Annotated in this window: 57 protein-coding genes and 1 riboswitch (2 of these 58 running past the window's edge); of the genes, 34 read left to right on the top strand and 23 right to left on the bottom strand. The window is 55.6% G+C overall.

Annotation, left to right across the window (positions count from 1 at the left end; all coding sequences use genetic code 11):
- The 5 genes from Q4G72_RS05265 to Q4G72_RS05245 all read left to right on the top strand — a co-directional run.
- Positions 1-635, top strand: the 3' portion of a protein-coding gene (locus tag Q4G72_RS05265) for a ferritin-like domain-containing protein (RefSeq protein ID WP_303310356.1). 94 nt of this gene lie to the left of the window's left edge; only the last 635 of its 729 coding nucleotides appear in the window; the start codon falls outside the window, past its left edge; the stop codon is at positions 633-635.
- A gap of 23 nt (positions 636-658) precedes the next feature.
- A complete protein-coding gene (locus Q4G72_RS05260) occupies positions 659-1474 on the top strand; it encodes a ferritin-like domain-containing protein (RefSeq protein WP_303310355.1) in 816 nt (271 codons plus the stop codon).
- 186 nt (positions 1475-1660) lie between these two features.
- A complete protein-coding gene (locus Q4G72_RS05255; protein ID WP_303310354.1) occupies positions 1661-2365 on the top strand; it encodes a ferritin-like domain-containing protein in 705 nt (234 codons plus the stop codon).
- 27 nt (positions 2366-2392) lie between these two features.
- On the top strand, positions 2393-3316 hold the full coding sequence (locus Q4G72_RS05250; RefSeq protein WP_303310353.1) for a ferritin-like domain-containing protein: 924 nt from the start codon (positions 2393-2395) through the stop codon (positions 3314-3316).
- 212 nt (positions 3317-3528) lie between these two features.
- Entirely contained in the window at positions 3529-3726 is a 198-nt protein-coding gene (locus tag Q4G72_RS05245) for a hypothetical protein (RefSeq protein ID WP_303310352.1), read from the top strand.
- A gap of 4 nt (positions 3727-3730) precedes the next feature.
- On the opposite strand, the gene queG is transcribed toward Q4G72_RS05245, so the two are convergent.
- From queG to ruvB, 6 genes are all read right to left on the bottom strand, one after another.
- Positions 3731-4690, bottom strand: a complete 960-nt coding sequence (gene queG, locus Q4G72_RS05240; RefSeq protein ID WP_303310351.1) for a tRNA epoxyqueuosine(34) reductase QueG — start codon at positions 4688-4690, stop codon at positions 3731-3733.
- Positions 4691-4771: 81 nt separating this feature from the next.
- A complete protein-coding gene (locus tag Q4G72_RS05235) occupies positions 4772-5299 on the bottom strand; it encodes a GNAT family N-acetyltransferase (RefSeq protein WP_303310350.1) in 528 nt (175 codons plus the stop codon).
- A gap of 7 nt (positions 5300-5306) precedes the next feature.
- Positions 5307-5732 (bottom strand): DoxX family protein, encoded by a 426-nt coding sequence (locus Q4G72_RS05230; protein ID WP_303310349.1) that lies wholly within the window; start codon positions 5730-5732, stop codon positions 5307-5309.
- 64 nt (positions 5733-5796) lie between these two features.
- Positions 5797-6534 (bottom strand): DUF4386 domain-containing protein, encoded by a 738-nt coding sequence (locus Q4G72_RS05225; RefSeq protein WP_303310348.1) that lies wholly within the window; start codon positions 6532-6534, stop codon positions 5797-5799.
- A gap of 158 nt (positions 6535-6692) precedes the next feature.
- On the bottom strand, positions 6693-7250 hold the full coding sequence (locus tag Q4G72_RS05220; protein ID WP_303310347.1) for a YdcF family protein: 558 nt from the start codon (positions 7248-7250) through the stop codon (positions 6693-6695).
- A 120-nt stretch (positions 7251-7370) separates the two neighbouring features.
- Entirely contained in the window at positions 7371-8417 is a 1047-nt protein-coding gene (ruvB, locus tag Q4G72_RS05215) for a Holliday junction branch migration DNA helicase RuvB (RefSeq protein WP_303310346.1), read from the bottom strand.
- A gap of 347 nt (positions 8418-8764) precedes the next feature.
- Here ruvB and Q4G72_RS05210 point away from each other — a divergent pair, with 347 nt between their 5' ends.
- Entirely contained in the window at positions 8765-9751 is a 987-nt protein-coding gene (locus Q4G72_RS05210) for a hypothetical protein (RefSeq protein WP_303310345.1), read from the top strand.
- Positions 9752-9757: 6 nt separating this feature from the next.
- On the opposite strand, the gene Q4G72_RS05205 is transcribed toward Q4G72_RS05210, so the two are convergent.
- Positions 9758-10084: an HIRAN domain-containing protein gene (locus tag Q4G72_RS05205; RefSeq protein ID WP_303310344.1), complete on the bottom strand. Its 327-nt coding sequence runs from the start codon at positions 10082-10084 to the stop codon at positions 9758-9760.
- A gap of 119 nt (positions 10085-10203) precedes the next feature.
- On the opposite strand from Q4G72_RS05205, the gene Q4G72_RS05200 reads away from it, so the two are divergent.
- Together Q4G72_RS05200 and Q4G72_RS05195 are read left to right on the top strand one after the other, a co-directional pair.
- Positions 10204-10665, top strand: coding sequence for a DUF4268 domain-containing protein (locus Q4G72_RS05200; protein WP_303310343.1), 462 nt, complete (start codon positions 10204-10206; stop codon positions 10663-10665).
- Positions 10666-10691: 26 nt separating this feature from the next.
- Complete coding sequence (locus Q4G72_RS05195) at positions 10692-11054, top strand: hypothetical protein (protein ID WP_303310342.1); 363 nt, start codon at positions 10692-10694, stop codon at positions 11052-11054.
- A gap of 98 nt (positions 11055-11152) precedes the next feature.
- Here the strand turns inward: Q4G72_RS05195 and Q4G72_RS05190 are convergent, their stop codons facing one another.
- On the bottom strand, positions 11153-12385 hold the full coding sequence (locus tag Q4G72_RS05190; protein WP_303310341.1) for an acyl-CoA dehydrogenase family protein: 1233 nt from the start codon (positions 12383-12385) through the stop codon (positions 11153-11155).
- Between the two features lie 201 nt (positions 12386-12586).
- Between Q4G72_RS05190 and Q4G72_RS05185 the strand changes: the two genes are divergently transcribed.
- Positions 12587-14323 carry an APC family permease gene (locus tag Q4G72_RS05185; protein WP_303310340.1) on the top strand — a complete coding sequence of 579 codons (1737 nt, stop codon included), beginning with the start codon at positions 12587-12589 and terminating at the stop codon, positions 14321-14323.
- 110 nt (positions 14324-14433) lie between these two features.
- Here Q4G72_RS05185 and Q4G72_RS05180 read toward each other — a convergent pair whose 3' ends face one another.
- The gene (locus Q4G72_RS05180; protein WP_303310339.1) at positions 14434-16872 is read right to left on the bottom strand and encodes a TonB-dependent receptor; all 2439 of its coding nucleotides are present in this window, start codon (positions 16870-16872) and stop codon (positions 14434-14436) included.
- A 58-nt stretch (positions 16873-16930) separates the two neighbouring features.
- Positions 16931-17038, bottom strand: a riboswitch (TPP riboswitch).
- Positions 17039-17245: 207 nt separating this feature from the next.
- Between Q4G72_RS05180 and Q4G72_RS05175 the strand changes: the two genes are divergently transcribed.
- Complete coding sequence (locus tag Q4G72_RS05175; protein ID WP_303310338.1) at positions 17246-17491, top strand: hypothetical protein; 246 nt, start codon at positions 17246-17248, stop codon at positions 17489-17491.
- 115 nt (positions 17492-17606) lie between these two features.
- On the opposite strand, the gene Q4G72_RS05170 is transcribed toward Q4G72_RS05175, so the two are convergent.
- From Q4G72_RS05170 to pnuC, 4 genes are read right to left on the bottom strand one after another with little or no spacing between them, the layout of a single operon-like run.
- Positions 17607-17990, bottom strand: a complete 384-nt coding sequence (locus Q4G72_RS05170; protein ID WP_303310337.1) for a GNAT family N-acetyltransferase — start codon at positions 17988-17990, stop codon at positions 17607-17609.
- A 40-nt stretch (positions 17991-18030) separates the two neighbouring features.
- Positions 18031-18903 (bottom strand): aldose 1-epimerase family protein, encoded by an 873-nt coding sequence (locus tag Q4G72_RS05165; protein ID WP_303310336.1) that lies wholly within the window; start codon positions 18901-18903, stop codon positions 18031-18033.
- A gap of 3 nt (positions 18904-18906) precedes the next feature.
- Positions 18907-19458, bottom strand: a complete 552-nt coding sequence (locus Q4G72_RS05160; RefSeq protein ID WP_303310335.1) for an AAA family ATPase — start codon at positions 19456-19458, stop codon at positions 18907-18909.
- Positions 19455-20078 (bottom strand): nicotinamide riboside transporter PnuC, encoded by a 624-nt coding sequence (gene pnuC, locus Q4G72_RS05155; protein ID WP_303310334.1) that lies wholly within the window; start codon positions 20076-20078, stop codon positions 19455-19457. Before pnuC ends, Q4G72_RS05160 begins: the two co-directional genes overlap by 4 nt.
- A gap of 109 nt (positions 20079-20187) precedes the next feature.
- Between pnuC and Q4G72_RS05150 the strand changes: the two genes are divergently transcribed.
- From Q4G72_RS05150 to Q4G72_RS05100, 11 genes are all read left to right on the top strand, one after another.
- Positions 20188-20511, top strand: coding sequence for a rhodanese-like domain-containing protein (locus tag Q4G72_RS05150; protein ID WP_303310333.1), 324 nt, complete (start codon positions 20188-20190; stop codon positions 20509-20511).
- Between the two features lie 18 nt (positions 20512-20529).
- Positions 20530-23067, top strand: a complete 2538-nt coding sequence (gene hrpB / locus Q4G72_RS05145; protein WP_303310687.1) for an ATP-dependent helicase HrpB — start codon at positions 20530-20532, stop codon at positions 23065-23067.
- Between the two features lie 70 nt (positions 23068-23137).
- Positions 23138-23941 (top strand): DUF2490 domain-containing protein, encoded by an 804-nt coding sequence (locus Q4G72_RS05140; RefSeq protein WP_303310332.1) that lies wholly within the window; start codon positions 23138-23140, stop codon positions 23939-23941.
- Positions 23942-24096: 155 nt separating this feature from the next.
- On the top strand, positions 24097-25569 hold the full coding sequence (gene guaB, locus Q4G72_RS05135; protein WP_303310331.1) for an IMP dehydrogenase: 1473 nt from the start codon (positions 24097-24099) through the stop codon (positions 25567-25569).
- 256 nt (positions 25570-25825) lie between these two features.
- Positions 25826-27916, top strand: coding sequence for a PP2C family protein-serine/threonine phosphatase (locus Q4G72_RS05130; RefSeq protein WP_303310330.1), 2091 nt, complete (start codon positions 25826-25828; stop codon positions 27914-27916).
- A 14-nt stretch (positions 27917-27930) separates the two neighbouring features.
- Positions 27931-28260, top strand: coding sequence for an STAS domain-containing protein (locus Q4G72_RS05125; protein WP_303310329.1), 330 nt, complete (start codon positions 27931-27933; stop codon positions 28258-28260).
- Between the two features lie 25 nt (positions 28261-28285).
- The gene (locus Q4G72_RS05120; RefSeq protein WP_303310328.1) at positions 28286-28696 is read left to right on the top strand and encodes an ATP-binding protein; all 411 of its coding nucleotides are present in this window, start codon (positions 28286-28288) and stop codon (positions 28694-28696) included.
- A gap of 154 nt (positions 28697-28850) precedes the next feature.
- The gene (locus tag Q4G72_RS05115; protein ID WP_303310327.1) at positions 28851-31145 is read left to right on the top strand and encodes a peptidylprolyl isomerase; all 2295 of its coding nucleotides are present in this window, start codon (positions 28851-28853) and stop codon (positions 31143-31145) included.
- A 218-nt stretch (positions 31146-31363) separates the two neighbouring features.
- Complete coding sequence (locus Q4G72_RS05110) at positions 31364-32755, top strand: peptidylprolyl isomerase (protein ID WP_303310326.1); 1392 nt, start codon at positions 31364-31366, stop codon at positions 32753-32755.
- 95 nt (positions 32756-32850) lie between these two features.
- A complete protein-coding gene (locus tag Q4G72_RS05105; protein WP_303310325.1) occupies positions 32851-33813 on the top strand; it encodes an AAA family ATPase in 963 nt (320 codons plus the stop codon).
- Between the two features lie 95 nt (positions 33814-33908).
- Positions 33909-34343, top strand: a complete 435-nt coding sequence (locus tag Q4G72_RS05100; protein ID WP_303310324.1) for a hypothetical protein — start codon at positions 33909-33911, stop codon at positions 34341-34343.
- Between the two features lie 152 nt (positions 34344-34495).
- Here the strand turns inward: Q4G72_RS05100 and Q4G72_RS05095 are convergent, their stop codons facing one another.
- Positions 34496-35386 (bottom strand): SDR family NAD(P)-dependent oxidoreductase, encoded by an 891-nt coding sequence (locus Q4G72_RS05095; protein WP_303310323.1) that lies wholly within the window; start codon positions 35384-35386, stop codon positions 34496-34498.
- 230 nt (positions 35387-35616) lie between these two features.
- Here Q4G72_RS05095 and Q4G72_RS05090 point away from each other — a divergent pair, with 230 nt between their 5' ends.
- Positions 35617-36177 (top strand): GNAT family N-acetyltransferase, encoded by a 561-nt coding sequence (locus Q4G72_RS05090; protein WP_303310322.1) that lies wholly within the window; start codon positions 35617-35619, stop codon positions 36175-36177.
- Here the strand turns inward: Q4G72_RS05090 and Q4G72_RS05085 are convergent.
- A complete protein-coding gene (locus Q4G72_RS05085; RefSeq protein WP_303310321.1) occupies positions 36174-37313 on the bottom strand; it encodes a lipid A deacylase in 1140 nt (379 codons plus the stop codon). The genes Q4G72_RS05090 and Q4G72_RS05085 overlap by 4 nt on opposite strands.
- A 214-nt stretch (positions 37314-37527) precedes the next feature.
- Here Q4G72_RS05085 and recA point away from each other — a divergent pair, with 214 nt between their 5' ends.
- From recA to tsf, 10 genes are all read left to right on the top strand, one after another.
- Positions 37528-38625, top strand: a complete 1098-nt coding sequence (gene recA / locus Q4G72_RS05080; protein WP_303310320.1) for a recombinase RecA — start codon at positions 37528-37530, stop codon at positions 38623-38625.
- Positions 38626-38906: 281 nt separating this feature from the next.
- Positions 38907-39734: a DUF3108 domain-containing protein gene (locus Q4G72_RS05075; protein ID WP_303310319.1), complete on the top strand. Its 828-nt coding sequence runs from the start codon at positions 38907-38909 to the stop codon at positions 39732-39734.
- A gap of 141 nt (positions 39735-39875) precedes the next feature.
- On the top strand, positions 39876-40577 hold the full coding sequence (locus Q4G72_RS05070; protein WP_303310318.1) for a response regulator transcription factor: 702 nt from the start codon (positions 39876-39878) through the stop codon (positions 40575-40577).
- 123 nt (positions 40578-40700) lie between these two features.
- Positions 40701-41771: a sensor histidine kinase gene (locus tag Q4G72_RS05065; protein ID WP_303310317.1), complete on the top strand. Its 1071-nt coding sequence runs from the start codon at positions 40701-40703 to the stop codon at positions 41769-41771.
- A 57-nt stretch (positions 41772-41828) separates the two neighbouring features.
- Positions 41829-42542 carry an RluA family pseudouridine synthase gene (locus Q4G72_RS05060; protein ID WP_303310316.1) on the top strand — a complete coding sequence of 238 codons (714 nt, stop codon included), beginning with the start codon at positions 41829-41831 and terminating at the stop codon, positions 42540-42542.
- 66 nt (positions 42543-42608) lie between these two features.
- The gene (locus tag Q4G72_RS05055; protein ID WP_303310315.1) at positions 42609-44072 is read left to right on the top strand and encodes a hypothetical protein; all 1464 of its coding nucleotides are present in this window, start codon (positions 42609-42611) and stop codon (positions 44070-44072) included.
- A gap of 106 nt (positions 44073-44178) precedes the next feature.
- Positions 44179-44631, top strand: coding sequence for a 50S ribosomal protein L13 (gene rplM / locus Q4G72_RS05050; protein ID WP_303310314.1), 453 nt, complete (start codon positions 44179-44181; stop codon positions 44629-44631).
- A 40-nt stretch (positions 44632-44671) separates the two neighbouring features.
- Entirely contained in the window at positions 44672-45058 is a 387-nt protein-coding gene (rpsI, locus tag Q4G72_RS05045; RefSeq protein ID WP_044515269.1) for a 30S ribosomal protein S9, read from the top strand.
- A gap of 21 nt (positions 45059-45079) precedes the next feature.
- Complete coding sequence (rpsB, locus tag Q4G72_RS05040) at positions 45080-45847, top strand: 30S ribosomal protein S2 (RefSeq protein WP_044515271.1); 768 nt, start codon at positions 45080-45082, stop codon at positions 45845-45847.
- 150 nt (positions 45848-45997) lie between these two features.
- A complete protein-coding gene (gene tsf / locus Q4G72_RS05035; RefSeq protein ID WP_121235787.1) occupies positions 45998-46834 on the top strand; it encodes a translation elongation factor Ts in 837 nt (278 codons plus the stop codon).
- Between the two features lie 79 nt (positions 46835-46913).
- Here tsf and Q4G72_RS05030 read toward each other — a convergent pair whose 3' ends face one another.
- Genes Q4G72_RS05030 through Q4G72_RS05015 form a run of 4 tightly spaced genes read right to left on the bottom strand, consistent with a single transcriptional unit; the run spans position 46914 to position 50176 of the window.
- Entirely contained in the window at positions 46914-47966 is a 1053-nt protein-coding gene (locus Q4G72_RS05030) for a DUF3089 domain-containing protein (protein ID WP_303310313.1), read from the bottom strand.
- A gap of 27 nt (positions 47967-47993) precedes the next feature.
- The gene (locus Q4G72_RS05025) at positions 47994-49094 is read right to left on the bottom strand and encodes an SHOCT domain-containing protein (protein WP_303310312.1); all 1101 of its coding nucleotides are present in this window, start codon (positions 49092-49094) and stop codon (positions 47994-47996) included.
- Positions 49095-49147: 53 nt separating this feature from the next.
- The gene (locus tag Q4G72_RS05020; RefSeq protein WP_303310311.1) at positions 49148-49882 is read right to left on the bottom strand and encodes a hypothetical protein; all 735 of its coding nucleotides are present in this window, start codon (positions 49880-49882) and stop codon (positions 49148-49150) included.
- A gap of 48 nt (positions 49883-49930) precedes the next feature.
- Positions 49931-50176, bottom strand: coding sequence for a hypothetical protein (locus tag Q4G72_RS05015; protein WP_303310310.1), 246 nt, complete (start codon positions 50174-50176; stop codon positions 49931-49933).
- Positions 50177-50310: 134 nt separating this feature from the next.
- Here Q4G72_RS05015 and Q4G72_RS05010 point away from each other — a divergent pair, with 134 nt between their 5' ends.
- Positions 50311-50490 (top strand): hypothetical protein, encoded by a 180-nt coding sequence (locus Q4G72_RS05010; RefSeq protein WP_303310309.1) that lies wholly within the window; start codon positions 50311-50313, stop codon positions 50488-50490.
- 77 nt (positions 50491-50567) lie between these two features.
- Here Q4G72_RS05010 and Q4G72_RS05005 read toward each other — a convergent pair whose 3' ends face one another.
- Positions 50568-51596 (bottom strand): YeiH family protein, encoded by a 1029-nt coding sequence (locus Q4G72_RS05005; RefSeq protein WP_303310308.1) that lies wholly within the window; start codon positions 51594-51596, stop codon positions 50568-50570.
- Positions 51597-51683: 87 nt separating this feature from the next.
- A complete protein-coding gene (locus Q4G72_RS05000; protein ID WP_303310307.1) occupies positions 51684-52586 on the bottom strand; it encodes a LysR substrate-binding domain-containing protein in 903 nt (300 codons plus the stop codon).
- Between the two features lie 108 nt (positions 52587-52694).
- Here Q4G72_RS05000 and Q4G72_RS04995 point away from each other — a divergent pair, with 108 nt between their 5' ends.
- Positions 52695-54767 carry a S9 family peptidase gene (locus Q4G72_RS04995; protein ID WP_303310306.1) on the top strand — a complete coding sequence of 691 codons (2073 nt, stop codon included), beginning with the start codon at positions 52695-52697 and terminating at the stop codon, positions 54765-54767.
- A 122-nt stretch (positions 54768-54889) separates the two neighbouring features.
- On the opposite strand, the gene Q4G72_RS04990 is transcribed toward Q4G72_RS04995, so the two are convergent.
- Entirely contained in the window at positions 54890-55258 is a 369-nt protein-coding gene (locus Q4G72_RS04990; protein WP_303310305.1) for an STAS domain-containing protein, read from the bottom strand.
- A gap of 469 nt (positions 55259-55727) precedes the next feature.
- Positions 55728-56181 carry the end of a bestrophin family protein gene (locus Q4G72_RS04985; protein ID WP_303310304.1) on the bottom strand. The gene runs 515 nt beyond the window's last position, so the window shows 454 of its 969 coding nt (coding positions 516-969); the start codon falls outside the window, past its right edge — the gene reads right to left on this strand; the stop codon is at positions 55728-55730.

Raw genomic sequence — 56181 nt, 5'->3', positions numbered from 1 at the left:
GTGCTGCCGTTGGTATTACCGCGCTGGCACTGTCGGGCTGTGATGACGATGAAGATAATAATGTAACGCCAGGTGCTGGCACGGTAGATCTGGGCAGTGGGGATGTAGGCGTGCTGAACTACGCTTATGCGCTGGAGCAGCTGGAAGCCGCATTCTATGCGCAGGTTATTGCTACGCCCTACGCTGGCATCAGCGCAGACGAAACCAAGTACATGACGGCTATTGCCAAGCACGAAGCCATTCACCGCGACTTCTTCAAGAAGGCCATTGACACGGCGGCACCCGGCAAAGCCATTCAGGGCCTGACTCCCGATTTCAGCAAGATTGACTTCACCAGCCGTACCTCAGTGCTCACCTACGCCAAGACCTTCGAAGATCTGGGAGTAGCTGCTTATAACGGTGCCGGCAAGTTGATCAAAGACACCAACTACCTGCTGATTGCTGGTAAAATCGTGTCGGTGGAAGCCCGCCACGCCGCTTATATCCGCGACCTGATCAACAACGGCGACTTCGCTTCTGATGACATCGTGGACCCCACCACTGGTCTTGATAAAGCCATGGAGGTTGCTGATGTGCTGAAGGCCGCCCAGCCATTCGTGAAAGAAACCATCAGCGGCAGCAACGTAGGTAAATAACTCACTCCTGAAGAACGAATCCCATGAATCTGTTTCATATCCTATCTGAACTGGAGAAAGTAGAGCCTGAAACGATGGCGAAGCTGAACTCGCGCCGCGACATCTTCTCCACCCTGGCCTCTATGGGCAAGAAAGCCGCACTGGCTGCCGCTCCTATTGCTATTGGCTCGGCCTTCAACAAAGCGCTGGCCGGCACCAAAGACGTATTTGACGTTTTTAACTACGCCCTGCTGCTGGAGTATCTGGAAGAAGACTTCTATGCTCAGGCCCTGGCCAAAGCCGGCCTGATTCCTACCGGTGCGCCTACCTCGGCTATTCAGCTCATTAAAAAGCACGAAACGGCCCACGTAACCTTGCTGAAAGGTGCGCTGGGTGCCAAAGCAAATCCACGGCCTAAAGGCTTCGACTTTGGCCCTGCTTTCGATACTTACGCCAATTTCCTGGCCTATGCGCAGTCGTTGGAAGATACCGGCGTACGGGCTTACAAAGGCAAAGCCGGCGAGATTAAAGAAGCTGGCAACCCCAATAACTACCTGACCGTGGCACTGCAGATTCACTCTGTAGAAGCCCGCCATGCCTCACACATCCGGGCTATGCGCCGTGCTAATGGCGTGATGCAGGCCAACTGGATTACCAACGCGGAAGCCAATGGCGCGGTAGCTGCCGTTTACGGTGCTGGCAAACCGGCCACTACCTTCCCTTCAGAAGCTAACGTAATGCAGGCTGGCGTAGACCTTACCACACTGGGCTACACCAAAGAGCAAGTGAGTGAAGCCTTTGATGAAGGCTTGGATCAGGAAACCGTAGTAGGTATTGCTGGCCCCTTCATTATGTCGTAAGGCAGTTGCCTTCTGGCTGGTTAAAAGGCTGCTCTCCGGGGCAGCCTTTTTCTATGTGAGGCAGCCGGGTGCAACGTTAGCAGCCCCGGGCGGCTCCTGTGGTTGGGCGTCCCGGTTTATCGGGTTACCTTTGTTTTATCCGGCCCCGTGTGGTGGCTGGCATTTGCTGGCTGGTATTTAATGCCAATGTCTGATTCTGAAACTACTTCTTTGCTGACGCGCGCTATGCAGCGCCGTTCTTTCTTTCAGGTAGCCGGCGCGGCTGCCGCTACCTCGGCTTTATTGCTGGCCGGCTGTAAAGACGACAACGTAACGCCCTCTGAACCTACCCTGACGCTGGGCAACGACGAGAAAGGCGTGCTTTCTTACGCCTACGTGCTGGAACAGATGGAAGCGTCTTTCTACCAGAAAGTAGTAGCAACCCCGCCAGCGGATTTCAGCGCGGAGGAAAAAGCTATTTTTCAGCAGCTCTATGAGCATGAAGTGCTGCACCGGGAATACCTGGGGGAGGTACTTACCTCTGTTGGCATCACGCCGCCTACCAATCTGGAATTCGACTTCTCTTCCTTCACGCTGACCACCCGCGCCGGCGTGCTGGATGCCGCCCAACAGCTGGAAGACCTGGGGGTGGCCGCCTATAACGGCGCCGCCAAGCTCATCACCACGTCGCTTTACCTCACGGCCCTGGCTAAGATTTCCTCCGTAGAAGCGCGCCACGCCGCCCTGGTGCGTGACTTGCGGCAGCCCGGTTCTTTTGCGGCCGCTGATGTGGTAGCTGCTTCCGGCGAGCTGGCCGGTCTTGATGACAGCAAAACACCTTTGCAGGTGCTGGAAGTAGTTAATAAATATTCCGTCATCAAGATTGCGGGCGCAGATCTGCCCAAGGCTTAATTCTCGCGGCTTTTCTCTTCGAAAAACATGAATATTCTTCAACTTTTGGCCGAGCTGGCTGAGGCGAATCCCGCAATTTATGAGCAGGCCAGCCAGCGCCGGGCTATTCTGGGGCGCATAGGCGCTATGGGCGCCAAGGTGGCTGCTGCCAGCCTCCCTCTGGCAGCCGGCAGCCTGGTGCTGGCCTCGCCGGCCTTTGCCCGCAACACGCCCCTGGACGTGCTGCAACTGGCGCTGCTACTGGAACACATGGAAAACGACTTCTACCGCACGGCTTTAGGCCAGTTGGCTAAGCCCGATGGTACCAAAGTACCGGCCGGCTTTATTCCTGCAGAGGTACGCCCCGATTTTGTCACGATTCAGCAGCACGAGCAACAGCACGTAGATTTCCTTACTACTGCTATTACGAACTCAGGTGGCACCCTGGCCACAAAGCCTGGCTTCGATTATACCGGCAGCCACAATGGTACCCAGACGGCGCTGTTTCCGGATGTGTTTACCAGCTTCGACACATTTCTGGCGGTAGCTCAGTTTCTGGAAGATGCCGGGGTGCGGGCCTATAAAGGACAAATCACCACGCTGCAGGGCGACAATGGCATTCTGGAAGCCGGAATACGCATTCATTCCGTGGAAGCGCGCCATGCCTCACATATCCGCACGCTGCGCCGCCAGCGCCAGTCGGCTTCTGCCCCCGATGCTATTCGCAGTTGGGTAGGCCCCGGCGCCAGTGGTAGCCCACTGCCCGGTAAAACCGACCTGGCCTATGCCCAGGAAGACCAGCTAACCCAGCCGGTTTCACCGATACAGAATGTTACCTTCTCCGAGCTGACTGCGCTGGGCGCCGTATTTGGCACCGACAGTGCCCGTTTACAGCGCGCGGTGCAGGAAGCCTTTGATGAACCCGTCACAACGGAACAGGCCACCGCGGTAGTAGCTTTATTTACTTATTAGGCCCCTTTACCTATAGTAATGAAAAAGGAATGATTAGTATCATTCCTTTTTTTGTTTCTACTAGTTACATTTGTATCCATCAGATTTTTAGTTGTATATTTCTGAATACGCTTACACTATGATCCCCTGGTCGCAGACTTTTTTTAAAAGCTGCGTATAACTCGCCTGCTTACCTTATTTTCTCACTCCGCACTACTAAAAACGCAGATTCCATGCTGGAGTACGCCAAAACAATCCTCACTAAAGTTAGCTTCGATAAAATCCTTTTTGAGAAAGAGCTTCGCAAGGCCCTGCGTATGTTAGGGGCCGAGGAGCTGCACCAACTGAAGACTTGGTGCTACCAAAAATTTGCTCGTATCTATCAGAACATTCTGAACCGCGTGTTTGCGCAGTTTAACCCCGCAGTTTAGCTGGCTATCTGCCCGCGTCTGTCGCTTCGTTTCCTTGCCCCGTCACAAACCGAATATTGCGGGTAAGTCCCGCATAGCCCGTCCGTTTCACCGCCGACTGACGGAATAGCTCCGAGAATAGCTCGTGGGTTATTTCCTGCCAGTCGGTGGCCCGGAGGTCTTTCAGGCCGGGGTGCGCCTGGAACTGGGGTTCCTGATGGGGCTTGGCAAAGCGGTTCCAGGGGCAAACGTCCTGGCAGATATCGCAACCGAAAACCCAGTTACCGAACTTGCCTTCTACTTCCCGCGGAATCTGGTCCTTCAGCTCAATGGTGAAGTAGCTGATGCATTTGCTGCCATCAACCACGTACGGCTCCGTTATGGCCTGCGTAGGGCAGGCATCTACGCATTTGGTGCAGGTTCCGCAGTAGTCTTTGATGGGCCCGTCGTAGTCCAGTTCTACGTCTACAATGAGCTCGGCAATGAAGTAGAAGGAGCCGATACCGGGCGTAATGAGGTTGGAGTTTTTGCCAACCCAGCCCAGGCCACTCTTTTTGGCCCATACCTTATCCATTACCGGGGCCGAGTCGACGAATACGCGGCCGCCTACCTCTCCTATTTCCTGCTGCATATCCTGGAGCAGCGTCTTCAGTTTGTCTTTAATGACGAAGTGATAGTCGCGGCCGTAGGCGTATTTGCTGATTTTGAGGGTGTCTTCGGGCTGCTGGTCTTCCTCAGCAGGGTAGTAGTTCAGCAGCAGGGAAATCATGGATTTGGCGCCGTCTACGAGTAGGCGTGGGTCCAGGCGCTTGTCGAAGTGGTTGGCCATGTAGCCCATCTGGCCGTTCATCTGACGGTTTAGCCAGTTTTCCAGGCGCGGAGCTTCTTCTTCCAGAAACTCGGCCTTAGAGATACCGCAGTACATAAAGCCCAGCTCCGCCGCCCGGCGTTTGATGAAAGCAGTATAGTGGGCGGTAGGCAGCATGGCGTTGGAATGACGAACTACAAAAATACGTCATTCTGTTCCCATGCCCACGGCTCTTCTCCGTCTTCAAAGCCCGAGGGCTCAGGTAAGCAGTAATCGAAAGCCAAAAACCGGCAGGCTTCCTTGCATAAAATCTAACTCTTCGGCTCGCTTAAACCCTAAAGCCTCATACATCTGCCAGGCAACCTGCATGGCCTTGGTACTATGAATGATGACCTGAGCCCGGTGCAGCTCTTTTGCTTTTCGGATACATGCCCGGGTCAGCAACTTGCCAACGCCTTGGCCTCTGGTGGCCGGATCAACGGCTAATAAGCGAAACCCGGCCGCGTGTTTCTCCTGTGTGGCAATGCCTCCGGAACCATAGTACTGCATGTCACTAAAAAACACCACCACTCCTGCTATTCGGTCATCAGGGGAAACGGCTACCAGCAGCTCCGTACCGGGGTTGCGGGTGACCTCTCCAATGGCAGATAGCATGTGATAATATGCTGGTTGCTCCTCGGGCTTTGGAAAGCCTTCCAGTTGGGAGTATACCTGCACCAGCAATTTGCCTATTTGCTCAAACTCCTCGGGCCGTGCGTTTCTGATAGGATAAGCTTGCTGTGTCATGAATTCATTAAAGAGGCTGAGCTTCTGATATAGCTTGTGTCTGGCGTTTCTCTTCTGTAGCGGCCAGCACCAGCAACGCTATAATAAGCAGGAAGCTATACTCGCTGCCGCCCGTGCCGTGTTCCCCCACAAACCAGCCCAGGGAAGCATGGATAAGCACAATGCCGATGAGCAGCATTGCAATAAAGCCAGCCGATAATACTCGGACAAAGTAGCCCAGGGCCATAAGGACGCTTCCTACAATTTCAAATGCGGTAATGCCCCACACCGTCAGGTGGCCGTAGATTAGGCCTTTGGTATTCAGAAAGTCGCCGAATTGCTCGATGCTCCCATTCCACACGCGGACGGCGGCGTGCGCAAAAAATATAAACGCCGTGGCCAAGCGCAGCAGCAGCAACGTCTGGGCTAAAGTCAGAAACGGGAACGGCCGCATGGTATGTGGGTTGGTAGCGGCTGCGAATATAGACGGATATATAGCTAGCCAGCTATGCGGCGGCCTACCAGCTTCTCGTTTTTTCCTGCCACTTCGCCACATCTATGCCTTTTATGAGCAGCCACAAAGAAAAGGTTAATTCGGCCACAAAAGGCGGCAGCATAATGAAGGGAAATAGCCGGGAGGCAAACGAAAGGTCCAGAATTAGTGCCAGGCTGTTCACCAGATAACATACGCCAGCTATCTGCATAAGAATCCCGATGAGTTTGGGAAGGAAGCCAGACTTGCGAATCAGATACCCATTCAGCAGACAGGTAAACCCGAAAAATATCAGCCCAATACCAAAGCCATAATCATGGGTTTTGATGGACACGTAGGCCAGAGCCTGCAATTGCTGGACGTTGAACGCCTTCAGATAAGCCGCATCACTCAGGAAAAATAGCGGGACCAGCAGGGTAATTTTATTGGCTACCAACACCGCCGTCTGAATCAGGTTGAACAGCAGGGCCATCAAGGCCAGCGTTCTATTGACGGCTCTGAGCAGTAGGAAAAACACCAGCATCACTAGGATGTCACAGAGGTGCATCATTAAGTCGCCGGCAATGCCAGCGCGCCACAAACCGTCCGAGGCCATTAAGTTGTGAGCCGTAGCCGCCGCATCACCGGAAACAATGATTTTGCCCCGGATAAACAGCTCCCCGCACAGTCCGGCAATGATGATAAGCAGATAGGCGGCACCAGCTAACCGGGCGTAGAGTTGGGGTGAGGTTTCAACCTGCTGAGTAACCGTTTGCACTGCCATAGACTTCGTGATAATGCCAAAGAGAAATATTCACGCTAATCTATATAAATAAATAAGACGCTAGCTATAATCTACTTACACTCGCTTAACTCAGGAGCAATTAGAATACTATTTAACCCCGCAATTCCCTTATAAAGGCGAGCAACTACCAAGCATATTTAATCATAATAATAGGCTGCAAACTCCCTTAGGGCAGAGTAGATGTCTCTTAATTCAAAATAGCTAGGGCTTACCCCATATACATTCTGAAAGCCACGCTTTTTGAAAAGCATTTTAGTTCTGGTAATGTGGAAGTATTGAGAAACGATAAGCAAGCTTTTGTAATGAAGACTGTCATTTAGCCTGAGCGTATTCTCTACTGTCGCAATTGTGTTATTGCCTTTATTATCAACGAATATCATTTTGTTCGGCACACCATATTTCAATAAATACGCTTTCATTTTATCACCCTCATAAAACCCTTCTTTGCCAAGGCCTCCACTAACTATTAAGCTTTTGACTCTTCCGCTTTGGTAGAGCTTCAATCCGCATTTTAGCCTTTGGATTAGTCTTGGAGAAAGGGAGCCATCTTCATTCACCTTGCTTCCCAATATCACCGCTACGTCAGCAGATTTCCCGGAATCAGATAAGCCATCAACTGTTGAGTAGATTATATGAAGTACTATCCACAGGAATAAAATTGAGAGGATGACTTTTATGGTTTGATGCAGATTCATAGAATAGCTACTTGCCTATTTATTCTCATTATTTACTGTTGCTGAGACCAGCAAAAAAGCGGCGGAAAGCCCACACAAGGTGGTACTTTCCGCCGCTTTCTGCACAAGAGCTTCTAAAGTTTAGCTAAACAGCTCCCCTGTTGCCGAATTGCCGCGCAGGTGCTGGGGCATGGTGCGGCCCAGGTGCTGGTAGGCGGCTTCGGTGGCTTCGCGGCCGCGCGGGGTGCGCTTGATGTAGCCTTCCTGAATGAGGAAGGGCTCGTACACTTCCTCGATGGTTTCGGCCTCATCACCGCAGGCAGTGGCAATGGTGCTCAGGCCTACGGGACCACCCTTAAACTTGTCGATAATGGTGAGCAGGATGCGCTTGTCCATATCGTCGAGGCCGCGGGCATCTACGTCCAGCGCGCCGAGGGCGAAGTGGGCAATGGCCTGCGTAATGGTGCCGTCGCCTTTCATCTGGGCGAAGTCGCGGGTACGGCGCAGCAGGTTGTTGGCAATACGTGGGGTACCGCGCGAGCGGCGGGCAATTTCGTAGGCCGCATCCTCGTGAATGGGCGTGTTCAGGATTTCGGCGGAGCGCTGCACAATGCTGGTAAGCAGCTTGGCATCGTAGTACTCCAGGCGGGAGTTGATGCCGAAGCGTGCCCGCAACGGCGAGGTGAGCAAACCCGAGCGGGTGGTAGCCCCGATAAGCGTGAACGGCGACAGCGAAATCTGCACGGAACGCGCATTCGGGCCCGAATCGAGCATGATGTCGATGCGGTAGTCCTCCATGGCCGAGTACAGGTACTCCTCTACTACGGGGTTAAGACGGTGAATTTCGTCGATGAAGAGCACATCGTGCGGCTCCAGGTTGGTGAGCAGCCCGGCCAGGTCGGAAGGCTTGTCCAGGACCGGGCCGCTCGTCATTTTGATGCCAGAGCCCAGTTCGTTGGAGATGATGTGCGAGAGGGTGGTTTTGCCCAGGCCGGGAGGGCCGTGGAGCAAGACGTGGTCGAGGGCCTCGCCGCGCTGCTTGGCGGCGCCCACGAATACCTTCAGGTTTTCCACCACTTTATCCTGGCCCGCGAAGTCGGCGAAACTTAAGGGCCGCAGGGCTTTATCAATGTCTTTTTCGGTGGCGTCCATATTGTCGGCGCCGCCGGTCAGATAAGATTCACGCATATGCAAAAGAAGCGGAAAGTTGAGTGGCAAGATAACACCTGAGGGCCGGGAAACGTCCCCGGTTTTAGCAAATTTTTTAGCAATCAATCAGCCGTAAACTACTGTATTGCCAATTTAATTAGCATTAAATCGAAATAACCAGCTCAAAAAGTTACAGACTGTCATGCTGAGCGCAGTCGAAGCACCTTGCTAGTGTGGTATACCTCTGCAACATCAGCCCACAAGATGCTCCGACTAGCTCAGCATGACGGTCTTATTATGACAGGACTATTTGTAAGTTCACGCATCACCAACAAAGCAGGTAGAGAGGCGCAATGCAGTACTTTTGCAGGCAATTCCCTTACCTCATGTCTGATTTTACTCCCACCGGCGCTTCGCTCCAGCAGCTTCCCTCTCACGCTTTTTCACAGCTTTCCCCCGCGCTTTCCTTGCTGGGCATGGCCTGCACGCAGCTGTTTGCTACGGAAGCCTCTCTCCTGCCCGCGGCCGTGACCAGCCTTACCCGGCTGGATGCGGCGGCCGTGGCGCAGCTTAATGCTATTCAATCTACCGAGGCGCTGCAGGAGCTATTGAATACCCGCCCGTTGCGGCTATATGATTTTGTGCTGGTAGGCCGCGCCGCCTTGCATAGCCCACTGGCTGCGCCGGTCCGTCATTTTCTGCGCCAACAAATGCAGGTAGAGGGCGAGCCGCTGGCGGTACTCTGGGACTACTGCCTGGGGCTGACGGCAGCGCTGGAAAACGCCCTGGAGCAGCTTATTGCCGGCCCTAGCGGCGCGGCGGCGCTGGTCCCGCTGCGCCGCCGCCAGCAGCAGTTGCAGCACCTGTTTGATACGCATAGCAAAAGCCTGATACCGCCTGCGCCCGCCATTGTGACGTTGGGGTTTGATGAAGCCCGGCTGCAGATGCTGCGGCTGGCCTTGCTGCTAGTACAGAGCCTACCGCAGACCGACACCGAGCATCCGTTTCTGCAGGCCGTAGCAGCCTTGCCTAACCTACAGCCCACAGCCGTGGAAGACATGATGGAGCGCCTGGGCAGCATTACGGCTACCGAGCGCCTGCCGCTTTCTCTGCCTGAGCTAACGCTGCTGTATCAGGCTATGCATGTTTGCGGACTGGTGTTTGTGTCGGATGTGATGAGCAGCCTGGGGCTGGAAGGCAGCATGCCCATGGCCGAGGCAGATGCCACCACGGGTACCTCGCCCGGCAGCAGCCGTCAGGCCGTGGGCGCGTTGGTAGCCAGCTTCACGCAATGGGTGCAGCGCGAGTTTGGGGAGGAGCCTGCCATTCAGCAGGCCCGCCAGGAAATTTTTGGCTTAACGGAATTGCTGTAACGGATTCTACCGGTTCAGCAGCACTTCAATTTCCAGGTGCAGCCAGTCGTCTTCCCAGGCTTTGTGGGTGAGGCGGGCGCTGAGGTTAAAGCCAGCATCGAGCAGGCGGGCAATGGTTTCGTTGCGGCCCTCAGGCAGGTAGCCCAGCCAGAAGGGCGGCGTATCGGCGGTGAGCACGCGCACGGCCCAGTCATCGTAGGCACTGTCGGCTTCGCGCTGCAGGGTAAGAGCCTGGCCGATTTGCAGGCGCGGCTCATACGCCGACAGGCCTTCGCGGTGAGTGGTGCCTGCAATCAGACATTCAAGCAAAACAAGCGGAGAAGCTGCGGCCATAATGCAAATGGAACAACGAATGAAGGTGTAATAATAACACGCCGGCCGGTAAAACCGCCCATGCGCCCCACTCCTCCTAAACCGTAGTATCCCGGTTACACTTGGTATTTTTGATTTCTATGTACAGCAAAACCGAAGTAACGCAGCTGCGCCAGGCTTTCTGGACCACGTTTGGGCAGTATATGCAGCCAGTGCCCTCGGCGGAAGGCCTGCCTACCAACTGGATAAATTATAAAACCGGCCTCAAGCACGTGTACTTCCGCCTGCAGGCCGATGGCAAGCGCGCCAGCATTGGCATTGAGCTAACACACCCGGACGCAGATATGCGCGAACTGTTTTTTGAGCAGTTCCAAACGCTGAAAGCTATGCTGGAAGAAACCCTGGGCGAAACCTGGCAATGGGAGGCCGATACAATAGATGCCAACGGCCAGCCCATCGGCCGCATTTATCAGGAGCTGGCCCCCGTAAACCTCTTTAACCGCGAGGACTGGCCCCGGCTGATTTCGTTTTTCAAGCCCCGTTTAATAGCGCTGGATGAGTTCTGGAGCACCGGGCAGTATGCGTTTGACGAGCTGCGGTAGATGGAAAATTTGCCTTTATTGCCTACATGAAAAAGCTATTCCCCGTTCTCACTTTAGTGCTAGCAGCCATTGCCTCGTGGGCTTTTTATCCCAAAAGTGCGGCTGAGCCGGGCTACATGATGCTTACGTTGGAGGTTCCAGTCACGGGGCGGGCTACGCTGGTTACTATATCGCCTACAGGGGAACAAGCCAAGATTTCGCTCAACCATAAACTCGAAGGCCCGGCACGTTATCAATCCCAGGCTTTGGTAAAACTGAATGAGCTGCGCAGCCAGGGCTGGGAAGTGGTACAGATGCAGGCTGAATCAACGCCCGTAGCCAATACCAGAATCCCATCATTAGGTCCTGATATTATGATTTCCCAGACGTATTTACTTCGCAAGCCCTAGCCCGTTACTCCGGGAGCGTAGTAGAATATACCTCGCTGATAAAACAAAAAATGGCCGTCCTGCTTCCAGAACGGCCATTTTAAGCTAGTAACTATTTCCTACTTGAACGCCTGAATACCGGTGATATCGGCACCGGTAATCAGCAGGTGGATATCGTGGGTACCTTCGTAGGTCACTACTGACTCCAGGTTCATCATGTGGCGCATGATAGGGTACTCGCCAGTAATGCCCATGCCGCCGTGAATCTGGCGGGCTTCGCGGGCAATTTCCAGGGCAATTTCTACCGAGTTGCGCTTGGCCATGGAAATCTGGGCCGAAGTGGCTTTGCCTTCGTTTTTGAGTACGCCCAAGCGCCACACCATCAGCTGGGCTTTGGTGATTTCCGTGAGCATTTCGGCCAGCTTCTTCTGCTGCAGTTGGAAGCCGCCGATAGGCTTACCAAACTGGACGCGCTCCATAGAATACTTCAGCGCCGACTCGTAGCAGTCAATAGCCGCGCCGATAGCGCCCCAGGCAATACCGAAGCGGGCGGAATCGAGGCAGCCCAATGGGCCTTTGAGGCCGTCGATGTTGGGCAGCAGGTTCTCTTTGGGCACGCGCACGTCCTGGAACACCAGCTCGCCGGTGCAGGAAGCGCGCAGGCTCCATTTGTTGTGAATTTCAGGCGTAGTGAAGCCTTCCATGCCGCGCTCCACAATCAGGCCCTTGATGCGGCCATTCTCGTCCTTGGCCCACACTACGGCTACCTGGCACTCGGGGGAGTTGGAAATCCAGAGCTTGGCGCCGTTCAGCAGGTAATAATCACCCATATCCTTGATATTGGTGGTCATGCCGCCGGGGTTGGAGCCGTGGTCGGGCTCGGTAAGGCCGAAGCAGCCCAGCCACTCGCCGGAGGCCAGCTTGGGCAGGTATTTCTTGCGCTGCTCCTCAGAGCCGTAGGCGTAGATTGGGTACATCACCAGGGAGCCCTGCACCGAGGCGGTGGAGCGCATGCCGGAGTCGCCGCGCTCAATTTCCTGCATAATCAGGCCATAGCTGATGTAGTCGAGCCCGCCGCCGCCGTACTCCGTGGGAATGGTAGGCCCAAAGGCACCTACCTCGCCAAACTTGCGCACGATTTCCGAAGGGAAATGTGCGTCCTGCGCCCATTTCTCAATATTGGGCGAAATTTCCTTCTTCACGAAGTCGCGGATGCTCTGGCGGATGAGCTTGTGCTCCTCGGTCAGCAGGCCGTCGAGGTCGAAATAATCGGTGAAGCCGGCAGCATTGGTAGAGCCGTGATGATTCGAGGCTTTGGCCTTGGGGGAAAGAACGTCAGCTTGCGAAGACATAGTGCGAGTATGGGTGGGGATGAATAGCCCAAAGATAGGGATTCTGGGATGGTGAACAGGCACTTGGCCAGCTTGGTTTCGGCAGAAAGCCGCTCGGTTACCTCATTAAAACCGACTGCATTTCTTGGTTCTCGTATGTACTCCAGCAAATTTTCCCGTAAACTTCCTCTCCAAATAATTCTACCCATTCTTTTACCCACCATGAGCCACCCTAAAAAGCTGAGCGAGCTGGAAGCCACTGCCATATGCGGCAACGATATTTCCTCGTCCTGCCTGTATGTGTCGGCGCTGGCCATTGCATATGCCGGCCAGTATGCCTTTGTGGCTTTGCTCCTGGTAGGAGCCGTGCTGTTTCTGTTCCGCAAAATTTATGGCGAGGTAGTAGGCGCGCTGCCTCTGAACGGTGGCGCCTACAACGTGCTGCTGAACACCACCAGCAAGCGTAACGCCGCCCTGGCCGCCTGCCTCACTATACTTTCCTATATGGCCACGGCCGTTATTTCAGCCAGCGAGGCCATGCATTACCTGCACACGCTCTGGCACGGCCTCCCGATTATTACCGCTACGATGGGCCTGTTGGGGCTGTTTCTGGCTCTTACTATAATGGGTATGTCGGAGTCGGCAAAGGTAGCCGTCATCATCTTCCTCACGCACATTGGCACGCTCACGATACTGGTCATTGCGGCCGTGTGGTACCTCTTCACGCACGGCCTGGATGCCCTCACGCTAAACTTCCACACCCCGCTGAAAGGCAGCCTGACTACAGCCCTGTTCTTTGGCTTTAGCGCGGCCATGCTGGGTATTTCCGGTTTTGAAAGCTCCGCCAACTTTGTGGAGGAGCAGGCGCCCGGCGTGTTTGCCAAAACGCTGCGGAATATGTGGATTGTGGTAAGCTTTTTCAACCCGGTTATTGCCTTTCTGGCCATTGCTGCCCTACCACTCACTGAAGTTAGCACCCACACGGAAACCCTACTCTCGCACCTGGGTGATACTACCGGGGGCCGCTGGCTGGGCATTCTGATTTCCGTGGATGCCGTAGCGGTGCTGAGTGGCGCTGTGCTAACCTCCTTTGTAGGTGTGAGCGGCCTGATGAAGCGCATGACGCTGGACCGGATTCTGCCGCAGTTCTTCCTCAAGGAAAACCGCCGCAACAGCAACTATGTCATTCTTATCACCTTCTTCCTGCTCTGCATCTCAGTTTTGCTGATTACCAACGGCGAGCTGGGGCCGCTGGCGGGCGTGTATACCATTTCCTTCCTGTCGGTTATGGCGTTTTTTGCTTTGGGCAACTTCCTGCTGAAGAGCAAGCGGCCCAAGCTACCCCGCCCCGTGTATGCGGGCATTCTAACGGTGCTGCTGGCGCTGGCGGGCGTTATCATTGCGCTCTACGGCAACATCAAAATCCACCCCGATTACTTGGTGGTTTTCCTGCAGTATTTTATTCCCACCATGGCGCTGGTGTATATCATGCTCAACCGCATTGCTATTCTGAATCTGGTGCTGGCAGCGGCCAATTCCATAGCCGAGCATTCGCCCCGCGTATCCCGCCTGGCCCGCCTATCTATACGCCGGATGCTGCGGGAGCTGAACAATCAGGAATTCGTGTTTTTCACGAAGGGCGACAACGTGGAAAACCTGAACAAAGTACTGGCCTACGTGCAGGAAAACGAGTTTACCCACCGGCTGAAAATTGTAACCCTGCTACAGGAAGGCCAGACCGTATCTCCTGAGTTGCTTACCGATGTGCGGGTGCTGGACCGCGCTTACGGAGAACTGGACATAGACTTTGTCTGCCGTGAAGGGCACTTTGGCCCGGCCCTTATAAATGAGTTATCCAAGGAGTGGGGCATTCCCAAAAACTTCATGTTCATCGGCTCCCCCGGCGACCGGTTCCCCTATCATATTTCCGAGTTGGGCGGGGTACGGCTGATTATCTGAGCCACGGATCCGCACGGATTTTTCGGACAATTACACCAAACAAAAAGCCTCGCAGTTGCGAGGCTTTTTTCTTTAAAAATGCAAAACCTGCATCTAGGCGAATCCATGGTCTAGAAACGCAGGTTCACTGAGGCCAGGAAATTGCGCGGCGCCTGCGGATAGTGGTAGGAAAAGTATTGCGCACCACCGGAAATGTATCCATAGGTATAGCCGTTGTTCTCGTATTCCGTGCTCAGCAGGTTGCTTACAAGCAGGGCCAGTTCCACTTCGCGCACGCCCAGCTTGGTAGGCGTCCAGAGGTAACGTACCCGCGCATCATTCACAAAGTAGGCGTCGATGCTGCGGTCTTTGGTGCTGGTATTATCCAGGTACTGACGGCTTACGTATTTACTGAGCAGAGCCGCCTTCAGGCCCGCAACCGGCTCGTATTCGAAGGTGTTGGTCCCTATTACTGCCGGGGAAAAGGAAATATCAGTGCTTTTGAATGCCGTTCCCCGCTCACCGCCATTGTCGTAGTCGGCCAGGTAATCGGTGTAGTTCTTGATTTTATTACGGCTGAGGGTAGCATTGGCGCTCCACGTCAGCTGGGGCAGCAGGCGCGTGGCAGCCACCAACTCCAGCCCCGTCCGATATGATTCGCGCACGTTACTGTGCATGGGGTTGCCTACATCATCCAGCTTACCCGAAAGCACCAGCTGGTTACGATACTGCATCAGGTAGTAGTTCGCTGACCATTGCACCCGGCCGGTAGTGCGACGCAGGCCCAATTCTGTGTTATAGAGCTTCTCGGAAGTAGGCCGCCGCTCAGCCGGCGTATCGGTATAATCGGTGCGGGTGGGCTCGCGCTGGGCCACGGCAAAGGAACCGTAAGCATTAAGCCCTTCGCGCAGCTGATACGTGAGGCCAGCTTTGGGATTGACGAAGTTGAAGCGCACGGCCTGCTGGCTTTTCCTGCCCTCGGTATTTGGTCCCAAAAAGGCATAATACACGTGGCGGAACTGCAAATCGGCAAAGGTGCTGAGCTTATCGGTCAGGGCAAAGTTGGCGCGGCCGTACACGTTTACATCGGTTTTATGCGCCAGCGGCTCATCGTTATAACGGGAGCCCGACTCCGGAATATTCTGACCGTACTGGGCCCAGGTCAGCTCATCGAAATGCTGGCCACGGTAGCCAATGGCCGCGCCGCCCAAGGTGGCTTCAGTAAGGTGGCCCGCAGCGGGCCGCCATTGCAGCGCGTAGGTGGCGCCGTACAAATCCGTCTTCAGCCACCGCCGCCGAATAACATCCGTGCTGGTAATGGTATCGAGCGAGCCGCTAGCATTAGGCACATAAACCGGCCCGGCTCCAATGCCATATTTTTCGAAGTTCTGGCCTACTTTATACTCCTCATAATAGCCGCCACCACGCGTCCAGAACGGCGTTACACTCAGATTCAGGTTGGAAGCCAGCTGATGCGAAACCAAAAACTGATAGTAGTCCTGCTGATAGTTATCCGTTTGGTTTTTATAGGCCGGCAGGTGCTGGCCGTAGTCCGTGCCGGCTTCGTTGTAGCGGCGGTTTTTGTGCAGCAGCGAGTCGGCCAGACCATACCAGGCCTGCCCGGTTTTCTCCTTACCAGTCAGTACCAGTGCCCGTAGCAGCGTATTTTTGCCTGAATATGTACCGGCCAGATACAACGAGTGCAGCCGCGAAGCTGCGTTATCTACATAGCCTTCCGACTGCAGCCGCGAGGCTCGTGCATCCAAAGTAAAATGCCCGTTGATGAGGCCCGTACCTGCTGCCACCGTGCTTTTCCAGGTACCATAAGAACCGGCGGAGTTGTTTACCTCCGCATAAGGCTGCGTACGCAGGCCCGTGGTTTCTACGTTCACGCTGGCCCCAAAAGCACCAGCGCCATTGGTGCTGGTGCCCACCCCACGCTGCACCTGAATGCTCTGCACGGAAGAGGCCAGGTCCGGCAAATCCGTAAAGAACACGCCATGCGACTCGGCCTCGTTCACGGGCACGCCGTTTAGCGTTACGTTGATGCGGGTGCCATCGGTGCCGCGCACGCGCAGGCTGGTGTAGCCCACCCCGGTACCGGCATCCGAAGTTGTGACGACGGAAGGCGTCTGGTCCAGCAGGTAAGGTAAGTCCTGCCCAAAGTTGCGGGCCTGTAGCTGCTCCCGGCTGACGTTGGTATAGCTGGTGGCCGTTTTTTCGTTGGCGCGGGTGGCCGTTACTACGGCTTCGCCCGTCACTACATCGGCGGGCAGTAAAGCCAGGCGCACTTCCTGCGGGGTAGCGCGCCCCTGCACATGGCGTACCTGCGCCTGGTAGCCCACAAACGTAATGCGTAGTTCATGCGCTCCGGCAGGCACAGCCGGGAGCAGGAAGCTTCCGGTAGCATCGGCCGCCGTGCTGGTAGCCTGACCATCCAGCAAAATGGTGGCGCCCGGCAACGCTGTGCCCGTACGGGCATCCGTCACTTGCCCAGACACGGGACCTTGCGCCCATGCTGTACCGGTTAGCGCCAAAAGGGCCACGCCGGTCATCAGAAAATTTTTCAAGGATGAAAAAGAAAGAGTGGAACGGACCTGGTGCCAGGGGTCGGCACGCATAGGTTTTTCGCTCGCGGATCGTTTGTTCCCTTCGCCGGCATTACCCGGGCAGGTTCAATGGGTATGATCTCAGCCCCTCCGCCTCTCCCGACGTGGGGCACCCCTAAACTATGTGGCAAAACTAGAGCGCCCAGCGGGGAGTTCCAAACTCATGGGCTATAAAGCTCCATTGGCTTTACTTTCGCCTGAAAATCAAGTAACTTAAGGTAGAAAGAAAGGGCAGCTACAAAATACGGGCAAGCGAGAACCAGCGCTTGGGTCAGTTCGTTAGCGTAGTAAAAGCTCTGGTCTTTCTGTGCGTTACACCTAAGTCTCTCCCGCCATGATCAGCCTTGTCTATACGCTCGTGGTACTCGGTATTCTGGCTTACTTTATGGTTATGCCACGACGCCGGTTTCAACGCCCCCCCTTCCCGGATAACGATGACGACGGAGGCGAACCACTGGATGACGGTTTACCCGACCTGGACCTGCCGCCCGGCATTTCGCGCCCCATCAATGATTGGGAACCCGACTACAACCGCCGGTCCCGCACGCCGGTGCGCCCCAATCAGCCGATGATTATTTAACTACTGCTCTTTTGCCGGTAGCTTTTACGGACTCTTTTTTGACGGCCGGTGGCTGTGCAGAACTTTATACGGCTCTTAGGAGCCGTTTTTTATTTCTCCTGAAGCTAAATACCCGTTATAGACTCCGCTCCATCCGGGAATAGGCTATCGGTCCTTTATAGAAAACGCTGCCTACTGCTTCCATGCCGAACCGCTGATAGAATGGCAGGGCATCGAGTCGGGCGTCGCACCACAAAAGATGCGCGCCGGCCGCTTGGGCAGCAGCTATGGTATGCTGGAGCAGCTGAGTGCCAATTCCCTGCTGCTGATATGGCGGGTAAGTAGCAAACTTGCGGAAGCGTGCCACATCTTTCGCCACAAAAAGGGAGATAACCGCTACCAGTTCTCCGCTGGGCAGGAAGGCCCCGAAATGCTGGCCGGTAGCATCATCGGGAACCATTACATAAGCCAGTGGCTGGTTAGGCCACAGCACGGCGTGGCGCAGGGAGTAGGTATCCACTGCTGAAATGCTTCGGATTTCCACCTCAGCAGCCCCCGGCTTATTCAATCGTGATGCTGTAAGAAGTAACGAATTCCTGACCGGGACCCAGGGCGAGAATTCCCTCTTTGTCGTCCAGCTCGCCGGAGTCGCCCACGGAGCTGGCAATGCCGTGCCAGGGCTCAATGCACACAAAGGGCGTACCGGCCTGCTTGGTCCACAGGCCCAGATAGGGGAATCCATCAAAGCGCAGGCGCACGGCCCGCGCTGACCGGCGGCTACGCAGGGCCAGATGGGTGAAATCAAAATGTTTCAGCACCACAGCATCCTGCTCAAACAGCGGATAGCTTAGCGGCAGCTCCTTCTGCTGATGTAGCAGGGGCTCCGTTTGCCCATTCAGCAGGCCACCTTCCAGCAGGTGCCGCTCTAGGGTAATGGGATGATCAAACTCAAAATAGTAGTCTTCAAACTTCTCTTCGGGCAGCAATGGGCAGCGGAACGCGGGGTGTGCGCCAATGCTGAAGAGCAATTCGCCGCTGCCGGGGTTGTGTACTTCCCAGCCTATAGTGAGCATAGGCCCTGCCAGGCGGTAGCTGATGATCAGAATAAAATTGAAGGGGAAGCGGGCCAGCGTAACTTCATTAGGGCGCAGCTCCAGTACTAGTTCCGCCGCGGTTTGACGCACTAGCGTAAAAGCCTGGTCGCGGGCAAAGCCGTGTTGCGGCAACTGGTAGGCTTGCCCCTGGTAGGTAAAAGTATCCTGCGGCAGGCGCCCCACAATGGGAAACAGCACCGGCGCGTGCCGCGCCCAGATGGCGGCATCGGCGGGCCAGATATATTCCAGATTGTTAAAGTCTTTGCGGATAAAGCTGCTCAGCTCGGCTCCATGGGCTTGTACCGTTACGCGGGCCAGCTCGTTTTCGAGAATATACATTCGTTAGATCTTAGCAGTAGGATAAACTTTCCGGGGGGTCTGCACGGCCAGTAGCTCATCCACCAGAAAGCAAGCCTGCTCCAGCCGCTGGGCAGGTGTACCACTGATATCAGCAAAGGGAGAAACGCTTTCCTCCAGCTCGCGGCGATACATCTGATGGAAATGCTGGCGCAAGTTGGGGTGTTCCCGCAAAGGGTCAGGCTCCCAGGGCAAGTCTACGTTCAGTAGCAGCACCAGGTCGTAACGGTGCCGCTGCAGTTCCTGCAAAATCCACTCAGGACAATAGCCAAAGGCATGCTCGCTCCAGATTTTAATCACTAACAAGTCAGTATCGCAGAATACTACGCGCGAGGCCTGGGCTGCGGCCTCTTCCTCGGCAGCCAGCTGGCCCCGGGCTATTTCCTCCAGATCTGCCAGCGTATACTGAGGGCCGTTTTTTTCCAGATAGGCGCGGGCATATTCCGGAGCCCAGGTGGTGCCGTAGTGCTCTGCCAGCTGCTGGCTAAGGGTAGTTTTGCCCGTGGATTCGGGGCCAGTAAGGGAAACGCGAATCATGAAGACAGAGAAAGTTCGGCAACAGGGCGGCGCTTCATCAGCTGCCACCATTCCCAGTAGCCATAGGCCGCCAGAAAAAGATATACCAGATATAAGCCGCTGGTGAGGTATAAGTCTTTGTGCCAGTACATGGCTACGTAGGCCGCATCTACGAGCACCCAGAGAATCCAGTTCTCAATTTTTTTGCGGGTGAGCTGCACCTGCGCTACCAGGCTGATAGCGGTAGTAGTGCTGTCCCAGTAGGGTATGGCCGCATTGGTATACTGATGAAACAGAAAGCCCGCGCCCACCGCATAAACCAGCCCGGCCACGCCTAGTGCCAGCCACATACGGCTGGAAGTGCGCGTTACGGGCAACTCCCGGTGTTGGGGTCCGCCGTGCAGCCACTCATACCAGCCATATAGGTTAAGCGCAATAAAAATGCCTTGCAGGCCTACATCAGAATATAACCGGGCTCCCCAGAAAACGACGACATACAAGAGGCAGCTAACAATGGCTACCGGAAAATTCCAGATAGAATTACGGGCTGCCAGCCACACGCAGGCAATGCCCGTGAGTACCCCAGCCACCTCAATCGGGCTACTGGCCAGCACCGCCGACCACACTTCAGCAACAGTCACAAATCAGGCAAAAAACGGGTAAACACACATAAACGAACCGAAGGTAGAAAGTACGGGGTTAATTTTGCAGCCCAGGGTGTGTGGTCATCCTGCCTGACAACTGCTTGCTATGTTCCCCGAACTTACTCCCGAAGCTCTCCATACCCACCTGCAGGAAGGGTCCGCCGTGCAGCTCATTGACGTGCGCCAACCGGAGGAATTCGATTTTTGCCGCATCGAAGGCAGCCTGCTGATTCCCCTGGGCGAGCTGCCGCGCCGCGTGGAGGAACTAGCCATCGACAAACCCATTGTGCTGATCTGCCACCACGGGGTGCGCTCTATGCAGGCGCTGGCCTACCTGCAGCACCGCCACGGCCTGACCAACCTACTCAACCTGCGTGGCGGTATTCATGCCTGGAGCCAGCGCGTTGACCCCTCCGTTCCGGTGTACTAACCTTTGTATTTGTCCTACGTGCACCTGCCTGACCTTCCTATTCGCGCTGCCCTGCCTGAGTTGCTGGCTGCTCTCCACCAGAATCCGTGCGTGGTGCTGCAGGCACCACCCGGGGCCGGCAAAACCACTCTGGTGCCGCTGGCTCTTTTGGAAGCCGACTGGATGCCGCCTTCCGGGCGCATTATTGTGCTGGAGCCCCGCCGGCTGGCTGCCAGGGCGGCCGCTACCCGTATGGCGCAGCTGCTGGGCGAGCCGGTGGGCCAGACGGTGGGCTACCGCATGCGCCTGGAAAGCAAGATATCGGCCCGCACCCGCATAGAAGTGGTAACGGAAGTAATTCTGACACGCCAGCTCCAGGACGACCCGGCGCTGGAGGGGGTGGCGGCAGTGCTGTTTGATGAGTTTCATGAGCGAAACCTGCAGGCCGACCTTGGTCTGGCCCTGGCCTTGGATGCGCAGGCCGTGCTGCGGCCGGATCTGCGGATTCTGGTGATGAGCGCGACCCTGGACGCGGAACGGCTGGGCCAGTGGCTCAGCGCGCCCGTAGTCAGCAGCCTGGGCCGCATGTTCCCCGTAGAAACCCATTACCTGGCGCCGGCCCGGGCGGCCGCGGCCAGCCGGCGCCCGCATGAGCTCTTGCAGGATTTGGTGCCCGTTATCATCCGCGAAGCGCTGGCACAACATCCCACCGGCGACGTGCTGGTGTTTCTGCCGGGCCTGGCCGATCAGCGCCGCGTGGCCGAGCGGCTGGCACCTGCTTTGGCTTCGAACATCGATATTCATGTGCTGCACGGCGAGCTACCCATTGAGCAGCAGGATGCCGCTCTGCGCCCCGCTCCGGCCGGCCGGCGCAAGATTGTGCTGGCCACCAGCATTGCCGAAACCAGCCTCACTATTGAGGGCGTCACCATTGTGGTGGATGGCGGCTTTGCGCGGGTGCCGCAGTTTGAGCCCCGCACCGGCCTTACCACGCTGGCTACTGTGCCTGTCAGCCAGGCCGCAGCCGACCAGCGTCGGGGCCGCGCCGGGCGCCTGGGTCCCGGCACCTGTTATCGCCTGTGGCCTGAAGCCGAACAGCAGCACCGCCCCCATCATTTGCCCCCCGAAATCCTGACAGCTGACCTTAGCAGCCTAGCCTTGGAGCTGGCTTTGTGGGGCACCCGCGACGTTACCAGCCTGCGGTGGCTGGATGCGCCGCCCGCCCCGGCCCTGGCGCAGGCGCGCGAATTACTATTACGCCTTCAGGCTGTTAATACTGATGTGCTGCCTACTCCACACGGCCGCGCACTGGCCGGGTTGGGACTGGCACCCCGCTTGGCGCACTTAGTGGTCCGAGGCAAAGAAGTAGGCCACGGCGCTACGGCCTGCGCACTGGCCGCCCTGCTCACGGAGCGCGACATTCTGCGCCCTGCTGATGGCTCTTTTGGCCCGCCCGATTTGCGTCTGCGGCTGGAAGCCTTAGCCAGCGGACGTGCGCCGCTTCCGGGCCTGCACCCCGATGCGGCGGCCCTGTGCCGGGTGCGGGAAGCTGCAGCCATGCTTCGCTCCCGCATAGGGGTAAGCGCATCAGCCATAGAGCCCGATGTGGCGGGCTTACTGACTGGCCTGGCCTATCCCGACCGGCTGGCACAACGGGAGACTCCGGAACGGGTGCGCCTCGTTACGGGTCAGCGGGCAGCCCTACCGGATGAATATTTCAGCCAAACAGACCAGTTCTTTGCCATAGCGCACCTGGATGGGAATGCTACCAACCCCAGAGCCGGACTGGCAGCCCCACTGGACAAGGCGGAGCTGGAACAGTATTTCACCGACCAGATTACGACCACCGAGGAAGTGCGCTGGGATGAAGCCAGTGGCCGCGTCACGGCCCGGCGCCTGCGGCGACTGGGGGCACTGCGTCTCAGCGAAACCAATTTATCCAGCCCGGATCCGGAAGCGGTCCGCCAGGCTCTGCTGGATGCGGTACAAGCGGCCGGCATCTCCCGCCTGCCTTGGTCAGAGGCGGCCACGCAGTTGCGCGAGCGGCTGGCATTTTTGCATTTCCGTAGCCCTGCCGAATGGCCTGATGTTTCGGAGGAGGCCTTGCTGGCAGCCTTGCCGGAATGGCTGGGCCCGTTTCTGGACAATGTGCGTTCCGGAGCGGAAATTCAACGCATCGATTTAGGCGAAGCTTTGCTAAACTGGCTGCCGGAAGGCTGGCCCCAACGCCAGGCGCTGGACCGGCTGGCGCCTTCTCACCTGGAAGTGCCCACCGGCACGCGCATCCGGCTGGATTATGCAGACCCGGCCGCCCCGGTTCTGGCCGTGCGCCTGCAGGAAGTATTTGGCCTGCTGGATACGCCCACTGTGTACGGCGGGCAAGTGCCCCTCACGCTGCACTTACTCTCCCCGGGCTACCGCCCTGCCCAGGTTACCCGCGACCTGCGCAGCTTTTGGTCCTCCGGCTATTTTGAGGTACGGAAGGATCTGAGGGGGCGCTACCCCAAGCACTATTGGCCCGATAACCCCCTGGAGGCACCGCCAACCCGCGGGACGAAAAAGCAAAATGGGTTGTAAAGCAGGGGACAAATACTTTTTGCCATAAAATGGTTTTTCAGCCGAAAGGTGGTGACTTACTTTTGCAGTCATGTATCATCTTGTCCACCTTCCTTCGCTCTTTGCGCTGCTGGCCGCTATCTGCATGCCTTTGGCAGCGCTTGCCCAGACGCCTGATTACCGAATTTCAGATACCAACCACCATGTGTGGCTCATGTATTTCGGCGACCATAAACTGACTGATACCTGGGGACTTCATACCGAAGTGCAGGTCCGCCGGGCTGACCTCCTGAATAAGTCCCAGCAGCTATTATGGCGTGCCGGAATTAATTATTCCTTACCGAATGGTATGCTGCTCACCTCGGGGTATGCTTTGGCCAAAAGCTCCCCCTATGGCGACTATCCGGCAAAGACGGCCAGTAAGGAGCACCGCATCTATGAGCAGCTCCAGCTAACGCAGCCTTTGGGCAGGGTGCAGCTGATGCACCGCTACCGCCTGGAACAGCGCTGGACCCAGGCGGCAGGCAGTACTACCTCTTTATATTTCAACCGGGCCCGCTACTTGCTCAAAGCCACGCTTCCGCTGGCAGGCCCTACTCTGGAGCCAAACGAGCTTTATCTGAGTGCTTATGATGAAATATTTATTGGCTTTGGAAAGAACGTGCACCGCAATGTATTTGATCAGAACCGCGCTTCTTTCGTTTTGGGCTACAAATTCAGCCCCGCTGCGGCGCTGGAAATAGGCTATCTGCATCAGCTGGTTCAGCAACGCGCCCCTTTATCTACCGGCGAAACAGTAGTAGAGAACAACCACACCCTGCAGGCTGGCTTTATTTATAATCTGGATTTCCGTCGCAAAGAAACTCCGGCTCTACCTACGCCGGCAGCCCCGTAAGTGGCCTTGGCAGAAAGAAATTCCTGATTTAACTCGTAGTCAGACCCCGCATCAGAAGGGCTAGGTAGAAGATACTGGCGCCGCGCATAATGCGCAACCCAACTTTTCCTCGTAATTTTATCCGGCAATAAGAATCACCTAATCTTCTTGTTGCCATGGCTGACTACGCTGCCAAAATTGCCTTTGAGGCGCTAACCTACGACGACGTCCTGCTGCTACCTGCCTATTCGGAGGTATTACCCCGCGACGCCGACACCAGCACGCAGCTGACCCGCAACATCCGGTTGAATCTCCCCTTCGTCTCGGCGGCCATGGATACCGTGACCGAAGCCGAAATGGCCATTGCTATGGCCCAGGAAGGCGGCATCGGCATCATTCACAAAAACATGAGCATCCGGGCACAGGCGGAACTGGTCCGCCGCGTGAAACGCTCGGAAAGCGGGATGATTCTGGATCCGTTTACGCTGGCCGAAGACGCCACCTTAGGCGACGCCCGCAAGCTGATGCGCGACAATAAAATCGGGGGCATCCCAATTGTAGACGGCCAGCACCGCCTGAAAGGCATTCTGACCAACCGCGACCTGCGCTTTGAGAAGGATATGACCCGGGCCGTTTCGGAGGTGATGACCAAGGAAAAACTGGTAACTGCCAAGGCGGGCACCGAGTTGGCCCGCGCCGAAGACATTCTGCAGGAATCGAAAGTGGAGAAGCTACCGGTAGTGGATACTGAAGGCCGCCTGGTGGGCCTGATTACCTATAAAGACATTCGGAAGCGCCGCCGCTCACCCAACGCCTGCAAAGATGAGTTTGGTCGCCTGCGCGTAGGTGCTGCGGTAGGCGTAACGCCCGATTTGCTGGACCGGGTGAAGGCCCTGGTAGAAGCCGGCGTAGACGTAGTGAGCGTAGATACCGCCCATGGCCACAGCAAAGGCGTGCTGGATGCCGTGCGCAACATTAAGCACCACTACCCCACCCTGGAGGTTATTGCCGGCAACGTAGCTACCGCCGAAGGGGCCCGCGCCCTGGCCGACGCCGGTGCTGATGCCGTGAAAGTGGGCGTAGGCCCTGGCTCTATCTGCACCACCCGCATTATTGCCGGTATCGGCGTGCCGCAGCTCTCAGCAGTAATGGAAGCCGCCCGCGGCCTGGAAGGCACCGGTGTGCCATTGATTGCGGATGGCGGCGTAAAATTCTCCGGTGACGTAGTGAAAGCCCTGGCAGGCGGTGCCTCTTCTATTATGATTGGGTCCCTGCTGGCCGGTACCGAAGAAGCCCCCGGCGAAGTTATTATCTACGAAAGCCGCAAGTTTAAAAGCTACCGCGGTATGGGTTCAGTAGAGGCCATGGAAGACGGCTCGAAAGACCGGTATTTCCAGGATGCTGAAGACGACGTAAAGAAACTGGTGCCGGAAGGCATTGTAGGCCGCGTGCCTTACAAGGGCGGTGCCGGCGAGGTGCTGTATCAGCTGGCGGGCGGTTTGCGGGCCGGTATGGGCTACTGCGGCGCCGCTACCATTGAAAAGCTGCAGGCGGCCCGCATGGTGCGCATTACCGGGGCCGGCCTGCGGGAGTCTCACCCTCACGATGTGCAGATTACCAGCGAGTCGCCTAACTACAGTAGCCGTTAGGTTTTTGCCTTGTTCAGAAGCAACCACAACAGGCAGCCACGTGTGGCTGCCTGTTGTGGTTTATACCCCCTGTCATTTCCTAAACTATATATTTTAGCGCTCCTACTTCGGCTTAGTGGCAGAAAGGGCTGTATATTGCCCATCCTGCGTGGGGCCTGCCGCTCCTACCAGGCCAGATTTGTCATGTTTGCGGTAAGTTGTCTTTGCCTCCTACTCTACACGTACCTCCGCTTCGGCGTATTTTTATTATCTGTTCATGCCCCAAACGCAGCCATTGAAGTCCTTGGCGTTGCCACTGGCATTAGTAAGCTGGGTTGCTTTGCTTCTCACCACGCTGCTGCGGGCTAATCCCACGCTGCTGGCCATACAGTTGCCGGTCTGGCTCACGCTGCTTGCACAGGGTGTTTTTGTGGGCAGTGTTTTTCTGCACCAGCGCTACCAGCCAGATCCGCTGCGAGGCACCGATTTTGTGGGCGTACTGCGCCGCCTGGTACTGGGGCCGGGCCTTCTGGCTAGTATCTGTGTAGGGTTGCATTTGCTGGAACGTCTGTTGCAGTTTCAATTCGGCGTAGCCGACCGCACCCTGTTTGCCATTATCTATACCCTGAACCTGGGGCTGTTTGTGCTGTTTCTGGCCCACACCTGTTACACGTGGCGGTCCTTGGTGCTGTTTCGGGCATCACCGAGTGTGCACAGGCAATGGGAATGGTTTGAGGTATTGCTGGGCAGCACGCTGCTGCTACGTTTGGTTAATATTCAACTGCCGCTATTGGTAGCAGGCATTATTCTGGGGGCGCTGGGCGTCTTTGGAGGCTATCTGAGCAGTCATCAACGGTGGGTGGCTTACCTGAGCCGCCGCCAAAAGTGGGAGGTGATTCTCCTGCAATTGGGTGTGCTGCTGGCCCTGGGAGTTTTCACCATTTACTTCCTGCGCATTCGGCATGATCCACAACTGGTGGCCCCGCAGCCCCAGCATGCCTTTTTGCTGCTGACCGTCTTCTTCGCGGCATTTTATGCCCTAATGGGGCTGCTGGTGACGCTCTTTAACCTGCCTACGGCCGGCGTATTTGAGCAGAAGCGGGAAGACATTATCAACATGCAGCGCCTGACGCAGCAAATTCAGCGGGGGCAGTCAGAGGAAGAAATATATGCCTCGCTTTTTGATGCTGCCCGCCAGACAGTGAGTGCCGAAGCGGCCTGGCTGCGCATTGATGAGGTAGAGGGAGAGCCCTACAGCCGCCGGGAGCTGGTTACGGAAGTCCAAAGCCAGGCCATAGAAGGCTTGCTGAGGGATTACAACATCAGCGGCATAGAATACCTCAACAATGACCTGCCCAGTAGCAGCGGCTTCCGGGCGCTGGATTTGCCTTTTGGTTCTCTGCTGGTGCTGCCCTTGCGCTCCTCCAAGCATACCTACGGCGACCTGTACCTGTTGCGGCATACCCGCCAGGGCTTTGACCGGGAAAGCCTGAGTATGCTGCAGACGTTTGCCAGCCAGACTATTCTCAGCATTGAGAACCTGCGCCTGCTGCAGGATTCCATTCAAAATGAACGGTATAAAGAGGAGCTCAAAATTGCCAGCTCCGTACAGGAAAGCCTCATTCCGAAAACACTTCCTACCGATAACTGGTTTGAAATCAGCTCCCATGCCTTGGCGGCTAAGGAAGTAGGCGGCGACTTCTACGACTTCCTGCACCTTCCTGGCAAAGGCCTGGCTATTCTGATTGGGGACGTATCGGGCAAGGGCATTACGGCGGCCTTCCACATGGCGCAGATGAAAGGCATCTTTCATGCCCTGATGCAGGAAAATCCGCTGGCCAAAGATGACAAAGAGCGGTTTCCGCTGCCCAGCAAGTTTATGGCCATGGCCAACCGGGCTTTGGTGCACTGCCTGGAACGCTCTTCCTTCATTACCGCCACGCTTTACATTGTGGAGTATGAAAGCGGGGGCTTTGTTTTTGCCCGTGCCGGCCACTGCCACACCCTGTATTATCATTCCCTGAAGGAGGAAGTGGCCTTTTTCCGCTCGGCGGGCCTGGGGTTGGGTATTATTCGTAACGAAACCTACGATAAGTACATTAAGAACCAGTTCTACGATTACAACCCCGGCGACGTAATGGTGATTTACACCGACGGCATCGTAGAGGCACGTAATGCAGAGCAGGAAGAATATGGGGAAGAGCGCCTGCGCCAGATGCTGGAAAAAACCTATTACCTGCAGGCCGATGAAATCAAGGAAGCCATCCTGGAGGATTTAGCCGAATTCAGCTACGGGCAGCCCATTCACGACGACCAAACCCTGCTGGTAATCAAATTTAAAACCGCCCAACCAGCCACTCACCCCTAACGTACAGCAGTATTATGAAAATAACTCAACAGACTTCGGAAAATACTCTTACGCTTACGCTGGACGGCGAATTGGACGCTAGCTCCTCGGTTTTGCTCGACACGGAACTGTCGCAGCCTGACATTCTCAACAACAAAAAAGTATTAATTGACTGTCAGCGCCTGAACTACATTTCTTCGGCCGGCCTGGGCGTATTTATCTCGCATCTGCAGCGTTTTCAGGATGCTGGCGTAAAGCTGGCTTTCTATAACATGCAGGAAAAGGTGCACAACGTCTTCGAAATTCTGGGGCTTGATAGTCTGATGACCATTGTGCCCTCGCAAGCGGAGGCCGTGGCCCTGTAATTCCTACCTGCAAACACACCTGTCAATGAAGAATGCCATCCGTATCAGTTGCAACCGAAGCAACCTGAAAGTGGTGCGCGACTTCGTGTCCGGGTATTTGGTGGGCTATGGGCAGAATGCCGTGCAGGTAAACCAGATTATTCTGGCCATAGATGAGGTAGTAGCCAACCTGATTATTCATGCCAATGGCGAAGATGCCAATCAGTTCCTGGATATCAAGCTGGATGTTCACAACAAAACCTTCACTATTGAGCTGCGTGACCAGGGCATTTCCTACTCTCCTAGCACGTACCTGGAGCCGGATTTGCTGGAGCATATCCGCACCGGCAAAAAAGGCGGGGTGGGCATGACGCTGGTTAACCGCATTATGGATCGGGTGGAGTTTTCACACAGCGGCACCTACAATATCTGCCGCCTCTACAAGACGCTTACCTGAACCTATGCCTCTGAGGCCGTGTTTAGCACCCTGTTCACTGCAGGGTGCTTTTTTATGGCCTGTACGGGCAGAAAAAAATCCGTAAAATTGCGACAGTCAGCCAGCCGTGGGCCATGTCCCGCCAGTCGACTTTCCTTGCCTTCTATCCTACTGTATGCGCAGACGCATTCTTTTGACCGGGGCAGTAGCCGCGGTATTGCTGGCCGGGTGCCAGACCTCCAAGACGCCTTCTTCCGCTAAACAGCCCGTTCTGGAAACGCTGGGTACGCACGAAGTACCGGCCTCGGAATTTGCTTACGTGTACCGCAAAAACAACAGCGGTACGCCTGAGGCCGGCACCAAGGCCAGTGTAGCTGAATACCTGGATTTATATACCAACTTCAAGCTGAAAGTGCTGGAAGCCGAAAGCCGTGGCCTGGATACCACCCAGGCTTTTCAGCGCGAGTTGGACGGCTATAAGCAGCAGTTGGCACAGCCCTACCTCACGGAAAAAAGCGTAACCGACCAGCTGGTGCGCGAAGCTTATGACCGACTGAGCAAGGAAATTAGCGCGGCCCACATTCTGGTGCGCATTGCCCCCGATGCGGACCCTAAAGATACCCTGGCTGCTTATCAGAAAGCCCTGGCCCTGCGCCAGCGCGTGACGGGTGGTGAGGACTTTTCTAAAGTAGCCGCCGAAACGTCCGAAGACCCTTCGGCCCGCGAAAATGGCGGCCGTCTGGGCTATTTCACGGCGCTGCAAATGGTGTATCCGTTTGAAACCGCGGCCTATAAAACGCCGGTAGGCGAAGTATCGCAGCCGGTGCGCACGCGCTACGGCTACCACATTATTAAAGTAACCGATGCGCGGCAGGCGCAGGGCGAAGTAAAAGTAGCGCACCTCATGATCCGGGCCACGCCCGGCATGCCCGCGGCCGATTCGGTTACTGCTAAAAAGAAGATTGATGCCTTATATGGCCGTTTGAAGCGCGGCGAAAACTGGGAGAAGCTGGTAGGTCAGTTCTCCGAGGATGGCGGCTCGGCAGCCAACGGCGGTGAGCTGCCTCCCTTCGGCACTGGCCGCATGATTCCGAGCTTTGAAGAAGCCGCCTTTAAGCTGCAAAAGCCCGGAGATTTGTCGGCCCCGGTGCAAACACCCTATGGCTGGCACATCATCAAGCTTATCGGCAAGCAAACCCTGCCCAGCTTTGCCGATATGGAGCCGATGCTAAAAAGCAAGGTATCGAAAGACTCCCGCTCGGAGCTGAACCGCGAAGCCTTCCTGAAGCGCATCCGCACCGAAAATCAGTTCACGGAAAATAAAGCTGGCAAGGAAGCCGCCTTTGCGCTGGCCGATACGGCCTTGGTGAACGGCCGCTTCAAATACGTGATGGGAACCATGGGCTCCCAGGACAAAGTAGCTGGCAAGGGCGTAAACCAGCCGCTGTTTACCATCAAAGGCACGCCTTACTCGGTGAAGAGCTTCTTTGACTATGTGCAGCAGAATCAGCAGTCGCGCCCCGGCGCCGACGCCCACCACACTATGCAGCTGCTTTACGACCAGTATGTAAACCAGAGCCTGATGGACTTTGAAAAGGCCAATCTGGAGCAGAAATACGAAGACTACCGTATGCTGGTGCGCGAATACCGTGATGGTATTCTTCTGTTCCAGCTGATGGATGAGAAAGTATGGTCTAAAGCCGTAGAAGACACGGCTGGGCTGCAGAAGTTCTTCAACGACCACCAGGCCAACTACCAGTGGGAGCCCCGCGTACAGGCCACCGTTATCAGTGCGGCCTCGCCACAGTTGCTTAGCCGTGCCCAGCAGTTGCTGGCGGCCGGTAAATACCCCGTAAAGCGGGGCCTGCCCACCAGTGCTGCCTTTAAAACCGGCACTACCACGCTCACCAAGGCCGGACAGGATGCTCTGGACCGTCTGGCCATCAGCCTCAACAACGATACCGCTATTACCGTCCGGGTAATAGGCCAGATTAAGCGTGGCGAAACTGCCGCCCTGGCCCAGCGCCGCGCTACCCGCGTGGTAGATTACCTGAAGAGCAAGCAGGGAGGCGCGCAGCAGCTAAGCACCGCAGTGGCCCCACGTCCGGTAGCCAGCAGTGTGCAGTTCGATATTAATACGACGGTACTGAGCGGTCTGGAAGAAGCCCTCAACGAGCAGAACCCCTTGGCCGTGAAAGCAGAGCAGCGTGCCTATCCCAAAGGCGACAGCAAAGTGGTGGATAGCCTACCGCAAAAACCCGGCACCTACAACGCCCAGGTAGATGGCCGCTATTACTTTGTGCGTATTGAGCAGGTGCTGCCAGCTGGTCCCAAAACGTTGGCTGAAGCCCGTGGCCAGGCTACCGCCGACTATCAGAACTTCCTCGAAAAGGAGTGGATTGCGGAGCTGCGGGCCAAGTACCCGGTTACCGTAAACCAGGCTGAGGTAGATAAGCTGGTTACAAAGTAAAGCCGTACCTTTCGTGAAGCCCCGGCCCTAATACAGCCGGGGCTTTTTCTTGGGTGCCCGTGCAACGCTCCGGTCTTCTCCCGACTCCTTGCTGAGGCTCCGGTGCCGGTTTTGCCGGAGAAAGGAATTATCCTGAAATTTACGGGCGGCTTGGGACGTTCTCCTTGCCAAACAGCCTCCGGCGCAAACCTGACCCGGCAGGCTTTTATTAGCAGCTCATGATTGATTTTTTTGGTTCGTCGGCCCGTGTGGTCCTTTTGGTGGCAGGGTTACTGGCTGGCACTACCGCCACTAGCTACGCGCAGTTGGGTGTTTCCCGCAATGCCGCCCCCCGCCAGGTGATTGATGGCATTATTGTGAAGGTGGACAACCAGATTGTGCTGCGCTCTGATCTGGAGAATATTTACCTGCAGGAACAGGCCCAGGCCAACGGCAAGCCGCTGTCACCCAACATCAAATGTGAGATTCTGCAGAGCATCGTTTTAAATAAGCTGATGCTGGCCAAGGCCGAAACGGACTCCGTGGTAGTAGAAGACAGCCGCGTGCGCGACGAGCTGGACCGCCGCATGAACTACTTCGTGCAGCAGATTGGCTCGGAGAAGAAGCTGGAGGAGTACTACAACAAGCCTATCCGTCAGCTGAAAGAGGAGTTGCGCGCGCAGGTGAAAGAGCAGCTGGTCACCCAGGAAATGCAGAAGATTATTGCGGGCAAAGTAACTGTAACGCCCCGCGAGGTGCGCAATTATTTTGAGCGCACGCCCAAAGACAGCCTGCCCTATTACTCTACTGAAGTAGAAATAGGTCAGATAGTGAAGCTGGCAAAAACCAACACCAAAGCCAAGCAGGAAACCATCACCAAGCTCAACGACATCCGGGCGCGGATTGTGGGTGGCGAAGACTTCGCGACGCTGGCCAAGCAATATTCCGAGGACCCCGGCTCCGGCAAGGAAGGCGGCTATCTAGGCTTTTTCAAGCGTAAAGAGTTAGTACCCGAGTACGAGGCGGCTGCGCTACGCCTGGAGCCCGGCCAGATTTCTCCGGTTGTAGAGTCGCAATTCGGTTTCCATATTATTCAGCTGATTGAGCGGAAGGGTGACAGCTACTCTACCCGCCATATTCTGCTGAAGCCCAGCACCGGCGCGGCTGACGTAAATGAAGCCGCCGATGCTCTGAATAAAGTCCGGAACCGCATTTTGGGTGACAGTATCAGCTTTGCTAAAGCTGCCAAAGATGTTTCCGACGACAAGGTTTCCGGCAGCAACGGCGGCCTGTTGGAGAACCAGCAAACCGGCACCACTTATCTCCCGCTGGATAAGTTGGACCCGGCCATTTTCTTCACCATTGATACCATGAAGGTGGGCAGCATCACCAAGCCCCTGCCCTACCGTACCGATGACGGTAAGGATGCCATGCGTATTATCTGGCTGAAATCGAATACGCCACCGCACCAGGCCAACCTCAACGACGATTACCAGAAAATAGCCCAGGCCGCTCTCACGGAGAAGAAGAACAAAGCCCTGGACGACTGGTTCCTGAAAAACCGGGGTAACGTGTTCATTGAGGTTGACCCAGAGTATGCCGGCTGCAAGCTGCTGGAACCTGTGAATTAATTGTTGATAGTTTAGGGCTGCTTGCGGAGGTTTCGCCGTTTAGGGAAAGCGCCAAACACTGCCCAACCATCATCCACTAACAACCTATCCATTCTATGCCATTTGTCTCCGATAAAGAAGCCGCCGATGCGCTGGCCCAGTCCTATCAAACGCTGCGTCAGGAAATCGGCAAAGTCATTATCGGGCAGGACGAAGTGGTACGACTGGTATTGACAGCCGTTTTTTCCCAAGGGCATTGCCTGCTGGTAGGCGTGCCGGGCCTGGCCAAAACCCTGCTGATTCAGACCATTGCCGACTCGCTGGATTTGTCCTTCAACCGCATCCAGTTCACGCCGGATTTGATGCCGTCCGATATTGTGGGTTCGGAAACGCTCACGCAGCAACGGGACTTTCAGTTTGTGAAAGGGCCGATTTTCGCCAACATCGTGCTGGCCGACGAAATCAACCGCACCCCACCTAAGACGCAGGCGGCGTTGCTGGAAAGCATGCAGGAGTATGCCGTAACCGTGGCCGGGCAACGCTACCCGCTCAGCCGGCCGTTCTTTGTGCTGGCCACGCAGAACCCGATTGAGCAGGAAGGCACCTATCCCCTGCCTGAAGCGCAGCTGGACCGTTTTATGTTCAACATTCAACTGGATTACCCCAGCTACGAAGCGGAGCTACAGATCGTAAAAAACACTACCTCCGACCACAAGCCCAGCGTACGCAAAGTCCTGCACGCGGAGGAAATTCAGGCGTTTCAGCATTTGGTGCGCCGTGTGCCCGTAGCCGACAACGTGGTGGAATATGCGGTAAGCCTGGTACATAAGACCCGACCGAATACGGACCGGGGTACTACCCGTGCCACGCAGCTGCTGGAATGGGGTGCCGGCCCTCGCGCCTCGCAACATCTCATTGTAGGTGCCAAGTGCAACGCTCTGCTCAGTGGCAAATACTCGCCCGATATCGAAGACGTAAAAGCAGTGGCACTACCCATCCTGCGTCACCGCCTGGTGCGTAATTTTAAAGCCGAAGCCGAAGGCATTTCGGTGGAGCAAATCGTAAAAGAACTGTTATAGGCATCAGAAACAGGGCTAGAGGCATCATTCTGAATTCTTTCTGACTGCCCTTATCGTTTCTCTGTCTAAAACCTTAGCCCTAATACCTTTCTCTCATGGAAGTCCCCGCTTACTACCAGCAGTTTGAGCGCAACATTGATATTATCCTAGATGCAGTGCGTGCGGGTTTAGACCTGCGTACTACGGCACTGGCTACTTCATTGCCGCTGGAAATTTATGTACTCTGTGAAGTGCTGAATCAAGGCGGCGCGCAGTTCCGCCTGACCACCGATGGCATGGCCCGCGTGGAGGAGTTTCAGCAGCAGTACATGCAGCACGAGTCGCAAACGGAAGCCGAGATGAAGCGCATTCTGGAGGACAAAAAGTCCTTTATGCGCACGCCGGAAGGCCGCGTACTAACCAAGGAAATGCTGATTCGCCGCCTGGAGTTCTTTAATGAGGCCGCCCGCCAGGTGAATGTCATGCGCACGCAAAGCGCCTTGGGCAGCCCCACACAGTATAACGTACCCGGCACAGCGGTAGCTCGGTAGCCCTGAACAGCCCTGAAAAAAGGCCGTCCTGGAAAGGGCGGCCTTTTGTTTTGTCCTTTAAACTGGAAGATGCGGCTGTATCTCGGGCTTATCCAAGGGAGTTGATGAAGCGGAGAAACGCCTCGACGCCCACAGCATAGTCGCCGGGCAACTTATCTAGCCAGCATCGTACCGGCATCCTGCGGGCGAATTTTGGTGTGCCCGTCTTTGGCATGCTGCACGTCCAAGGTACCTTCTGGTTCCTTTTTCAGGTCACTGGGCACATCGTCGCCGTGGGGGCCTTTGGAAATGGTGGTGCCACCATCTACAAAATAAAGGGCGCCCGTAACGTAGCTGGCTTCATCGGAGGCCAGGAACAGGTATACGTTAGCTACCTCCTCGGTAGTACCGCGGCGTCCCATGGGGGTACCCGAAATCAGGCCTTTCTCCATTTTAGACGTCATAGGGCCGGTTTCTTTGTGCGTCCACGCGGTGTCGATAGGGCCGGGGCACACGCAGTTGGCGCGCACGCCCTGAGGCGCCTGCTCCACGGCTACTCCTTTCATAAAAGAATGAATAAAGCCTTTAGTGCCGCCATACGGCGTGTTATTGGCCAGCCCCATCTGGCCCGATTCTGACCCTGCCGAGACAATGTTGCCCCGGGTTTTCTGTAGCTCCGGCAAGGCCGCGCGGCTCATCATAAAGGCCGAGTATATGTTGTTTTTGATCATATACTCAAAGGCATCTACGGGGTATTCATCCAGTGTAGCCGTGGTAGGAAATACGCCGGCATTATTGATGAGAATATCCAGCTGGCCAAACTCCTGCACTGCCAGCTGCACGCAGGCTTCGGCGGTAGACAGTTGTGAAATGTCGCCAGTAAAAGCTACCGCCCGGCCACCGGTCTGCAGTATTTCCTCTACTACCTCGCGCACGGGGTCTTCGGCAAAGCCGGCCACTACTACGGCGGCGCCTTCCTTGGCAAAGCGCTTCGCCACGGCCTCACCAATACCGGAGCCTCCGCCGGTGACAATAGCTACTTTGTTTTCCAATCGTCTGGTCATCACAATATGGGTTGGTTGTAGGTAATTTGGGTAAGGCAGATAACAGGGTGCCCGGCCACCCGCCTCGAAAGCGCGCAACCGGGCATAGTTCTCTAAACGAGGGTAGTGGAGGCAAGTTACCTGATGCCTAAACTTTACTGCTTTTGGCAGCTTTATAGGCATAGAAAGCCGTATACGCAGCTGTTTATGTCCTTATGGCTACCTCCCATCCTCCTCTTCCGGCCCCTGCTATGTCGCCGCTTTGCACGGCCCGGCTGGAGTTACGCCCTTACCGACCCAGCGACGCGGAAGACTTTTTTACACTACTGGATGAGAACCGCCTGCGCCTGCAGCCTGCGTTCCCGGCCCGGGTTTCTACCGTTCAGACCCTGGCCGATGCCCGGCAGGTACTGGAAACCTTTAATGACGACTGGCGCAGCGGGCAGTTATATGTATTCGGGATTTGGGCACCTGCAACGGGCCGGTACCTGGGTGACATCAGCCTAAAACCCAATTGGGCAAACAAGATAACCGCCGAAATCAGCTACTATCTGGATGCCGCCGCCGAGGGCAATGGCTATGCCCGGGAAGCAGTGCGCGGTGCTCTGGAGTTTGGCTTTAGCGTCCTGCAGGCCGACCGGCTCCTGATTCGGTGCCGGGCCAATAATGCGCGCAGTTGCGCCGTAGCTGAGTCAGTAGGCTTTCAACTGCTGCCCCCGCGTCACCGGGCCTGGACTATGCGGCCCCTGCGCAACGATGCCATTCAGTACTTCCTGTTTAAGCGCGAAGACCTGCCGGCCGTTATTTCTTAGTTTGGCCGTAGCGTGGTCAGCAAAAAGCTTTGGTTGAAATTCAGATACAAGGCAAAAGAGAAGTCGAAGAGCCCGTTGTTCATATCATACAGCGGCTCGAAGCGCGTGGAGAGCGTCAGGTTGCCGGGCAGCTGATAGTCGCGCAAAACCCGCAGAATCAGCAACTGACGCCGGCGCTCTACATACTCCTGATCAACGGGTGAGGAAGAAACCGACTGGTACAGGCGCCCACCCAGCGGTGCGATATAGCCGTTGCCCTGCCAGTAAGCCAGCTGTAGGTTGGAAAGGCGTGTATCGGTGCCTACATTCAGGTACAGACCAGTGCCCTCCTGAAAAGCCAGCGCACGGGTAAAGGAATAGTCGTTGAAATACGTCACGTATCCATCGAAGTGGACGGCACTAACCAAGTTAGAGGGCAGAGCACGCCTTAGCCGAAGGCCAGTAGCTACGTTGAAAAGGGTTTGTAGTGGCTTTTCAATAGTATCCAGCTGGCCGCCATGGTGCGTACCCGTAAACTGGAAAGGCAATTTGACCAGCCAGCCCGTAGAATCGCCCAGTAGCTGGCGCTCGGCCGTGAGACCACCGGCTACTTCCTCCTGAAAATCACTGAATCGGTACTGCTGGCGCTGCCAGTTTACCCAGGCATCTAAGTTGGTCCGGGGCGTTTGCAATTGGTACTGAATGCCTTCCTCCAGTCGGTCGGTCATTACCCGTTCAAAGTCGAATAAGGGCTCGATGTAGCCGTGGCGCAGGTTGCCTTCCAGGTTCCCAAAAATCAGATGGTGCGGCCCGTGACGGTACTTGAGCGTGAACAGCGGCCGGATCTGCCTGAACCGCGGGGTGCCATAATCCTTCCACAAAAACACGCCAGCCTCCAGGCGCAGGTTTCCCGTTGGGAAATACACTAGCCGCGGGGCCAGGTGGGCGCCAAAATACGTGCGACCGGGGTCTATCTTATTGAAATACTCGTTGTCCTTGTTAAACAGAAATCCCTGCACATCCAACCGCAGCTGCCGCTCGTACTGTGGCCCAAGTGGTACTGGATGCAAAAAAGCCCGGTTATCCAGTTGCGCCCAGGCGGGGTTGGCACTGCCCAGCCAGCCTAGCGCTATCAGGATCAGAGGGTAACGAACCAAGCCCTTTCCTAAAAAATTTAGCACAGAAAAAACATCCTAAAACCAACGAATTTTTTTAGCATTGCGGGGACAAAATATAGCTCGGCTGCGTTATCATGAGCCGGCCCGAAACGGCCTTGCTGCCCGGTACTGAAAAGCCGGCGGCCAGGTTGGTCAGCCCGCCCAAAACGCCTACATTCACCAAACCTAAGCATTTCTCTTTAACCCCTTTCTAATGGCTGCAACTACTGATAAATCTGCTGCGAACCCCGTTGCCGAAAAAATGAAAGCGCTCCAGCTTACTATGGACAAGCTGGACAAGGCATACGGTAAGGGCACCGTCATGAAGCTGAGCGACAATAAGGTGGTCGATATTCCGGCTATCAGCACTGGCTCGCTTGGTCTGGACATTGCCTTGGGTATCGGTGGATTGCCTCGCGGCCGTGTCGTTGAGATTTACGGCCCGGAATCGTCGGGCAAAACCACGCTGACGCTGCACTGCATTGCCGAAGCCCAGAAAAAAGGCGGCCTGGCGGCTTTCATCGACGCCGAGCACGCTTTCGATAAATCGTATGCCGAGAAGCTAGGCATCGATACAACCAACCTGCTCATTGCCCAGCCCGACAATGGTGAGCAAGCCCTGGAAATTGCCGATCAGCTGATTTCCTCGGGTGCCATTGATATCATCGTAATTGACTCCGTAGCGGCGCTGGTGCCGAAAGGTGAACTGGAAGGCGACATGGGTGACTCGAAAGTGGGTCTGCATGCCCGCCTGATGTCGCAGGCCCTGCGGAAGCTCACCGGTACTATCAACAAAACCGGCTGCTGCTGCATCTTCATTAACCAGCTGCGGGAGAAAATCGGGGTAATGTTCGGCTCGCCCGAAACTACCACGGGTGGTAACGCCCTGAAGTTCTACGCCTCGGTACGTCTTGATATCCGCCGTATTGGCCAGATCAAGGAAGACAAGGACAACGTAACCGGTAACCGCACCAAGGTGAAGGTTGTGAAAAACAAAGTAGCGCCACCTTTCAAAGTGGTGGAGTTTGACATCATCTACGGCGAAGGCATCTCTAAAGTGGGTGAGATTCTGGACCTGGGCGTTGATATGGGTATCATTGCCAAGTCAGGCTCCTGGTTCTCTTACAATGGCGACCGGTTGGGTCAGGGCCGCGAGGGTGTAAAAACCATTCTGCAGGACAACCCTGAGCTGGCGGATAAGATTGAAGCGCAAATCCGCGCGATGGTGAAAGGTGAGCCGGAAGCTGCTCTGGCAGCCATTCCGGAAGACCGCACCGTAGATGCGCATGGCGAAGACGCAGACGAGGAATAAGCTCGTTCCTTCCCACAGGCAAAGCCCCTCCAATTATTGGAGGGGCTTTTTTGTTATACTATGGTTTTCCCGATGCACTTTCCTTAAATTGCTAGAGTTAGGTCTGCCTGAGTTGGATTTCAGCAGTATTTACCTCACCCCGTTCTGTCCCTGCCAACTCCATTCGGCCTTTTTCGTTCGTATCTTACAAATACGCTCGGGCAGGTCGTTTCCGGGTTGCTTATATTTGCTGGCACCGCATTTGAATAGGACCAGCTATTTCGCTTCAACTGACGCTTCATATGTTTCGCCGCTGGTTTATACTTTCTACTCTTTCTGCCCTTGTAGCTGTAGGCTTGCTGGCGGCCCGCCCGGCGGCCACTTTGCGCACGGTGGCCAACACAAGCTTTACAAAAGGGGAAACGCTCAACTACAAAGTACATTACGGCCTTATTAACGCCGCCGAAGCAACCATCGTCCTCTCCGACGACCTGCACCGCGTAAACGAGCGGCCCTGCTACAAGGCCACTGTAACCGGCCGCACTACCGGTTCCTTCGATTTCTTCCTGCGCATTCGGGACACGTGGCGTTCCTACATTGATACTACCAGCATTCTGCCCCAGAAGTTCTTCCGCAACATTGAGGAGGGCAACTACCGCAAAAAGGAAACCATTGACTTCGACCATGAGCGGGATATGGCCAAGGTAGAAAGCCGGAAAAAGGACAAAGACGCCCCCAAGCGCGGCACTTACAAGGTGCCGGACAATATTCAGGATATCGTCAGTGGTTTTTACTTCCTGCGTACTGTCAACTTTGACCAGCGTCGCGTAGGCGAGGTAATTCCGGTGAAAGGCTTCTTCGACGACCAGGTGTTTGATATGGACGTGGTGTATAAAGGCCGCGAAACAGTGGAAACCAAGGCCGGCAGCATCCGGGCCATCAAATTGGTCCCTAAAATGCCGAAGAACAAGCTCTTCAGCGGTGAAAATGCCATAACGGTGTATCTCTCCGACGACCGAAACAAGATTCCGGTTCTAATACAGGCCGAAATGTTTGTCGGGTCCGTGAAAGTGGACATGTATAAGTACCAAGGCCTCAAAAACCGGCTAAATCTGGTAGCCAAGAATTAATTCTTTTTAAAAAGCGGCCCATGTAGGCCGCTTTTTTTATGTCGGGGTCCAATTTTGTTCACAAAAAGGTAACACCCGGAAAGCCTTGTCTTGGTCTACTTTTGTCCCAGCGCTTTTTGTTCTACCAAAACCCTCCCGCCAGTGCATAGCCCTGTCCATTCCAATGCCTACAAAATTCTGGTGGTAGATGATGACCCGGATATTGTGGAGCTGCTGGAGTACAACCTGCGTAAGGAAGGTTACGAAGTAGCCAGCGCCCCCGATGGCCGCAAAGCCCTGGCAATTGCGCCCCAGTTCAGCCCCGATATTATTCTGCTGGACGTCATGATGCCCCATCTCGACGGTATAGCGGCTTGCCGTCAGCTGCGCGCTATGCCTAAGTTCAAGGATACCTATATCATCTTCCTCACCGCACGCGCCGAGGAATTTTCGGAAGTAGCCGCTTTTGAGGCGGGGGCCGATGACTTTATTGCCAAGCCCATTAAACCTCGCGCCCTGCTCAGTCGGTTGGCCGCCTTTGTACGCCGCGATAAAGACCCCCAGCACCAGTCTGAAACCATTGAAATAAACGGCCTCACCATAGACCGTACGGGCTTTGCCGTGTATCAGGAGGGAAAGAAAATCAGCCTGCCGAAAAAGGAGTTTGAGCTGTTGGCCTTTCTGGCGGCTGCACCCCATAAGGTCTTCAACCGCGACGAGCTGTTGCAGAATATTTGGGGAAACGATGTTTTTGTGCTCGCGCGTACGGTGGATGTGCACGTGCGCAAAGTGCGGGAGAAAATTGGCGACCATCACATCCAGACCATCAAAGGGGTGGGCTATAAGTTCAACCTGGACCAGTAGCAGCCCTGGCTGCGCTGTGATGCACAATAGCCAGTCGGTGATGGCACATGTCTTTTACCGATGCCCGGCATTTTATTATTTTGTTGAGGCAGGTTTCATCCTGCTGCCACAAGCAGCCGCTTCATGAACCTCTCGTCACGCTCCATTGCCATCATTATTGCGCTGCTGGTAGCTGGCGTGCTCACGGCATTTGCCTGGATAGCCCCCACTCTGGAGTTTCGGCAAGCCTTTTTGGGTGCTGGCTTAACCGTAGCCGCCTGCTTTCTGCTGGTGTATTTATCGTTTGAGGCGCTGATTTTCCGTGAAATCAATAATATATATGCCGGGCTGGAGCAGGTAAAGCGCAAGGAGTTTCGGCGCCTGTCCAACAAGTTTCTTTTCCGCCCGGATCCTCTTAAGCGCATGCGCGACGAGATTTTGCAGATGGCCGAGCGGAAGCAGCGCGAGATAGACGAGTTGCGCCGCCTGCAGAAGTTGCGGCGGGAATTTCTGGCCGATGTCTCGCACGAGTTAAAGACCCCCATTTTCGCGGCCCAGGGCTTTGTGCACACCGTTCTGGAAGAAGGCAGCGAGATGGATGAGTTCATCCGCGACAAATTCCTGCGCAAAGCGGCCAACAGTCTGGACGCCTTGGATGCCTTGGTGCAGGATCTGGTGACCATTTCGCAGTTGGAAAAGGGCGTCATCCGAATGCGTCGGCAGGTTTTTGATGTGGTGGCACTGGTGTGGGAGCTGTTTGAGCTGCTGGAACAGAAGGCCGCCGAGCGCCACGTGCGCCTGGAGCTTTTTCCACCTAATCCCCCCGCCGGTGGCCTCTGTGTGCTGGCCGACCGCAACCGCATCCGGCAGGTGCTCATCAACCTGATTGACAATGCTATTAAGTACGGGCGAGAAGGCGGCCACGTGGTTGTAAGCCTGCACGAAAGCGGCAAAAATGTGCGAATAGAAGTGCGGGACGATGGTTCCGGTATTCCCAAGGAGCATCAGCACCGCATTTTTGAGCGTTTCTACCGCATTGACAAAAGCCGCTCCCGCGACTCCGGCGGCTCTGGGCTGGGGCTGGCCATCAGCAAGCACATTGTAGAAGCCCATAAGTCCAGCATTCGGGTGCACAGCGAGGTGGGCCAAGGCACGGCCCTGGAGTTCAAGCTGCCCAAGCCGCGCCGAGCCGCCAGCGTAGCCAAGGCCGAATAGAGAATCCGAATGGCACGGTAGGGCTTCGGGAACATTGCCGTACCTTTGTGGCCTGTTATGAAGCTACCGAATTTCAAGGATCTGATTTTATTTGAAGACGAAGACTACGTCGTCATCAATAAGCCCCCATTTTTAGCCACGCTGGATGAGCGGTTTGGCGGCGCGCCCAACATTCTGCGCCTGGCCCGTGAAGTGTACGATGACGTGCAGGCCTGCCACCGTCTTGACAAAGAAACCAGCGGTGCGCTGGCCCTGGCCAAAAACCCGGAAGCCTACCGTCACTTGGCCATGCAGTTTGAAAACCGCGAGGTAAAAAAGGTGTATCACGCCGTGGCCTGGGGCGTGCACCAGTACGATGGTTTGCGCGTAGACCGCAGCATTGAAACCACTACCAAAGGGAAAGCGCGGCTAGCGTTTAAAGGTAAGCCCGCCGTAACGCTGGTGCGCACCCTGGAAACGTTTGCCCGCCACACGCTGCTGGAGTGTCAGCCCGTAACGGGCCGCATGCACCAGATCCGCCTGCACCTGATGTATCTGCAGGCGCCTATTGTGGGCGACACTATGTACGGTGGCGATGACTTCTTTCTTTCTTCCCTCAAGAAGAAGTTCAACATGAAGGAAGGCGAGGAAGAGCAGCCGTTTATCAAGCGTTTTGCCTTGCATGCTGCTAACCTCACCTTTGCCCGCCTGAACGGGGAAAGCATTACGGTAGAGGCGCCCTACCCCAAGGACTTCCGCGTGCTGGTAGATACGCTGCGGCAATACGCTTAAGCAGTTACCGACTTCCTTATCTATTCTTACCCGCTAATTCTTTAGCAGGAGCTTATTTTTCGTGTTATGCGTCCACGTGCTGGATATTGGGTACTGGCCTTGTTTGTGCTGGCCGACTTAGTTTACTCGTTTATCCAGAATTACCAGTTGCCGTTGGATGGGGATTTAGCAGCTATTGTGATGCCCGGCCCAGGGTATTCCCGTGTGCTGCAGGATCCTTTTGGCTGGGCAGCCTTCACGCAAAACGCCCATTATGGGGCGCCCAACCGGTATTTTGCCCACGCATTATTATCGGGCTATTTCCGGCACGTCCCCCTCTGGCTCCAGGCATTTCTGCCGCCTATTGATAGTGTTTATGCTGCCGCTGCTCTATTCAAGACCCTCACCCAAGCTCTTTTGCTGTACGTGCTGGTGCAGTATAGTAAGCCGCTAACAGCCAGCCAGGGCTACGCGCGCTACTGGCTGGCCGCCGCGCTATACGTGCCGCTGTTTCAGGGTGCCGGCTTTAATGGCCAGATGGGAATTATCGATCATTCCATCACTTACACCTGTTTTTATGCCTTTCCCCTGCTGCTCCTTCTTTGCTGGCTGCTACCTTATTTTAGGGCCGCAGTGGGCGGTGCGGCGAGCCGGTTTACCAAGCTGCAGGTAGCAGGCCTTGGGCTACTGGCCATTGTATTGGCTTTTAATGGGCCCGTTATTCCTGGGGCTATGGTGGTACTAGGAGTTCTGATCCTTACCTATGCTAGCTATCATCTTTCCAGCGGGGGCACAGTAGCTGCAATAGTCAGTCGATTGGGAGGACGCCGGGGCGTGGGCTTGTTGCTTTTTTTCGGGCTGCTGTGCTTGTATTCCCTGTACATTGGGCGCAACAATTCTGAAAACCCGCTGGACGGACCCGGCCTATGGGAAAGATATAAACTACTGCCGCAAGGGGTTTTCTACCAGGTAACCGGGAAGCTGGGGCTGCCTCTGCTGTTGCTGTTTTGCCTGCTCAACGACCAACTACTCAAGCGCCTATTGCCTGGTCATCCGGCAGCCCGGCGCCTGCGGATAGTGCTCCGCTGGGCGGGCTGGTTTGCGCTGGGCTATGTGCTGCTGCTGCCGCAGGGTGGCTACCGGGTGTACCGCCCCTATTTGCTACGCCGGGATACGGTACTCCCCATCATTCTGGCCCTGGTTGCCTTCTATGGTGTCTCCTCTTATTACCTGCTCACTTATCTGCCGGCTCGGGCCAAAGCTTGGTATACCGGGGCGGTAGTTGTGTTCGGAGGTATTTTTATGAATGCCGATAAAATCCGATTGAGCGAGAATAATACCTGCGAACGGGCGGCCCTGCAGCAACTGGCCGGCAGCCAGGCACCGGTAGAGCATTTACAGAGTAACTGCACTATTATGGCCTGGCAGCCGATTACGGATGCAAATGCGTCTGGGCTGAACGCGCAGTTGCTCCAGCACTGGCGCGTGACGGGGCAGCAGGTGTTGTATGACCAAGTTACTCCGAGCGGCCAAGTGTTTCAGGGACAATAATTAGCCAGCAGCTTGCATTTTGCCTGAAAGGCGGTAACTTTGTGTCCGTTTTTGCCGAACCGTGTTCGGTTTCCTTCTCATTTCCAAACGCTTACCCCCTTCCCCAATGGATCATCTGAGCTTCAAGACGGTATCCGTCAACAAAGCCAACGCCGATAAGGCCTGGGTTGTGGTTGATGCCAGTGTTGCGCCGCTGGGCCGTCTGGCCAGCCAGATTGCCAACATGCTGCGTGGCAAGCACAAGCCCTCCTTCACGCCCAACTCGGATTGCGGCGACAACGTCATCGTTATCAACGCCGACAAGCTGCGCGTGACTGGTAAAAAGATGACCGACAAAATCTACATCACGCACTCGGGCTACCCCGGCGGTCAGAAGCGCATCAACCTGCGTGACAAGAAAGCCAAGAACTCGGCCAGCGTGATTGAGCACGCCGTGAAGGGCATGCTACAAGGCAACCGCCTTGGCCGCGAGCAATTCCGCAACCTGTTCGTGTATGCCGGTGCTGAACACCCACACGAAGCCCAGCAGCCCCAGGCTGTTGAACTGACGAACCTCTAAGCCGTAACAGGCTTCACTGTTTTCTCTAACCTTTCTATTAATGGAAATCTCCAACACCTCTGGTAGAAGAAAAACCTCGGTGGCTCGCATTTACATGCAAGCCGGGCAAGGGAATATCACTATCAACGGCCGGGAAATGAAAGCCTATTTTGGCAATGAACTCCTGGAAAACATCGTGAACCAGCCTTTCGCTACCCTCGAGCAACTCGGGCAGTACGACGTGAAGGTGAACGTGCGCGGTGGTGGCATCTCGGCTCAGGCTGAAGCCATCCGTCTGGCCATCTCGAAAGCCCTTGTGGGCGACAACGCTGAGGCTCGTCCCGCGCTGAAGAAAGAAGGCTTCCTGACCCGTGACCCGCGCATGGTGGAACGTAAGAAATTCGGCAAGCGCAAAGCGCGTCGTTCGTTCCAGTTCTCGAAACGCTAATCTTCCAGAGGAACCCCTATCATGGCTCAGACCACCACATATAAAGAACTGCTGGACGCCGGTGCCCACTTTGGTCACCTTACGCGCAAGTGGGACCCGAAAATGGCGCCGTACATCTTCATGGAGAAGAACGGCATCCATATCATTGACCTGAACAAAACGCTGGTTTCCCTGGAGCAGGCGTCCAATGCTATCCGCAACATCGCCAAGAGCGGCCGGAAAGTATTGTTCGTAGCCACCAAGAAGCAGGCGCAGGAAATTGTAACCGAAGAGGCTAAGCGCCTGAAAATGCCATTCGTTACCGATCGGTGGTTGGGTGGTATGCTCACCAACTTCGCTACGGTTCGCAAGTCCCTGAAGAAAATGAGCACCATCGACAAGATGGTGAAGGAAAACACGGCGTATGCCGCTCTCGCTAAGCGTGAGCGTCTGATGCTCTCGCGTGAGCGGGAGAAGCTGGAGCGTGTACTGGGCGGCATTGCCGACCTGAGCCGCCTGCCCGCTGCCCTGTTCGTAATTGACGTGAAGCGTGAGCACATTGCCGTGAAAGAAGCTCAGAAATTGGGCATTCCGGTATTCGCTATCTGCGACACCAACTCGAACCCCGAGCTCGTAGACTTCCCAATCCCAGCTAACGACGACGCTTCCAAGTCTATCCAGCTCATCGTGAGCGTAATGGGTAAGGCTATGGAAGAAGGCCTGTCGGAGCGCAAGGTGGACAAAGAGGAAGCCGACAAGAAGCAGTCGGAAGACGAAGGCATCAAAGAAAAACAGTCGGCCGAAGAATAGGCTTCTGTAGATAATTGAGAAGAGGGGAACATGCGAAGCACTTGGCTCCGGTGTTCCCTTTTTCTTTAACTCCTGAGGCGCTGTCCGCTTTATAAATAGCAGCCCTCCAACCCCGGATTTACTAATCTCACCCTCATACAACTCACAACAATGGCCGCAATTACTGCCGCAGACGTGAACAAGCTCCGCACCATGACTGGCGCGGGCATGATGGATTGCAAAAAAGCACTGACCGAAGCCGATGGCGACTTCGAAGCAGCTCGTGACATTCTGCGCAAGCAGGGTCAGAAAATTGCTGACAAGCGTGCTGAAAACGAAACGTCGGAAGGCTTTGTAGCCGTAAGCGTAAGCGAAGATGGCACCAACGGCAAGCTGGTTGCTCTGGCCTGCGAAACCGAATCGGTAGCGAAAGTGGCTAACTTCCGCGAGCTGGTTCAGCGCATTCTGGACGCCGCCGTACGTACCAACGCTACTTCGAAAGAAGAGCTGCTGGCTACCAAGGAAGAAGATGGACTGACTATTCAGGAGCACATCACCGACCTGATGGGCAAAATCGGCGAGAAGCTGGACCTGACCTACGCTACCCTCACGGCTGAGAAAGTAGCTTCTTACATTCACTCCGACAGCAAGAAAGGCGTACTCGTAGGCCTGAAGAACGTTGGTGGTGCTGACACTGCTGCTGTTGGCCGCGACGTAGCTATGCAGATTGTAGCCATGAAGCCTGTTGCCGTTGATAAAGACGGTGTGGATTCTGCTATTGCTGAGCGCGAAATTGAAATCGGCAAAGAGCAGGCGCGTGCTGAAGGCAAGCCCGAGGCTATGCTGGAGAAAATTGCTCAGGGCAAGCTGAACAAATTCTACAAGGAGAATACCTTGCTGAACCAGGAGTTCGTGAAAGACAATTCGATGACCATTGCTCAGCTGCTCGACAAAACGTCGAAAGGCATGACGGTATCGGACTTCAAGCGTGTAGCCATTGGTGCTTAAGCTTTAAGTTTAGATTAGAAAAAGCCCCGCTGGCATATGCCGGCGGGGCTTTTTTGTTGCGCAAAGCCACAGCTACGTGCTACTGGTTCTTCCGGAAAGCCTGTACTCGCGCCGCCGCATTCTGCCGCACGTTCAGGTAGAACAAGCCGTAGTCGGCAATGTGGAAGGAATGGCGCAGCTCCGGTCGGCCGGGCAGCAGAAAACGAGGGTAGCCGAGGGGCTTGGGGGCGTGCACCCAGACAATGCCATTATGCACTTTGGCATCTACTACCTGAGGATCTACTTTATCAAAGTCAAAACGCACGCCGCCTTTGTTTAGAGTGGCGGGAGCAGTGAGCGTGTCGCGCGTCCAGGTAAGGGGATTTACGGCCGTGGCACCACGGAAGGGCTCATACTCGTAGCCCCACTCGGCGGTGTTCCAACTGATGTAGCAGCCGGTTTGAGTGGAATCTTCGCAAGGCTTCAGGGCCTGATATTCATCTTCCTTCACCTTATACCCTACCAGATAGGCGGCTACCAGTTGCTTGCGGAGTTGGGGGTTGGTATCGAAAAACTCGTGCAGCAGGCGTGTAGCGTGAAAGGTACCTTGGCTGTGGCTGGCAATGATGATGGGGCGGCCCTGGTTATAATGTGCCAGATAATATTGAAAAGCGGCCTTTACATCAGTATACGCCAGGTTCAGAGCCTGTTCCCCGTTCGTATCCTGCGTATCGAAAAACGAAAATAAAGTGGCTTGCCGGTAGCGTGGCGCATAGATGCGGCCTGCGGCATTGAAGGCGCTGGCTTGCTTTCGGATGGTGCTGTTATCAGTAAAGCGGTTTAGCAGAACATCATTTATATCTGCATTCCAGGAGCCGCGGCGAAAATACGTGGTGGGGTGTACGAAAAAGACATCTGCTGCGGCTTGTGCCTGCTCATTGCGCAGGCCAAGTTGCGGGGGCACGGCATCGGCAGAGTCACGGCGCTCCGGCAGGGCGGCCCAGTTGGTGGGTAGCGCATAGTCAGGGGCGGTAGGCGGCGTATAGGCAGCAAAGCTTTTGCCTGGCTGAATTACTTTAATACAACCAGCACCGGCAAGCAGCAAGAAGGCAATGGCAAGCTGGAGAGGCTTTATAAAAAAAGGGAAGCGCATAGAAAAGCGTTAAATCAACGCCGGCCACTAATCAGTGAAAGAGTTTTCCAGCAGGCGTTCCTGGCGCAGGTAAACCATTTTCAGGTTCCGGTTGAAGCGCACCCGCACCTGGGCGGTAGTTTGCTGGTGCTGCTGCCGCGATACCCGATAAGCCCGGCTTTTCTCACGGTATGTGACCACGCGGGAGCCGTCGTTGGTTTCGGGGCCAATTTGCAGGCTGCCAGGCTCGATGATGGTTTCAGCGTCCTGGAATTCCGGAAAGTGTGATTTAGCCAGCTCGGCCTCAATGGCTGCCGGGGTAGTATTCTGCTGGGTGTAGAACCGTTCTACCTGCGCCGCAAAGTGCTGCGAAGCATCAAAGGGAGCAGCTTTCAGGTCCTCGTAATAAGAGGCTAAGGCAGATTCTATCTGTGTGCGCAACTCGCCATCCGACGCGGCAGCGGGCGCCGGAGTGGCTGCGGGAGTAGGCTGGCTGGCGGCAGGTGCCGTTGAATCAGCACCGGTCGGGGTGGCCGCAGGGGGCGTAGCTGGGACCACCCGAACGGTTTCCGGGGCCGCCGCCGGCGGCAATTCAATTTGCTCCGCCTGTGGTCCTTCTTCCGGACGAACGGCTACGGAATCGGCTGCGCTTTGGGAGGTGCTGGTTAAATGTTCTGACTCGCGGGAGCCCATCATTAAGTAAAACACCAGGCCCAGTAAGGCAACTACGCCCCCAATAATCATCACCAACGCCAGTGGATTGCGGGGCGGCGTGATATCATCCCCTATTTCTTCTGCCGGTCCAGCCGATTCGTAGGGGTTCTCGGCCGTAGGCGAAGCCCCGGGACGGCCCGTAATGATGGGGTGGCTAAAGTTCTCGGCTGGTGTAGCCGGTGCCTGGGGCTGCGGTGCAGGTATCGGTGCCTGGTTCTCCCCTACGGTGTAAGGTGGCAGCAACGGGTCTTCTACCGGAGCAGGCACGCTGGTTTCGGTAGGCTCACTGGCTGGTGCAACAGATGGGGCACTACCACCCTCACTAAATAACAGCTTGCGCTTGAGGGTGTCGAATTCCTGTTGCGTAATAGTGCCGGCATCCAGCCATTCTTTGAGTTGGCGTAGCGTGTCGAGCGGAGAAGGGTCTTGGGGCATAGCACAAAGGTACCGGACCGCACCATTACAGGCGAGCCGGATAAGCGGAAGGTTTATTTATGGTCGATAGCGGAGAGGCGGTCCTTGCGGCGCTGCAACTGCAGCTTGCGCAACTCCAGTTGCCGGGCATTATCGAGCAGCTTTACCGAGTCTTGCCGCACCTTCAGCACATTCTCCATATTCTGTTTTTTAAGGGACTCGATGCGCTCCAGGTTGCTGACGGTATTGGACTGCGCATTCTTGATGTCCTTCTGGAGTTGGTCCTTCTCTTTTTCAGCATCCTTCAACTGCTTTTCTGCCAGGTCCACCTTGTCTTTATAGGCCTTGAGGCGCGCAGCTACCCCAAATGACTGCACCATATTGCGCAGGGCGGCATACTCCGAGGGAGTTTTGTCCGGATTCAGAAAAGCATCGGGGCCGATAGACGCAAATACTGAGAGCTCAGAAGTGCTGTCGGTGGGCGAAGTAACGGTAGCAAACAAATCCATTAGTTTGCCCGAAACACTGGAAATAGGGGTTTGCCGGGCTTCCAGCACATCTTTCTTACCAACGCCCAGGGTGCCGCCGCCCTTCAGCTTAATGTTATAGTTGTCTTTCAGCCAGGATTGCCAGAAGTCACGTGTCCATTGGGCGGTGCCATCTACCTGCACTTTCACAGCATCCCGCTCGCGCTTTTCAAAGGTGACGGTGCCGGGCCGTACCTCATACAATTGAGCGGCGGCGGGGAGGGCACTCAGGCTAGCCAGCACCAGCAGTGCGGCCGACAGAAAACGAAAAAATGGATTCATAGGGAAAGTCAATTAATGTTGGAGCCGGCGTTTAAGCAAAGCAGTATATCACAGACCGTGCCGGTCGAAGGCGGCCTGCAGGTCGGTACGCATGTGGGCAAAGCGCTGCACGGCAGCTTGCAAAAACTCCTCATCCAGCAGAGCAAAAACGTCCTGCTCCCCCGTGATGTCCAGCTCGCTCACCTTGTAGGTTTGTTCCAGGTCACCCTTTTCCAGCTTAATCAGGTATTTACCATTCCAGGAGAACAGAGTGATTTTGGCTCCCGGATGCGGGATATCGGCAACGTGACGCATGCGTGCTGAACATAAAAGATTGAACAGGCGAAGATAGACAGGCTGCTGCAACAAAGCCGGGGAATCCGAAAACAGCCAGCGGACAGGCACGTATACGGACTATACCCTATGGTTTCACCTTTTAGTTAAAAGCTATGTCCAGAGGAGATAAATCAGCCTACACCGACAAGCAAAAGCGGCAGGCTGAACACATAGAAGAAGGCTACGAAAAGCGCGGCGTCTCAGAAGAAGAAGCCGAAAAACGGGCCTGGGCCACGGTAAACAAACACGATGGTGGCGGGAAGAAAAGCGGCTCGGGCCGTAAATCCTCCTAATTCTAAGCTTACGTATTACACACAAAAAAGGCCTATCGGATATCCGATAGGCCTTTTTTGTGGAGCAGAGTACGCTACTACGCTACCGTGTGCAGTATAACCCATAGCGAAGCCGCTGAAATAACGCCCCACAGCAAAATTCCCTGCACAAACGGACGAACACCTACGGAGCGCAACACCACCCTGGAAAGTCCCGCTCCAATCAAAAACAGGGTAACCGTAAGCCCTAGCTTCGCCAGCATCACCATCATAGGCGCCAAGGGCTCTAAGGCCGGCACCAGCGTATTCAGCAGCATGGCGCCCACAAACCCAAGAATAAACCAGGGTAGCTTCACTTTAGCACCCTTGGTTTTGAAGAGGAAAGCCGTACCCAGGGCTACCGGAATAATCCAGAGGGCGCGGGCTAGCTTTACGGTGGTGGCAATCTGCAGGGCCTGGTCGCCGTAATGGCTGGCAGCGCCTACCACAGAGCTGGTATCATGAATGGCAATAGCAGCCCATAGCCCAAACTGGTTCTGGCTCATCTGTAAGGCATGCCCCACAGCCGGAAATAGAAACAAGGCCACCGAGTTCAGGATAAACACTGTACCCAGCGCAACCGACATCTGCCCTTCCTCAGCCTGAATCACGGGCCCCACGGCCGCAATAGCGCTGCCCCCGCAAATGGCGGTGCCACTGGAAATAAGGTGCGAGATTTTTCGGTCGATACCCAACCAGCGGCCTACCAGAAAACCCAAGGTGAGTGTGCCCAGAATAGAAACGACCGTAAATAACAGCCCCTCGCGGCCGGCCTGTAGAGCTGTATGCGCATTCATGCCAAAGCCCAGCCCCACTACCGACCATTGCAGCAGTTTGCTGGTATAGCGGCGGCTATATGTCACAAACGGATTTCCCACTATTAGCGCTATAACCAACCCCAGCGCTAGCGCCAGGGGAGGCGAGCCCCAGGGCGACAGGCAAACGAGCAGCGCTCCTAAAAAAAGCAGAATACGCGGTGTGAGTATAAACCCCGCTACTTCCCAGCGGTGGGCCAGAAAAGCTTCAAAGTGGTCAGCGGTGGCAACGGAGCGGTTATTGGTGGCAGACAGGGGGTGGGCACTTTTCATACAAGGGGCACAGCAAATAGCACCCCAAAATTACGTGGCACCCCCTCCTATCGATAATCAAAAATGATTATCGATAATAACTTCAGATTATATTGCTTCTTGAACCAGCTGCTGACGGGCATAAGCCAGGAACCGCAAAGCCTGGGCCGCTAAGGGCTGCCCCTGCACCCACGCTGCTTCAAACTGCCGGGCAAGGCGCAGTTCCGGTATCGGTACAATTTCGAGGCGGCCTACCTGCACATCCTGCGTTACGGCGCGTTGGGAAACAAACCCCAGACAGGCCGGGGCCGCTTCCAGGTAAGATTTAATGCCTTCGGTATTATCGAGGTAAAGTGCAACGTGGAGTTGATCCAAGCGAATCTGGTGAGTGCGTAATGCAAACTCCAACACCTCCAAGGTTCCTGAGCCTCGCTCCCGCAACACCAAGGGGTGCTGCAGGGCTTCTCCCAGCGGCATGGGCACAGGCGGGGCACCTGTGGCGCGGCGCACGGCTACCAGTTCATCCTGCAGCAGCAACTCGTAGTGCAGGTCGCGGTTTTTGCTGCGGCCTTCCACAAAGGCCAGGTCAAGGTGCCCGTGCAGGAGGGCTTCAGCAATCTGCTCAGAGTTGGCGTTGAGCAGCGTTAGCTCAATGTGCGGGTAACGGGCTTGGAAAGCAGGTAGAATAGGGGGCAACACGTACTGCGCCAGCGTGGTACTAGCCCCCAGGCGCAGGCGGCCGGCGGCTTCGTGGTGCAGGGCATAGAGCTGGTCGGTGAGTTGGTGGTGGAGAGCTTCCACGGAGTCGGCGTGGGCGAGCAGCAGCTGGCCGGCGGGTGTGAGCGCCACCCGGTTGCCACGGCGCTCAAACAGGCGCTGCCCATAGCTGCGCTCCAGCTCCCGCACGTGCTTGGTTACGGCCGGCTGGCTGATAAACAGCTCCTGCGCGGCTTTGGTAAAGCTCAAATGGCGGGCCACGGACTGAAAAACACGAAGACGAAAATCAGGCATCAGCTACAGATTGAATCCCGCCGCTGCAGCGGGCCGGAAAGCTACGGTATTGGGCACAGTTTGCGGCATCCTGGCTACCTTGCGCGTCAACTCCCACTCTTGTTTCTCATGAAAAAATCCTTTCTCACGGCGCTGCTCTGTCTGCCGCTGGCGGCCGTAGCCCAACAAGGCGTACTCACGCCGGAGCTTCTGTGGAAAATGGGTCGCCTGGGCGAAATGCAGGTGTCGCCGGATGGCAGGCAGGTAGCTTTCACCGTGACGCGCTACAATCTGGCCGACAATAAAGGCAATGCCGACATTTTCGTGGTGCCCGCAGCCGGCGGCGCGGTAAAGCAGCTGACCAACACGCCCGGCAGCGAAGGAAACCTCAACTGGCGGCCTGATGGCAAAAAGCTCACCTACATCAGCGCAGAAGGCGGCTCCGACCAGCTCTATGAAATGAATGCTGATGGCTCGGGAGCCCAAAAGCTGAGTGCGTTTCCGGAAGAAGGCATTGCCAACCTGAAGTATGCCCCCACCGGTAAGTTCATCTTCTATACCCAGGAGGTGAAAACCGGCAAAGAGGTAAAGGATTGGTATCCTGATTTGCCCAAGGCTGATGCCCGCATCATTGACGACCTGAATTACCGCCACTGGAACGTCTGGGACGACTACAAAGTAAACCACGTGTTCTTCCAGCCCCTCGACGACGATGGTAAGCCGTCCGGCTACGGCAAGGATATTATGCCCGGCGAGAAGTTTGATGCGCCCTTGCAGCCCTTTGGCGGGGCGGAGCAGATTACCTTTTCCCCCGACGGCTACCTGTTGGCTTACACTTCGCGCAAGCTTACGGGTAAGGCCGAGGCTGAAAGCACCAACTCCGATATTTACCTCTACAACGTGCGCTCGGGCCAGACGGCCAACCTATCCGTCGGGTTGGGCGGCTACGATATTGAACCCAGCTTCTCGCCCGATGGCAGCAAAGTAGCTTGGCTGAGCATGGCCACACCTGGTTTTGAGTCGGACCGCAACGGTATTGTGGTTTTTGACTTCCAATCCGGTCAGCGGGAGGATATCACCAAGGGCTCGGAGCTAACGGCCAGCAACGTGCGATGGAGCCAGGATGGCAAAACCATCTACTTCGTGAGCGTGCTGGGCGGTACGGAACAAATCTTTTCCCTTCCCAGCAAAGGCGGCAAAATCAAGCAGCTGACTAAAGGCCCACAAAACTATAACAGCTTTGAGCTAGCAGGTAAGGATGCGGCTATCGTCAACAAAACCACCATCAGCAGCCCCGCCGAGCTGGTGCGCGTGAACCTGAAAACCGGCCGCGAAACCGCCCTTACCCACTTGAACCAACAGGAGCTGGCGGGCGTGAAAATGGGCAAGGTGGAAGACCGCCGCGTAACCACCACCGATGGCAAGCAGATGCAGGTGTACGTCATCTACCCACCCGATTTCGACGCCAGCAAAAAATACCCCACCCTGCTGTACTGCCAGGGTGGCCCGCAAAGCCCCATTACGCAAAGCTGGAGCTACCGCTGGAACTTCCAGCTGATGGCCGCTAACGGCTACATTGTGGTGGCGCCCAACCGCCGCGGCCTGCCGGGCTTTGGTACCGAGTGGAACAACAGCATTTCGACCGACTGGGGTGGGCAACCCATTAAAGATTATCTCTCGGCTATTGACGCCATAAGCCAGGAGCCTTTTGTGGATAAGGACCGGCGCGGGTGTGTGGGCGCTTCTTATGGCGGCTACTCAGTATACTATCTGGCGGGCCACCATCAGGGGCGCTTCAAGACATTTATTGCCCATGCCGGCCTCTACAACCTGGAAAGCTGGTATCCTACCACCGAGGAAATGTTCTTCGCCAACCACGACCTGGGTGGCGCGCCGTGGCAGGAGCCGCAGCCGCGCACCTATCAGGAATTCAATCCTCAAATGTTTGCCCGCAACTGGGATACGCCTATCCTGGTGATTCACGGTGGCAAAGACTTCCGGGTGCCGGAGGGCCAGGGCATGGAAGCTTTTGGTACGGCGCAGCTGCGCGGCATTCCCAGCCGCTTCCTGTATTTCCCCAACGAAGGCCACTGGATTCAGAAACCCCAGAACGCAGTACTTTGGAACCGGGTGTTTTTTGACTGGCTGGGCCGCACGCTGCAGCCGGGCGCTGCACCCGCTACGGGCACTACCGGCAAGTAACTCTCCATTAAGCGCCCATACAAACGCCCGACTACCTTATGGTGGCCGGGCGTTTTACTGTTCAGAAAGTAGCCTGTAACGTTGCTGCTTGCAGGCAGCTTTACTTCCTGGCTCAGGTATGCTTAGGCGCTGCGCCGCGTTGAGTGCTCCTGTTGACAGAACAGCTCAGCATCCAGCAGATTATTAACAATGGGTGGCCGCAAAGCCGGCACCAAGCTATCCAGCTCCTGCCGCACGGCTGGGCTTACATGACAGAGTACTAGGTTCATACCATGCTTGTGCAGCTTGTGATAGTAGAAAGTAAGCAGCTCAGCTGCATTAGGAGGCAGGGTATCTAAGTGACTACAATCCACCCACACACTGGACTTACCGCTACGGGCAGCCCGGCGCAAAGCCCAGTCCAACGCATTAGCATCCTGGTGCGCCTCCGGCACATCATTTGCCAAGATCAGCAAATAGCTTTCGGGCAATATCTCTCGGTAAACTTCCATATTGAATAGGTTAGCTAAGCGTTTCGGTGGGTGGTGCAGGGCGGCATGAAAACAAGCAGCAGGCGCATCCTCAAAGGGTGGTAGCCATACTGTCCGTGTTCGAAATAATAAGCTAATCTTTTGCTTCCTCAGGGTCCCTCAACACATACAGCTAATACTTTGTACGTGCTCAGAAAAAGTTAGTATCAGGTACGCTAACCGGATACATTGCTCCCTTAGTTTCGTCAGATTCGCTATTAATAGAAAATTAGAATATTCATTGCTTCTAATGCTTCCTATACCCAATAAATGGTAGAAACAATCCTATTTTAGTTTTCTTTAAATCTCCTCAAGATTTCAATAAACGGCCTCCTACTTATCAGAGGGTCTGTAAGATACCGCAATTTTTGATCTTCCCTAACAAGGGCCTTTATTTTATCTGGAAGGGCCAACGCCCCGCTGTACGGGCCTGATTCCCTACCATTTTATTCTAGTATAAAACGTCTTTTTGCGGTTCTATGCGGGGTGGCAAATGAGTTTCGCCCAGCATTTCCCGCAGGTCAATTTCAATGCTCCGGCAGAGGGCTGTCATGGGCACATCGTTTACCTGATTATCGAAAGGGTTTTCGCTGGTGTGCCCTACTATCTCAATGGTATTAAACACCCAAGACACCAGAACGGAGAAAGGCACTGTCAGCCAGATGTGGTCCGGGCCCATCTGGGCAAACTCACCGATAAGGCCCAGGGGCAGCAGGGCGGCAAACAGCCAAACAAATACATAGCTAAAGAAGGCATACTGACGCGGGAACGGTGTGTTTTTGATTCGCTCGCACCCACCCTGCAGATTGTACAGCTCTTCCAGAGTGCGCATCATGCCTACATGCTGGAAGTCGTTGAGCAGGCCGCGTTCTTCGCGCAGCAGTCGCAGGTCGGCGGCCTGCTGG

Origin of the sequence: Hymenobacter sp. BT730 (genome assembly GCF_030542105.1) — a bacterium.
Classification (GTDB): domain Bacteria; phylum Bacteroidota; class Bacteroidia; order Cytophagales; family Hymenobacteraceae; genus Hymenobacter.
This window is presented reverse-complemented; position numbering and strand designations above follow the sequence as displayed.

What these genes read in the sequence shown, in the direction of transcription:
- Q4G72_RS05115 (WP_303310327.1), top strand. Translation starts at nt 28,851, where the DNA reads ATGCGCAGACGCATTCTTTTGACCGGGGCAGTAGCCGCGGTATTGCTG.
- Q4G72_RS05025 (WP_303310312.1), bottom strand. Translation starts at nt 49,094, where the DNA reads ATGCCCCAAGACCCTTCTCCGCTCGACACGCTACGCCAACTCAAAGAA.
- Q4G72_RS05220 (WP_303310347.1), bottom strand. Translation starts at nt 7,250, where the DNA reads ATGAATCTGCATCAAACCATAAAAGTCATCCTCTCAATTTTATTCCTG.
- guaB (WP_303310331.1), top strand. Translation starts at nt 24,097, where the DNA reads ATGGCTGACTACGCTGCCAAAATTGCCTTTGAGGCGCTAACCTACGAC.
- Q4G72_RS05140 (WP_303310332.1), top strand. Translation starts at nt 23,138, where the DNA reads ATGTATCATCTTGTCCACCTTCCTTCGCTCTTTGCGCTGCTGGCCGCT.
- tsf (WP_121235787.1), top strand. Translation starts at nt 45,998, where the DNA reads ATGGCCGCAATTACTGCCGCAGACGTGAACAAGCTCCGCACCATGACT.
- Q4G72_RS05000 (WP_303310307.1), bottom strand. Translation starts at nt 52,586, where the DNA reads ATGCCTGATTTTCGTCTTCGTGTTTTTCAGTCCGTGGCCCGCCATTTG.
- Q4G72_RS05195 (WP_303310342.1), top strand. Translation starts at nt 10,692, where the DNA reads ATGAAAAAGCTATTCCCCGTTCTCACTTTAGTGCTAGCAGCCATTGCC.
- Q4G72_RS05200 (WP_303310343.1), top strand. Translation starts at nt 10,204, where the DNA reads ATGTACAGCAAAACCGAAGTAACGCAGCTGCGCCAGGCTTTCTGGACC.
- Q4G72_RS04990 (WP_303310305.1), bottom strand. Translation starts at nt 55,258, where the DNA reads ATGGAAGTTTACCGAGAGATATTGCCCGAAAGCTATTTGCTGATCTTG.
- Q4G72_RS05015 (WP_303310310.1), bottom strand. Translation starts at nt 50,176, where the DNA reads ATGCGTCACGTTGCCGATATCCCGCATCCGGGAGCCAAAATCACTCTG.
- Q4G72_RS05260 (WP_303310355.1), top strand. Translation starts at nt 659, where the DNA reads ATGAATCTGTTTCATATCCTATCTGAACTGGAGAAAGTAGAGCCTGAA.
- Q4G72_RS05110 (WP_303310326.1), top strand. Translation starts at nt 31,364, where the DNA reads ATGATTGATTTTTTTGGTTCGTCGGCCCGTGTGGTCCTTTTGGTGGCA.
- Q4G72_RS05075 (WP_303310319.1), top strand. Translation starts at nt 38,907, where the DNA reads ATGTTTCGCCGCTGGTTTATACTTTCTACTCTTTCTGCCCTTGTAGCT.
- Q4G72_RS05105 (WP_303310325.1), top strand. Translation starts at nt 32,851, where the DNA reads ATGCCATTTGTCTCCGATAAAGAAGCCGCCGATGCGCTGGCCCAGTCC.
- Q4G72_RS05160 (WP_303310335.1), bottom strand. Translation starts at nt 19,458, where the DNA reads ATGATTCGCGTTTCCCTTACTGGCCCCGAATCCACGGGCAAAACTACC.
- Q4G72_RS04995 (WP_303310306.1), top strand. Translation starts at nt 52,695, where the DNA reads ATGAAAAAATCCTTTCTCACGGCGCTGCTCTGTCTGCCGCTGGCGGCC.
- Q4G72_RS05230 (WP_303310349.1), bottom strand. Translation starts at nt 5,732, where the DNA reads ATGCGGCCGTTCCCGTTTCTGACTTTAGCCCAGACGTTGCTGCTGCTG.
- Q4G72_RS05130 (WP_303310330.1), top strand. Translation starts at nt 25,826, where the DNA reads ATGCCCCAAACGCAGCCATTGAAGTCCTTGGCGTTGCCACTGGCATTA.
- queG (WP_303310351.1), bottom strand. Translation starts at nt 4,690, where the DNA reads ATGCTGCCTACCGCCCACTATACTGCTTTCATCAAACGCCGGGCGGCG.
- Q4G72_RS05205 (WP_303310344.1), bottom strand. Translation starts at nt 10,084, where the DNA reads ATGGCCGCAGCTTCTCCGCTTGTTTTGCTTGAATGTCTGATTGCAGGC.
- Q4G72_RS05020 (WP_303310311.1), bottom strand. Translation starts at nt 49,882, where the DNA reads ATGAATCCATTTTTTCGTTTTCTGTCGGCCGCACTGCTGGTGCTGGCT.
- ruvB (WP_303310346.1), bottom strand. Translation starts at nt 8,417, where the DNA reads ATGCGTGAATCTTATCTGACCGGCGGCGCCGACAATATGGACGCCACC.
- Q4G72_RS05090 (WP_303310322.1), top strand. Translation starts at nt 35,617, where the DNA reads ATGTCGCCGCTTTGCACGGCCCGGCTGGAGTTACGCCCTTACCGACCC.
- Q4G72_RS05065 (WP_303310317.1), top strand. Translation starts at nt 40,701, where the DNA reads ATGAACCTCTCGTCACGCTCCATTGCCATCATTATTGCGCTGCTGGTA.
- Q4G72_RS05150 (WP_303310333.1), top strand. Translation starts at nt 20,188, where the DNA reads ATGTTCCCCGAACTTACTCCCGAAGCTCTCCATACCCACCTGCAGGAA.
- rpsI (WP_044515269.1), top strand. Translation starts at nt 44,672, where the DNA reads ATGGAAATCTCCAACACCTCTGGTAGAAGAAAAACCTCGGTGGCTCGC.
- Q4G72_RS05245 (WP_303310352.1), top strand. Translation starts at nt 3,529, where the DNA reads ATGCTGGAGTACGCCAAAACAATCCTCACTAAAGTTAGCTTCGATAAA.
- rplM (WP_303310314.1), top strand. Translation starts at nt 44,179, where the DNA reads ATGGATCATCTGAGCTTCAAGACGGTATCCGTCAACAAAGCCAACGCC.
- Q4G72_RS05185 (WP_303310340.1), top strand. Translation starts at nt 12,587, where the DNA reads ATGAGCCACCCTAAAAAGCTGAGCGAGCTGGAAGCCACTGCCATATGC.
- Q4G72_RS05225 (WP_303310348.1), bottom strand. Translation starts at nt 6,534, where the DNA reads ATGGCAGTGCAAACGGTTACTCAGCAGGTTGAAACCTCACCCCAACTC.
- Q4G72_RS05235 (WP_303310350.1), bottom strand. Translation starts at nt 5,299, where the DNA reads ATGACACAGCAAGCTTATCCTATCAGAAACGCACGGCCCGAGGAGTTT.
- rpsB (WP_044515271.1), top strand. Translation starts at nt 45,080, where the DNA reads ATGGCTCAGACCACCACATATAAAGAACTGCTGGACGCCGGTGCCCAC.
- Q4G72_RS05250 (WP_303310353.1), top strand. Translation starts at nt 2,393, where the DNA reads ATGAATATTCTTCAACTTTTGGCCGAGCTGGCTGAGGCGAATCCCGCA.
- Q4G72_RS05175 (WP_303310338.1), top strand. Translation starts at nt 17,246, where the DNA reads ATGATCAGCCTTGTCTATACGCTCGTGGTACTCGGTATTCTGGCTTAC.
- Q4G72_RS05095 (WP_303310323.1), bottom strand. Translation starts at nt 35,386, where the DNA reads ATGACCAGACGATTGGAAAACAAAGTAGCTATTGTCACCGGCGGAGGC.
- recA (WP_303310320.1), top strand. Translation starts at nt 37,528, where the DNA reads ATGGCTGCAACTACTGATAAATCTGCTGCGAACCCCGTTGCCGAAAAA.
- Q4G72_RS05005 (WP_303310308.1), bottom strand. Translation starts at nt 51,596, where the DNA reads ATGAAAAGTGCCCACCCCCTGTCTGCCACCAATAACCGCTCCGTTGCC.
- Q4G72_RS05100 (WP_303310324.1), top strand. Translation starts at nt 33,909, where the DNA reads ATGGAAGTCCCCGCTTACTACCAGCAGTTTGAGCGCAACATTGATATT.
- Q4G72_RS05190 (WP_303310341.1), bottom strand. Translation starts at nt 12,385, where the DNA reads ATGTCTTCGCAAGCTGACGTTCTTTCCCCCAAGGCCAAAGCCTCGAAT.
- Q4G72_RS05165 (WP_303310336.1), bottom strand. Translation starts at nt 18,903, where the DNA reads ATGTATATTCTCGAAAACGAGCTGGCCCGCGTAACGGTACAAGCCCAT.
- Q4G72_RS05210 (WP_303310345.1), top strand. Translation starts at nt 8,765, where the DNA reads ATGTCTGATTTTACTCCCACCGGCGCTTCGCTCCAGCAGCTTCCCTCT.
- Q4G72_RS05120 (WP_303310328.1), top strand. Translation starts at nt 28,286, where the DNA reads ATGAAGAATGCCATCCGTATCAGTTGCAACCGAAGCAACCTGAAAGTG.
- Q4G72_RS05255 (WP_303310354.1), top strand. Translation starts at nt 1,661, where the DNA reads ATGTCTGATTCTGAAACTACTTCTTTGCTGACGCGCGCTATGCAGCGC.
- Q4G72_RS05055 (WP_303310315.1), top strand. Translation starts at nt 42,609, where the DNA reads ATGCGTCCACGTGCTGGATATTGGGTACTGGCCTTGTTTGTGCTGGCC.
- Q4G72_RS05010 (WP_303310309.1), top strand. Translation starts at nt 50,311, where the DNA reads ATGTCCAGAGGAGATAAATCAGCCTACACCGACAAGCAAAAGCGGCAG.
- Q4G72_RS05060 (WP_303310316.1), top strand. Translation starts at nt 41,829, where the DNA reads ATGAAGCTACCGAATTTCAAGGATCTGATTTTATTTGAAGACGAAGAC.
- Q4G72_RS05030 (WP_303310313.1), bottom strand. Translation starts at nt 47,966, where the DNA reads ATGCGCTTCCCTTTTTTTATAAAGCCTCTCCAGCTTGCCATTGCCTTC.
- Q4G72_RS05125 (WP_303310329.1), top strand. Translation starts at nt 27,931, where the DNA reads ATGAAAATAACTCAACAGACTTCGGAAAATACTCTTACGCTTACGCTG.